The following is a 57,020-nucleotide window of genomic DNA, read 5'->3' as shown; positions in this document are numbered from 1 at the left end:
GGTCTTGGTGAAGGCGTACGGACGGCGCTTGCCGTTTTTACCTGGCTCGCCAAAGAACACTAAATCGCAGTCAATCGGACGTATTGGGTTGTTCAGTGCTGCCTGGAAGGTATCGGTGGCCCATTTGCTGAGTGGTACGGTGCGTGCGCTGTCGTTCTTGGTGTCTGAGAGGCGCACCACACGCTTTTTAAGGTCGACTTGGTGCCTGCGCAGGGATGTGATTTCAGAAGAGCGCATACCCGTCTCAAGGGCGATACGCACGATCCAGCCGAGCATGGGGTTGCTGTGATTGTTAACGGCGGTCAGCAAGCGGCGTTCTTCTTCGGCAGACAAGCGCCGGTCTCGGCCTTCTCCGGGGCTAGGTTTTCGGATGTTCAGCACGGGGTTGAAACTCAGGCCTAGGCCCCATTCCTGAATCGCTACGGTAAACAAGTGGCTGAGCAGTGCCAGTTCCAGGCGTACGGTGTTGTTGCTGGTGGGCTTGCCGCGGTTAGTGATCGAGGCGAGTCGGGTATCGCGGTAAGTGGCGATGATCTCGGCGGAGAGGGCGGCCATGGAGTATTTGCCCAGATGGCTGATCAGCTGCTGGGCTTTGGTGGCTTCGGCGCGCTGGGTCGTCGGCTTCTTGGTTGGGCTGATTTCGCTGAGGTAGCGCTTCAGCGCCATTTCTAATGTCATGCGCTCGGAGCCGCTGCGCTGGATGTAAACGCCCCTGACCATTTCGTCTTCCGTACGACGTGCCCAATCTTCGGCGTCGCGCTTGGTGCGGAAGGTTTTGGTGTTCGTCGGCCAGCCAGTTTTGCGCACCAAAGCCTTCCAGGTGCCGGCAGGGGTTTTGACGATTGTGGCCATATTTAGCGAGCTCCAAGGAGTACAGGCGAACCGGCACTGTACTGAATTTGTACCTTGGGAATATAGGACTAGCTGAACTGCTTTTCCATCTCGCAAGAAAAAGCCGCGCTATGCGCGGCTTTGGAGTTGGTGGGCCCACACGGACTCGAACCGTGGACCAAAGGATTATGAGTCCTCTGCTCTAACCAACTGAGCTATAGGCCCTCAGAGGCGGGGCGGATTATACCGGTGCTGTTGCGTATGCGCCAAGCGAAGCTGTGCGCCCCGGACTGTTTTGACTGGCCTGAATACAAAACCCCCGGCGCGGGCCGGGGGGGGTTGGTTTACTCGTCGAGGAAGGAGCGCAGATGCTCGCTTCTCGTCGGGTGTCGCAGCTTGCGCAGTGCCTTGGCTTCGATCTGCCGGATCCGCTCACGGGTGACATCGAACTGTTTGCCGACTTCCTCAAGGGTGTGGTCGGTGTTCATGTCGATGCCGAAGCGCATGCGCAGTACCTTGGCTTCCCGGGCGGTGAGGCCGGAGAGGACTTCGCGAGTGGCTTCCTTGAGGCTCTCCACGGTCGCCACGTCGATCGGCGATTGCATGGCAGAGTCTTCAATGAAGTCGCCCAGATGCGAGTCTTCGTCGTCACCGATCGGAGTTTCCATGGAGATCGGCTCTTTGGCGATCTTCAGTACCTTGCGAATCTTGTCCTCGGGCATCTCCATGCGCTCGCCAAGCTCCTCAGGTGTGGGTTCGCGACCCATTTCCTGCAGCATCTGACGGGAGATGCGGTTGAGCTTGTTGATCGTCTCGATCATGTGAACCGGGATACGGATGGTCCGCGCCTGGTCCGCGATGGAGCGAGTGATCGCCTGGCGAATCCACCAGGTGGCGTAGGTCGAGAACTTGTAACCGCGACGGTATTCGAACTTGTCCACCGCCTTCATCAGGCCTATGTTGCCTTCCTGAATCAGGTCGAGAAACTGCAGGCCGCGGTTGGTGTACTTCTTGGCGATCGAGATGACCAGACGCAGGTTGGCCTCGACCATCTCTTTCTTCGCCCGGCGAGCTTTGGCTTCACCGATCGACATGCGACGGTTGATGTCCTTGATGTCGGCAATTGCCAATATGCATTCTTCTTCCAGCGCGAGCAGCTTCTGCTGGCAGCGCTGAATATCTTCCTTGCGGGCAGCGATGGCTTCGGCGTATTTGCTCTTGCCACTGGCTAGCTGATCGGCCCAGCCCAGGTCAGTTTCGTTGGTCGGGAACTGACGCAGGAAGTCGGCGCGAGGCATGCGCGCGTCACGCACACAGATCTGCATGATGGCGCGCTCCTGGGCACGAACCTGGCTCAGGGCATCACGCACACGCAGGACCAGCGCATCGTATTGCTTGGGGATGAGCTTGATCGGCATGAACAGCGTGGCCAGTTCCTGCAGGGCGTCGGTGGCCTGCTGGCTACCGCGACCATGCTTCTTCAGAGCCTTTTTTGCGACGTCCAGTTGCTCGGCAACGGCGCCGAAGCGAACGCGAGCGACTTCCGGATCCGGACCGCCATCACCTTCTTCTTCATCACTGTCGGAGTCGTCTTCTTCCTCGTCGTCCTTGTCATCACCGGCTGGCTTTGCTGCTGCCTGTGGCGTGACGGGCTCGACTTCTGCCTGCGGGCCGGCTGCGCCGTCATCGTCAGGGTCGATATAACCGCTAAGGATGTCGGACAGGCGGCCACCTTCGGTGGTGACGCGATCGTAATCGGCGAGGATGCTGTCGACGGTGCCCGGGAAATGGGCGATGGCGCTCATCACCTCGCGAATGCCTTCCTCGATGCGTTTGGCGATTTCAATCTCGCCTTCGCGGGTCAGCAGTTCGACGGTGCCCATTTCGCGCATGTACATGCGCACGGGATCTGTCGTGCGGCCGATGTCGGTTTCGACAGCGGCAAGTGCCGCCGCGGCCTCTTCGGCTGCGGCTTCATCGGTATCGGCTTCGGCCAGCAACAGGGCATCGGCATCCGGGGCAACCTCGAATACATTGATACCCATGTCGTTGATCATGCGAATGATGTCTTCCACCTGTTCCGGATCGGAAATATCCTCCGGTAGGTGGTCATTGACCTCGGCGTAAGTCAGGTAACCCTGCTCACGGCCACGCTGGATCAATTCTTTGAGACGGGACTGCTGTTGCGCTTTTCCGGACATATAACCCTATCCACTGACGGTTCTGGCGGGTTGAAAACAAGCTGACCATTATAGCCGAGCAAGGACCTCACGCGCCAGTTGAGGTCGATATAGCGGGTGTTGAGTTGCGATTTAGCAGGTTGCGCAGCTGTTCTTTCTCCTCTGCGCTGAGTTCACCCTGGCGAGCTTTGCGCAGCAGCGTTTCAAGGCTGCGGTCGCGTTGTCTGGCGGCAAGGCTTGTTATGGTGTCGAAAAACTGTTGTTCAAGGTTATCGGCCGAGATCAGCCATTCTTTCTCGGCTAGTGCGCGTAAAAGGCGCCCTTGGTCGGTTCCATGCCAGCGTGCAATCAATTGCAGGCTGCGCAGCTTGGGATTCTTCTGCAGTGTGCCGAGAAGCGCGACGAGCAGCTGTGCGTAGGTGTCGTCTTCTGCCGCAAAATGGCTGGCGTCTTCCACCTTTTGCGCAAGCTCGGGATGGTGCAGTAGCGTGCGTAATGTGGTGAGTGCCGGTGGTTCTACTGTCGTGGGCGTTCTCGGTGTACGTGACTTGAAGTCTGGACGCTGACCGGTTTTTTTCCAGTCTTTCTTCCATTCTTTCTTGCCGTTGTGCTTTGGCTGTGTCTGTTCTGGCGGTGCGTAATAGTCGCCTTCGTCGTGCGCGGAGCCTGTGTCGTAATAGATGCTGTCATCGTATTCCGGGGCTGCGTTCGGCGACGAGGCGCTCATCTGCTGAACTGCTTCGCTGTGCAGTCCGGTGATCTCACTGAGGCGCTGGCGCATCAGCGCGCGGAGGTTGGCGCCAGGTATCTTTTCGATGAGTGGTGCGGCCAGCGTGGCCAGGTGGGCCTTGCCTTCAAGTGAGCGCGGGTCTGCTTCATCGGTGAGCTGCTGGAAAAAATAGTCGGCCAGTGGCTGAGCGTGTTGTTGTATTCGCGCCATAAAGGCGTCGGTGCCTTCGCTGCGCACCAGGGTGTCCGGATCTTCGCCTTCGGGCAAAAACAGAAAGCGTGCGCGACGGCCATCCTGCAGGTTGGGTAGCGCCGATTCCAGTGCGCGCCACGCTGCCTTGCGGCCGGCAGCGTCGCCGTCGAAGCAGAACAGTACGCTGGGTACGATGCGAAACAGGCGCTTGAGGTGTTCGTCGCTGGTGGCCGTGCCAAGGGTGGCGACGGCGTTGCGCAGGCCCTGTTGAGCCAGTGCGATCACGTCCATGTAGCCTTCGACGACCATGATCTCATCCAGGTCGCGGTTGGCCTTGCGTGCCTCGTATAGGCCGTAGAGCTCCTGGCCCTTGTGAAAGACCGGTGTTTCCGGTGAGTTCAGGTACTTCGGCTTGTCGTCGCCCAGTACGCGGCCGCCAAAAGCAATGACGCGTCCGCGACTGTCGCGGATTGGAAACATCACTCGGTCGCGAAAACGATCATAGCTTCTGCCGGTTTCAGCGTTTTCGATCAGCAAGCCGGCATCGATCATCGCTTTTTGCTGCAGGGCGTCGCTGCCCAGATGCTTCATCAGGTTGTCCCAGCCAGGTGGCGCGAAGCCGAGGCCGAAATCCCGGGCGATGATGCCGGAAAGTCCGCGGCCCTTAAGGTATTCCACGGCGGCCTTACGGGCCGGATGCCCCTTAAGCGCCTGGCGATAATACCCGGCGGCGGACTCAAGCAGCGGGTAGAGCGGCGAATCCACCGGCTGGCGCGGTTTGCGTCCCGGGCCGCTTTCTTCGCGTGGGACTTCCATGCCTGCGCGCTTGGCCAGTTCTTCGACAGCCTGGGGAAACTCCAGGTTATCGTGGTCCATGACGAAGCCGAGCGCGTTGCCGCCAGCGCCGCAGCCGAAGCAGTAATAGAACTGCTTGTCTGGGCTGACGCTGAACGAAGGTGTCTTCTCTTTATGAAACGGACAGCAGGCCGTGTAGTTCTTTCCGGCTTTTTTCAATTGGATGCGCGAACTCACCACCTCGACGATGTCGGAGCGGTTGAGCAGGTCATCAATGAATGATTGCGGGATCAAGCCGGCCATAGGGGTATGAGAATACGCTCGCGGTGTTCAGGCCGGAATGAAAAAAACTCCGACCATTCGCCAACTGGCGAAGCGGAGTCTCTCTCAAATGCAAAGCCCGGCGTTGGCCGGGCTTGATGCAGCTTCAGCTGTACTGAATCAGTACAGGCGAACGCTGCGGCGCTGTTCGCGCTGCACTTTCTTGGCGTGACGCTTGACTGCGGCAGCAGCTTTGCGCTTGCGCTCGGCAGTGGGCTTCTCGTAGAACTCGCGGCTGCGGACTTCAGCCAGAACACCGGCTTTTTCGCAAGAACGCTTGAAGCGACGCAGAGCTACGTCGAATGGTTCGTTCTCTTTAACTTTAACGTTGGGCATCCAGGACGTACCTTCACTTGTTTACCGGTTACAACGCGCTTCGGCAAATATCGCGAGCACGCTGGTTTTAAGGGTTGCGGATGTTAACGCCTTGCCGCGTGGAATGCAAAGCCCCCTGATCGAAAAGCGCTGGTCGGTCGCTGGTCCCGGCGATTAATATGCGCGGCTTCATTCGCTTCTCTGGAAGGTCGTACCCATGCTGGTGCTGGGGCTGGAAACTTCATGCGACGAGACCGGCGTCGCGCTGTACGACAGCGAGCACGGCCTGCTGGCGGATGCTCTGTTCAGTCAGATCGATCTGCATCGCGTGTATGGCGGAGTCGTGCCGGAGCTGGCCTCGCGTGATCACGTCAAACGGATGCTGCCACTGATTCGCCAGGTACTCGCCGAAGCCGGTCGCGAGTCGAGCCAGATCGATGCGGTTGCCTACACGGCCGGTCCCGGTCTGGTGGGGGCGTTGCTGGTCGGTGCTTCGTGCGCGCAGGCGATGGCATTCGCCTGGGGCGTGCCCGCGGTCGGCGTGCATCATATGGAAGGTCATCTGTTGGCACCCATGCTCGAAGAGCAACCGCCGTCGTTCCCCTTCGTGGCATTGCTGGTTTCCGGTGGCCATACGCAGCTTGTACGGGTCGATGGCATCGGTCGTTACGAGCTGCTGGGCGAGTCGGTAGATGATGCTGCCGGCGAGGCTTTCGACAAGACGGCGAAGCTGATGGGGTTGCGTTATCCCGGGGGTCCGGAGATAGCCCAGCTCGCCGAGCATGGCACTTCCGGTCGTTTCCTCTTTCCACGTCCCATGACTGATCGGCCGGGGCTGGATTTCAGCTTCAGCGGCCTCAAGACCTCGACTCTCACGACCTGGCAGCAATGCCGTAACGCTGGCGACGACGGTGAGCAAACCCGTTGCGATATTGCGCTGGCCTTTCAGCAGGCAGTGGTCGACACGCTGACTATCAAGTGTCGGCGCGCGCTGAAGCAGATGGGGTTGAGCAACCTGGTGATCGCCGGTGGCGTGAGCGCCAATCTGGCATTGCGCCAGAGTCTCGAAGCGATGCTCGGAGAGCTTAAAGGGGAGGTGTTTTATGCGCGACCACGTTTCTGCACCGACAACGGTGCGATGATCGCCTATGCCGGTTGCCAGCGATTGCTGGCCGGCCAGCGGGACGGGCCGGAGATTTCGGTTCAGGCGCGTTGGCCGATGGAGACGCTGGCAGCGGTATAAGTCTGCTTGCCAGTTAGAAGTGCCGCTCCGTACCGGCGAACAGGTCGCGTAGATTGTTCCGGTGACGCCAGACGATCAGTCCAGCCAGCAGTGCCATCGGCCAGAGCGCTTCAGGCTGCTGCCAGGCTAGCAAAGGCAGGCACAGCGGCAACGCGGCAAGCGCGGCAAGCGAGCTGGTCCGGGTGATCTTGAATGCCAGCAGCCAGATGGCCAAGGCTAACAACGCCGCCGGTGGATACAGGCCAAGCAGGGCGCCGGCAGCGGTCGCCACGCCCTTGCCGCCACGAAAGCGAAAGTACAACGGATAAAGATGACCGAACACCGCCGCCAGTGCGATCCAGGCTTGTTGCTGAACAGATAAGCCCTGCGTTGCGGCGACCAGGACCGGTAGCAGGCCCTTGAGCAGATCGCCGAATAATGTGCTGATTGCCAGGCGCCTGCCGGCGAGCCGCAGCATGTTGGTCGCGCCGGGATTGCCGGAGCCACCGACCCGCGGATCGGGTGCGCCGGTCAGGCGACTGAGTAGAATGGCGAATGACAGAGAACCGATCAGATAGGCGAGCAGAATCAGTTGCCAAAACATGGCATCCATCCGGGGCAGGGAGACCCTGAGTCTAACGACGTGCGGCACAATTGTCGTGCCGTGGGAGAGAGTTGCGTGGATACAGTTTTTATCGAAGGGCTGGAAGTGGAGACGCTGATTGGCGCCTATGATTGGGAGCGTGGAATTCGGCAGTGCCTGCGTTTGGATCTGACGCTCGGCTGGGACATTCGTCCCGCCGCGGAGAATGACGAATTGGACAAGGCGCTGGATTACGCCGAAGTGACAGCTGCCATCGATCGGTTCGCTCAGGCGTCGCGCTTCGAGCTGGTCGAGACGTTTGCCGAGCGGCTGGCTGCGGGCCTGATGAGTCAGTTCGACATCCGCTGGCTGCGGCTGCGGGTTACCAAGCCAGGCGTGAACGCGCGCGCCTCGGCGCTCGGCGTGGAGATCGAACGCGGATGCCGCTGACTCGCGTACTGCTGGGGCTCGGCAGCAATAGCCGCCGCGAACAGAATCTGGCTGCCGGCCTCGATGCGCTGGAGCGGTTGCTTGGCGATATGCGCTGTTCCCCTGTTTTTGAAAGCCTCGCGGTGGGTTACAAGGGTGAGAATTTCTATAATCTGGTGGTTTCCGGAACCACCGAGCTGCCGTTGATGGAGCTTGACCGCAGGCTCAAGTTCATCGAGGCGGACAACGGCCGCTACGCGCCGGACCGCAAAGGTCTGCCGCTGGATATAGATGTCCTGCTGTATGACGATCTGGTGGGCAATTTCCATGGCTTGGAGCTGCCGCGACCGGAGACGCTGAAGAATGCTTTCGTGCTCTGGCCGCTGTCGCTGCTGGCTCCAGATGTGATGCATCCAGGCACGGGGCGAAGCTTCGCCGAGCTGTGGCGCGAATCGAACATTGACCAACAGCTGTGGCCTGTGTCGTTCTGCTGGAAAGGCTCGGAGTTGACGCCGGCTGCTATGAGGCCTCAATAGCGATATCGTAGGCAGGTGCAACCCCTCGAGCAGAGCGATAGGCGGTTCTGACTTCTACCTTGGCAGATTCTGCGAGTGCGCCGCCCACCGTACGGCGGTTTTGCCGAAGCCCGACGCTGCTCACCCGATCAACTATCAGTCGCTAGTGCCGGGGTTCTGGTTCTGGCGCTGGTATGCCTGAACGGCGTTCAGTCGACCACGCTTTAGTGCTTCGCCCAGCTCGGCTCCCTTGTAGCCTTGTTCGATCAACGGTTTTACCGGCACGGCGCGGGCGGCCTCGGCGGCGCCTCGCAGGTAGTCTGCTTGTGGATAGTCATGTACCTCCATGCCAGGGCCTTTCGCATCCATTTCGCACGCGGCGATGAATTGTTCGAAGCGCTCCGGGCGACGGTAGATATCGAAGTGCTGAAGCAGCTCGAACAGCTGAGGCGCGGGTAGCGTCATGGCGCCATGGGCCTGAGCGTGAAACTCACCGGTCAGCATGGCCAATTCATGACAGTCTCGCGGCACTTTAAATCGAGTATTGACGGTTTTGATCAGCGGCAGTCCCGCTTTGCCCGACTCTGCTCCCTGCATCGGCACCACCGTTCCACCCAGGTGCTGTAACAGGCAGGCCCAGCGCACCGTCAGCGGCTGTCCATGGACAGCGCACTGGCGCATTACCGCGAGTGCATGTTCGCCTGTTGCTGGCTCTGGGGTGCTGGTCTGGGCTTGCCGCCTGTTGAACAGCCGGTCAATTTCGGGGAACAGTTCGCTCAAGGCACCGCATTCGCGAAGTACCTGCACGAACACGTCAGGGCGGGGCTCCATGAGGGCGCGTGAGATCTCCTTCCAGCTGCGTTCCGCTGTCAGCGCCTGAAGTTCTCCCGATTCGGCAAGCTGACGCATTAGCGCCTGTGTTTCAGGCGCGACGTTGAAACCAAGCTCGGCATAACGCGCTGCAAAGCGCGCCACACGCAGCACCCGTAACGGGTCCTCGGCGAAAGCAGGGGATACATGCCTGAGTTGGCGGGCAGCGAGGTCGGCCTGGCCTCCGTAGGGGTCGATCAGATTGCCCTGCTCATCCTCGGCCATGGCATTGATGGTCAGATCGCGGCGGATCAGGTCTTCTTCAAGCGTAACGTCAGGGCTCGCGTAGAAGGTGAAACCGCCATAACCGCGGCCACTCTTGCGCTCAGTGCGGGCCAGCGCGTATTCCTCACCTGAAGCCGGATGCAGAAACACAGGGAAGTCTGCTCCCACCGGGCGATAGCCGTTGGCCTGCATCTCTTCGGCACTGGAGCCGACCACGACCCAATCCACCTCAGTCACCGGCCGCCCCAGCAATCGATCCCGCACCGCTCCGCCGACTTTGTAGATCTGCATGTATTCCTCCGTTCCGGCGGAGGATAAACGAAAGCCCCGCGACAGCAAGATGCGGGTGCATAGGGCGAACCGTCGTTCGAAGGCGTGTATCCAATCAGATCGGCGGCAGCGCCAGGTTCACGCCTGGGAACTTGCTTTCGGTGTCCGGCTCTACCCGCGGCGGCATGTGATGCGTGGTGACCAGCTTGTCGTCCTGCATCGATTGCAGATGTACGTCGAACCCCCAGAGACGGTGCAAGTGCTTGAGCACTTCGTCGGTGGAACCGCCCAGCGGTTTGCGGTCATGCTGCTGATGGCGCAGGGTCAGCGAACGATCGCCGCGGCGGTCGACACTCCAAACCTGCACGTTGGGCTCGCGATTGCCGAGGTTGTACTGCGCCGCGAGCAATTCGCGGATGGTGTGGTAGCCGCTTTCGTCATGGATGGCGGGTACCAGCAGCTCGTCCTTGTGATCGTCGTCGAGAATGCTGAACAGCTTGAGATCGCGGATGACCTTCGGCGACAGGAACTGCAGGATGAAGCTTTCATCCTTGAAGTTATTCATTGCGAATTTCACGGTGGTCAGCCAATCGCTGCCGGCGATGTCCGGAAACCAACGCTTGTCTTCTTCGGTGGGGTGTTCGCATATCCGGCGAATGTCCTGATACATGGCGAACCCCAGCGTGTAAGGGTTGATGCCGCTGTAGTACGGGCTGTCGAAGCCGGGTTGATAGATCACGCTTGTGTGCGACTGAAGAAACTCCATCATGAAGCCATCAGTCACCAGCCCTTCGTCGTACAGGTCGTTGAGCAGCGTGTAATGCCAGAAAGTCGCCCAGCCCTCATTCATGACCTGGGTCTGGCGCTGTGGATAGAAGTACTGCGCGATCTTGCGCACGATACGCACCGCTTCGCGCTGCCAGGGCTCCAGGAGCGGCGCGTGCTTCTCGATGAAGTAGAGGATGTTCTCCTGTGGCTCGGTCGGGAAGCGCTGGTCGCGCTCGCGTTCGTCGGCCTTATCGCCGGACTTCGGAATGGTTCGCCAGAGGTCGTTGATCTGCTTTTGCATGTGCTCTTCGCGATCCTTCTGCCGCCGTCGCTCTTCCTCGGCGGAAATCGGGTAGGGGCGCTTGTAGCGGTCGACGCCGTAGTTCATCAGTGCATGACAGGAGTCGAGCAGGTCTTCCACCGCATCGATGCCGTGGCGTTCCTCGCATTGCATGATGTACTGCTTGGCGAAGACCAGGTAGTCGATGATCGAACTGGCATCGGTCCAGGTGCGGAACAGGTAGTTGCCCTTGAAGAAGCTGTTATGACCGTAGCTGGCATGGGCAATTACCAGCGCCTGCATGGTGATGGTGTTCTCTTCCATCAGGTAGGCGATGCAGGGATCAGAATTGATCACGATCTCGTAGGCCAGGCCCATCTGTCCCCGCGTGTAGGATTTTTCCGTGCTGAGGAAGTGCTTGCCGTAAGACCAATGGTGATAGCCCAGCGGCATGCCCACCGAGGCATAGGCGTCCATCATCTGTTCGGCGGTGATGACTTCGATCTGGTTCGGGTAGGTATCCAGCGCGTAACGCTCGGCGATACGACCAATCTCGCGGTCGTAGGCGCGGATCAGCTCGAAGGTCCATTCCGAGCCGGTGGAAATGGGCTGTCGTTTCATACTGCGTACCTCAGCTAGCCATGCGCCGCTGGAATAGTTCGCGGAACACCGGGTAGATGTCTCCTGCCGTTACCAGTTGCTGCTGGGCGAACGAGTCACCGAAGGCTTCGGCCACCTGGTTGTATTCGTACCACAGCGCCTGATGTTCGCGCGGGGTGATTTCGACGTAGGTGAAATACTGGACGAAGGGCATGATCTGGTTGATCAGGATGTCCCGGCAGATGGGCGAATCGTCATTCCAGTTGTCGCCATCCGAAGCCTGCGCCGCATAGATGTTCCACTCGTTGGCCGGGTAACGCTCGGCCATGATCTCCTGCATCATTTTCAGCGCACTGGACACAATGGTGCCGCCGGTTTCCCGCGAGTAGAAAAATTCTTCTTCATCGACCTCCTTGGCACTGGTGTGGTGGCGAATGAACACCACGTCGATCTTGTCGTAGTTCCGCTTGAGGAACAGATACAGGAGAATGAAGAAGCGTTTGGCGATGTCCTTGGTCGATTGGGTCATGGAGCCCGACACGTCCATCAGGCAGAACATCACGGCCTTTGAGCTGGGGTTGGGATGTTTGACCAGCAGGTTGTACTTGAGGTCGAAAGTGTCGAGAAAGGGTACGCGGTGAATGCGTGCGCTGAGGCGTTCGATCTCCTCTTCGGCTGCCTGGATGTCGGTGAAGTTGGCGGGCTCCTCGAGCTTCAGGCGCGCCAGCTCGGCTTTGATCTCACGCAGCTTGGCGCGGCTGCTGCCCGACAAGGCGATGCGCCGCGCGTGGGCCGAGCGCAGGGTGCGAATAATGTTGATGCGTGACGGGTTGCCTTCGTTGCTGATGCCGGCGCGGACCGTCTTGAAGGTGTCGGTGCCGGCCAGATGCCGCTTCACCAGATTGGGCAGTTCCAGGTCCTCGAACATGAAGTCGAGAAACTCCTCCTGGGTGATTTGAAAGACGAAATCATCCATGCCTTCGCCGCTGTTGCTGGCTTGACCCGCGCCCTGGCCACCGCCACCCCCCTGAGGCCGAGGGATGCGCTCGCCAGCGACGAATTCCTTGTTACCGGGATGGACGATGGTCTGCCGACCGCCACGTCCGTGATGCAGGATCGGCTCGTCTATATCGCGGCCGGGAATGCTGATCTGCTCGCCGTGCTCCATGTCGGTGATGGAACGGCGTCCAACAGCCTCTTCCACAGCCTTCTTGATGTGCCCTCGGTATCGCTGCAGGAATCGCTGGCGATTCACCGTGCTCTTGTTCTTGCCGTTCAGACGGCGGTCGATCACGTAGCTCATACGAGCCCTCCGGGCTGAGCTGGAAATCTTAGGCTCGAAGTCGGAAGCGCGCTGTTTGGACTCCAGCTTCCGACTTCAAGCGCTCAGCTGCTTTACTGCGATTTACGTACCCGCAGATACCATTCGGAAAGCAGGCGTACCTGTTTCTCGGTATAGCCGCGTTCGACCATGCGCACGACGAAGTCGCTGTGCTTTTTCTGATCTTCCTTGCTGGCTTTGGCGTTGAAGCTGATGACCGGCAGCAGGTCCTCGGTGTTGGAGAACATCTTCTTCTCGATCACCACGCGAAGCTTTTCGTAGCTCAGCCAGGACGGGTTTTTGCCGTTGTTGTTGGCTCGGGCACGCAAGACGAAGTTGACGATCTCGTTGCGGAAATCCTTCGGATTGCTGATGCCGGCTGGCTTTTCGATTTTCTCCAGCTCTTCGTTGAGCGCGGCGCGGTTGAGGATCTCGCCGGTTTCCGGATCGCGGTATTCCTGATCCTGAATCCAGAAGTCGGCATAGAGCACGTAGCGGTCGAAGATGTTCTGACCGTACTCGCTGTACGACTCGAGATAGGCGGTCTGAATCTCCTTGCCGATGAAGTCGACGTAGCGCGGCGCCAGGTATTCCTTGATGAATCGCAGGTAGCGCTCACGCACCTCGGCAGGGAACTGCTCTTGCTCGATCTGCTGCTCCAGTACATAAAGCAGGTGCACCGGGTTGGCCGCGATCTCGTGTGGGTCGAAGTTGAACACCTTCGACAGGATCTTGAAGGCGAAGCGAGTCGAGAGACCGTTCATGCCCTCGTCGACGCCGGCGGTGTCGCGATATTCCTGGATCGACTTGGCCTTAGGGTCGGTGTCCTTGAGGTTCTCACCGTCATAAACCCGCATCTTCGAATAGATGTTGGAGTTTTCCGGCTCTTTCAGACGGCTCAGCACCGAGAACTGCGCCAGCATCTTCAGCGTATCGGGGGCGCAGTGGGCCTTCGATAGCGAGCTGTTGAACAGCAGTTTGTCGTAGATCTTGATCTCGTCAGTGACCCGCAGGCAGTACGGCACCTTGACGATGTAGATACGGTCAATGAACGCTTCGTTGTTTTTGTTGTTGCGGAAAGTGTGCCATTCCGACTCGTTGGAGTGGGCCAGTAGGATCCCGTTATAGGGGATCGCGCCAAGGCCTTCGGTGCTGTTGTAGTTGCCTTCCTGGGTAGCGGTCAGCAGCGGGTGCAGCACCTTGATTGGCGCCTTGAACATTTCGACGAATTCCATCATGCCCTGGTTGGCGCGGCACAGCGCACCTGAGTAGCTGTAGGCGTCGGCGTCGTTTTGGGGGTATTCCTCAAGCTTGCGAATATCGACCTTGCCCACCAGCGCCGAAATGTCCTGGTTGTTCTCATCGCCCGGCTCCGTTTTGGCGATTGCGATCTGATTGAGGATCGATGGGTACAGCTTGACCACACGGAACTGGCTGATGTCGCCACCGAATTCCTGCAGGCGCTTGGTAGCCCACGGCGACATGATCGAGCTGAGGTAGCGACGCGGGATGCCATAGTCCTCTTCAAGAATCTGAGCGTCTTCAGCCGGGTTGAACAGCCCCAGGGGCGACTCGAAAACAGGCGAGCCCTTGATGGCATAGAAGGGAACCCGCTCCATCAGTTGCTTGAGCTTTTCGGCGAGGGACGATTTACCGCCGCCCACCGGGCCGAGCAGATAGAGGATCTGTTTCTTCTCTTCCAGGCCCTGGGCGGCGTGCCTGAAATACGAAACGATCTGGTCAATGCAGTCTTCCATACCGTGGAAGTCTTCGAAGGCCGGGTAGCGGCGGATGACCTTGTTGGAAAATATTCGCGAAAGCCTCGAGTCGGTCGAGGTGTCGACCAGCTCGGGCTCACCGATGGCCATCAACAGGCGCTCGGCTGCAGTTGCGTAGGTTCCCCGGTCTTCCTTGCACAGGTCGAGGTATTCCTGAAGCGAATACTCTTCCTGACGGGTTGCTTCGAATCGTTGCTGGAAATGGCTGAAAATGCTCATTGACTTCACCTCGGACGATGCTCGGAGCCGGTGTTGTCATCATGCATTCAGGTACGGCCGGCTGACCGGCCTGTGGAGTTCCCCCGAACACCTGATGGTCGAAACTGAGGCCCGGTAGCCGTTGCACGGCTTCCACCTGTTTGGATGGCCTGAACTGAAGGATAGTTCGGATTCGGCAAGTTCAAGGGAGGAGAGGTGTTTTTGCCGCTGCGTTTCGTCGGAAGAAAGGCTCAAGGCCGCAATATCTGCGGCCTTGAGCGTGTGATCTTTTTAGCTAGGATCGCCCTGTTCGGTCTCCTGCGGAAACGCCTGTTGCCAACGCTCGAAACCGCCGTCGAGGCTGTAGACATCAGAGAAACCCTGGCCTACCAGATAAGCCGCTGCGCTTTGGCTGGAGTTGCCGTGGTAGCAGACGACTATCAGCGGTTGGTCGAGATCAGCGGTTGCGATGAAGTCTGGCAAGGATTGATTGTCGAGATGTGTCGAGCCGGTCACGTGACCATTGGCGAAGCTGTTCGGGTCGCGGATGTCGACGATCACGCCGCCTTCACTGCGCAGCGATTGCGCCTGTTCGGGGGTAATACGTTTGAATTCGGTCATGGCTTGGCCTCGCAGTCGCAGCGGTACAGTTCGTCGCTGTCGACGTTCATCAGTGTCATGGAGTTACCCCATACGCAGCCGGTGTCCAGCGCGTATATGTTCGGCTCGTCGCAGTTGCCTTCCAGCGCGGCCCAGTGGCCGAAAATGATCTTTTCGCCGCGGGTCTTGCGAGTGGGGTGGCTGAACCAGGGCGCAAAGCCCGCGGGTGCTGAGTCGAGGCCTTCCTTGGCTTCGAGGTCGAGGGTTCCATCGGCTGTGCAGAAGCGCATCCGGGTGAAGTAGTTGGTGATCAGCCGCAGCCTTGGGACGCCGTGTAGGTCCTTGCTCCATTTGGCCGGCTGATTCCCGTACATGCCGTCGAGAAAGGGTTGCAACATGGCGTCATCGCGAATTGCCTGTTCGACCTCAGCCGCGCGGCGCAAGGATTTGCTCAATGTCCATTGCGGTGGGATGCCAGCATGGACCATGGTGACCTCGCGCTCGGCATCGTGGTGGACCAGTTTCTGCTGACGCAGCCAGAAAACCAGATCCGCTCGGTCGGGGGCATCGAGGATCGCCTGCAGCGTGTCGGATTTCTTCAGCCGTTCGATCTTGTGGGTTACGGCCAGCAGGTGCAGGTCATGGTTACCGAGAACGGTGACACCCGAGCTGCCCAGGTCGCGCGCAAAACGCAGCGCTTCGAGCGATTGGGGCCCGCGGTTGACCAGATCGCCCGCCAGCCACAGGCAGTCGCGCGAAGGGCTGAAGTCGACTTGCTCGAGCAGGCAGAGGAGGGGTTCGAGGCAACCTTGCAGGTCGCCGACAGCATAGGTAGTCAATGCAGGGCTCCAGGTACGGCCAGCCGAAACGGCGCAATCGTGGCATCGAAGCGATGCCCGTCTTCGGCGAGCATCTGATAACTGCCTTGCATCGTGCCGACGCGTGAGGCCATTAGGGTGCCGCTGGTGTAGACATGGCGATGACCGGGGGCTAGTACCGGCTGCTCACCGACCACGCCTTCGCCACGCACTTCCTGTACCTGACCGTCTCCGTCAGTGATGATCCAGTGGCGTGACAGCAATTGGGCAGTCAGCTGGCCCTTGTTTTCGATGGTTACGGTGTAGGCAAAGGCAAAACGGTTCTGTTCCGGTTGTGACTGGTCTGCCAGGTAGGCAGGGCGGATGTTGACGTCGATCCAGTAGCGGAGGTCTTCAGACATGGCGTGCTCCTTCGCGTGGGTCGCTTTCAGCCGCGGGCAGTTAGTTGATCCGATAGTCTTACGAACGCGGCCAGGTCCAGCTGTTCCGGGCGCAGGCTGCCATCGACGTCGGCGGCGGCGATTGCGTCTGCATCCAGCAACCCTTTAAGCGTGTTGCGCAGCGTCTTGCGGCGCTGGTTAAAGGCCTGGCGAACGACGGTTTCAAGTTGTCGATGATCTTGGGCCGGATGTGGCAGTACTTCGTGCGGTACCAGGCGAACGATGGCTGAGTCGACCTTCGGTGCTGGGTTGAACGCGCCAGGGCCAACATTGAACAGGTGTTCGACGCGGCAGTGATACTGGACCATGATCGACAGCCGGCCCCAGTCACCGCCGCCTGGCACTGCGGCCAGGCGCTCGACGACTTCCTTTTGCAGCATGAAGTGCATGTCGCGAATCAGGCTGGCATGGTCGAGCAGATGAAAGATCAGCGGCGTGGAGATGTTGTAGGGCAGGTTACCGACGATGCGCAGGCTGCCGGGCTCCTGGCTGAGCCGCGAGAAGTCGAACTTCAGCGCGTCGCCCTGGTTGAGCGCGAAATTTTCGCGGCCGGCAAATTTCTGTTGCAGGATCGGGATCAGGTCCAGGTCCAGCTCGACCACGTCCAGGTGTGCGCCGCTGTCGAGCAAGCCTTCGGTCAACGCGCCCTGGCCCGGGCCGATCTCGACGACCCGCTCGCCCGGTTTGGCATGGATAGCGCGCAGGATGCGATGGATCACGCCCGCATCGTGAAGGAAGTTCTGGCCGAAGCGCTTGCGCGCGCGGTGTTGATAGTTCTCGGACATATACAGCAGTCTCAGGAGCAGCTAGAAGCGTGAGGCTTGGAGCTGGGAGCGAAAAGGCCCCCAGTTTAGCAGTTGCGGTAGGCGAGGCGAGTGTCCTGCCGGTAAGTGCTGTACGAGCCGTTGCCGTCTGGAGGCACGCTGGATAACTCGGAGCTAGCCATTGCGACGCCAGGCCGCTGTTGCGGTACGCGCGGTGGGCTGCAACCGTCCGGCGACTTGCCCGGTGCGTTCCTGCGCTGACGCGCGTCTGTACACAGTCCTCTAGCACCTGTTTCCTGCGCTGCTTGCGGGGTCTAGCTGCCGCTCATCTCATACGCCGTTTCCAGCGCCACTCGCAGACTGCCGGTGTCGATCCGGCCTGTGCCTGCAAGGTCCAGGGCGGTACCGTGGTCGACCGAAGTGCGTACGATCGGCAGCCCCAGGGTTACGTTCACGGCTGCACCAAAGCCCTTGTACTTGAGCACCGGCAGGCCCTGATCGTGATACATCGCCAGCACCGCGTCGCAGTGTTCGAGGTATTTGGGGGTGAACAGTGTGTCTGCCGGTAGTGGGCCGATCAGGTCGAGCCCGTCGCGTCGCAGCGCCTCCAGTGTCGGCTCGATGATCTCGATTTCCTCGCGGCCCAGATGTCCGCCCTCGCCAGCATGGGGATTGAGCCCGCAGACCAGGATCCGCGGTCGGGTGATGCCGAACTTTTCCACCAGGTCGGCGTGCAATATGCGCGTCACACGCTGCAGTCGCTCGGTGGTGATGGCGGCAGGCACATCCTTGAGCGGCAGGTGGGTGGTGACCAGTGCAACCCGTAACCCACGGGTGGCCAACATCATGACGACCTGCTCGGTGCCGGTCAGCTCTGCGAGAAACTCGGTGTGCCCCGAAAACGAGATACCTGCCTCGTTGATCACGCCCTTGTGCACCGGCGCAGTGATCATCCCGGCGAAGCTGCCATCGAGGCATCCTTCGCCAGCACGGGTCAGCGTGGCCAGCACGTAGTCGGCGTTGGCTGGGGTGAGCTGGCCGCTTATGGCAGGTGCACCGAGCGGCGTGTTCCAGACGTACAGGCTGTTGGCGGGTGCCGGTTGGTTCGGCCAGTTGCCTGGCGCGACCTCGAGGAGAGTGATGTCCAGTCCAAGTTCTGCTGCACGGCTGCGTAGCAACTCGGCACTGGCGATGGCGATCAGGACGTGTGGATGGCTGTCGCGTGCGAGCAACAGACAGAGGTCGGGACCAATACCGGCGGGTTCGCCGGGCGTCAGGGCGAAACGTTTGGTGGTCATGTCGATGCCTTCATACGGGTGAAAAGAAACGGGCCGGCCGATTGGCCGGCCCGTTGAGGCATTGCAGAGTAGCTACTCGAAGCGAGTCAGATCTTGATCTCGACGTAGGCTTCGTCGCGAATCTGGCGAAGCCAGTTCTGCAGTTCTTCTTCGTACTTGCGGTTGCGCAGCAACGACAGCGCCTGTTGCTCGCGGAACTCTTCGCTGGCATCGGTGGCACGGCGGCCGAGCACTTCCAGAATGTGCCAGCCATACGGCGTTTTGAAGGGTTCGGACAGTTGTCCACTCGCTGTGTTGGCCATGACTTCACGGAACTCTGGAACCAGAGAGTTGGGGTCGATCCAGTTAAGGTCGCCGCCGTTCAGCGCCGAGCCAGGGTCTTCGGAGAAGTTTTCCGCCAGATGGGCAAAGCTCTCACCGGCCTGGATGCGGTCACGCAGTCGCTGAATCAGCCGTCGACTTTCTTCTTCGCTGCGAATCTGGCTTGGCTTGATCAGAATATGGCGAACATGGACCTCGTCACGGACCTGGGTGTCGCCGCCGCGCTTGTCGAGCACTTTTAGCAGGATAAAGCCCGGCGGAGTACGCACCGGCCGGGTGACCTCGCCGACTGACATGGTGCGGACTTCGGTATCGAAGGGGGGCGGCAGCTGAGCCGCCTTGCGCCAGCCCATATCGCCGCCTTCGAGTGCGTTTTCGCTGGCCGAGCGTGAGACAGCCAATTTTGCGAAGTCAGCGCCTTGCTGAAGTTGCTGATAGGTATCCATCGCGGTTTTTTCAGCCGCCTGGATCGTCTCCGAGTCAGCCGACTCCGGCACCGGTATCAGGATATTGGCCAGTCGGTATTCTTCCGACAGCTGCAATTTGCCGAGATCGGAAGCCAGGAAGTTTTCCACTTCCTGATTCGATACCTGGACGCGTTCGGCGATCCTGCGCTGGCGCACTCGGCTGATGACCATTTCGCGGCGAATCTGCTCACGAGCGGTATCGAGGCTGAGGCCGTCGCGCTCCAGAGCTGCGCGGAACTGGTCCAGGGTCATGTTGTTACGCTGGGCGATGGTGCCCATTGCCTGGTTGAGCTCTTCATCGGAGATACGGATGCCCGAACGTTCACCGATCTGCAGCTGCAGATTTTCGGTGATCAGCCGCTCCAGCACCTGCTGCTGCATGACGTCCGCGGGCGGCATTTCCGCGCCGCGCTTCTCGATGGTCTGCTGGACCTCGCGGGTCCGCTGGTCCAGCTGGCTCTGCATAATCACGTCGTTGTCGACAATCGCGACGATGCGGTCGAGCTGTCGGACTTCAGCCGAAGCGGTCACGGCAGCAGTCGCGCTGCCCAGCAGAAGGGCGCCCGCCAGCAGGGGGCGCAGGTAATCAGAAAGCTTGATCTTCACGTTCACGGTAACCTTGTATGCCTTCGTCGAGGAATGTCTCGGTCGAGCTGCCAAACACGCCGCCGAGTCCCTTGAGGACGATTTGCAGGAAGATGCCGTTGTCCGGCTCATCGTTCTGCGATGGATTGAGACTGGTTTCGTCGTAATCGATCCAGTAGCGGTTGATCAGACGCAGCTTCCAGCAGCAGCTGTCGTACTCGAAGCCCCCGAAGGCCTCCAGTGTACGGTTGCGGCTGTAGTCATGCTGCCAGCGAGCGATCACGCTCCACTGCGGCACGATTGGCCAGATAGTGGAGATGTCGTGCTGGTTGATCTTGTAGTAATCCTTGATGTATTCAGGTGTGCCCGGTGTGCCGTAGTCGCCACCATAAGTCCACAGGCCGGTGGCCTGGTCGAAACGGATGGTGTCGTTGCGGTAGCGATAGCCGATATTGACAATCTTGTTCGGATTGTCAGCTGGCTGGTAATGCCACATGGCGCTACCTGAGCGGGTGCTATGAGTGTCCGGGTCCCAGTTGAAGGTGGACGTAAAGCGCCAGTCCCGGTTGTAGCGGTACATATATTCCAACGCATAGGGTGATACCGACGAGGTTGCGTTGGAGCGCGTGCGATAGTCGATGCCGCGCAGCTGGACCTTGCGGTCCTCGAAGTAGAACGCCTGGCCGATACTTAACCGTTGACGCTCGAACCCGTTAGGTTCGATCCAGCGATTGGTTACGCCGAGCGATACCTGGTTGGCGTCGCCGATGCGGTCTTTACCGGAGAAACGGTTATCCCGCCATAGGGATGAGTAGCCAAAGGTGCTCTCCCCCGTATCGAAGATCGGAATATCGTCCTGATCCTCTTCCGGTACGTATAGATAGAATAGTCGGGGCTCGAGCGTCTGGCGGTAGTCCTTGCCGAACCATTGGGTATCACGATCGAAATAGAGACCGCTGTCGACGCTGAAGATCGGCACGCTGCGGTTCTGGGTTTTATCAAACGACTCATAGGCTGCCAGCGTCTGTTGGCCTCGGTCATCGAGATCCAGATCGTACTGGGTGTATGCGTATTTCAGCGACGGTTTGAAAAAGCCCCACGTCCAGTCAAGCGGCAGGCTGACGCCCGGTTCAAGATGAAGACGCTCGCCTTCGGCGCGGGTTAAGCCACGCAGGCGATCGTCGTACCAACGATGCTCCGGCAGGCCGGTATTTCCGTCTTCGTCGGTAAAGAATCCCTCACGCAAACTGCGCTGGAAGCTGACGAACTCGGTGTTATAGGCAAACCGCAAACCGCCTGGCTGGAACGGCAGGGCGCCATTGAGCGTCAGCTGCGGCAGGCGCTCATAGGGCGTGATGTCGGCAACCGTGGCGCGCTCGTAGGCATGTACGTTCAGCCGTGCGGTATAGCCGTCGCCGCGATAGCTCAACGTACCCCGCTGGTCCAGATGATCCGGCTGATCGATGCTCAGGTTGGTATCGAGGTCTTGGAAATAGTAGGGATCACTGATATCGGTGTAGTCGGCTTCGGCCAGCCAGCGACTGTCCAGACCGGTGCGATGCTGCCAGCTGTACATCCAGCGTTGGTCTTCATACTCGGACTGCAGCTCGCGATCGTCGTTGCTGTCGTTCAGGTAGGCCGCACCGAACTGGCCTTCGCTTCGGCGGGTCAGGTAGCGGAACTCGCCTTCCATCAGCAGACCGCGGTCGGTCATGTAGTTCGGATAGAGCGTAGCGTCGAAATTCGGCGCCAGGTTGAAATAGTACGGCGTGACCAATGACAGCCCGGTATCGCTGGAGCTGCTGATGCTGGGCGCGAGGAAACCGGATTGGCGGCGGTCATCGATCGGGAAATAGATATAGGGCGTGTAAAACACCGGAACGCCTTTGACCCGAAGCGTCACGTTGGTTGCCGAGCCAAAGCCGGTCGCTGGGTTCAGGGTGACGTTGTTGCCTTGCAGATACCAGTCGTTATCGCCTGGCTCGCAGCGGGTGTAGGTCCCGTCCTTGAGGCGAATGATGGCGTCATCGGTACGCTTGGCATACAGCGCGCTGCCGCGGACCTTGCCTGCGTGAACCACGTATTCGGCGTTCTCGACCTGGGCTTCACCAGTATCGAGGAAGATTTCGGCGCGGTCGCCGACCATCAGCGCGCCGCCATCACGCAGGCGGACATTGCCTTTTAGCTCGCCGCGATTCTCCAGCTGGTACAGGTTTGCCTCATCGGCCTCAGCCTGGATACTGCCCTGGCGGAGTACCACGTCACCCGCCAGCGTAGCGATTTCCGGCTGCTGCTCGTAACGGGTTGCCTTGGCTGATACATAGGTTGGTGACTCGCTCATTGGCGTGTCGTCGAACTGACCGGGGCGGCTCGGTTCAACATAGGTACCGGCGCAATAAGGGCCTGTCTCGGCCAGCTGCGCATTGGTCAGCTGATCACGCGGCACCCAGTCCAAGTGGCTGTAATCGGCGCTGCGTGAGGCTAGCGCGCGGCCTTTACTTTCGGTCACCAGTTTGGTGGTGGCTGCCTGGCGTTCGGCTTTACTGGCGCGCGGCTGTGCCGCGCCGGCGTCACCACTTGCGGCACTGCCGCGGTGTACGGGGCGGGGCGGCAGGTCGGCGTTCGCGGCATCGGATGCGCAGCTCCAGCCGCCACCAGCACCAGGCTCACAGGCGAACTGTTCGGCCGCGATCACAAGAGGAGTCGCTACAGGTTGCAATGCGAGCAAACCGCCAGTAACCAGTAGGGGGAATTTTTTACGAAAAGCGGGATATTTGACTGCCATCTTGTTTTTAGGGTCCGTGCTTGCGGCGAGCCATCGGCCGGGCTGGGCCGCACGCCTCTCGATGGGCTGAAAAAGATGCTGGATAATAAAGCATGACCCGTCTATCGGCTAGCGCCGCGGAGAGCACTGATATGCCGCAACACGATCAACGCCTACAGGACCTGAACGCCTGGTTGAAACCCCAATTGAGCGAGCTTTTCGCACGTCGCGGTTGGGGCAGCGCACCTGAGGCAGCACTGGTCCCGGCCAGCAGCGATGCCAGTTTTCGTCGCTATTTTCGCTGGGAGGGGGAAGGTCGCAGTTTTATCCTGATGGATGCGCCACCGCCTCAGGAGAACTGCCAGCCGTTCGTTGCCGTGGCGGCCTTGCTGGCGAGCGCCGGGCTGAACGTGCCGGAGATCCTTGCCCAGGATATGGATCGCGGTTTTCTGTTGCTTACCGATCTGGGACGCCAGACCTACCTTGATGTCATCGACGAATCCAACGCTGACGAGTTGTTCGCCGACGCCGTCCAGGCGTTGCTCGCCTTCCAGGCCAAACCGCTGGAGCAGTCACTGCCGAGCTATGACGAAGCACTCCTGCGCCGTGAGCTGCAGCTGTTTCCCGAATGGTACGTGCAGCGCCATCTGGGTTATCAGCTCAGCGCGGCCGAACTGGACATCTGGGAACGGGCCTGCAGGCTGCTGATTGACTCGGCTCTGGGGCAACCCCAGGTGCTGGTGCACCGCGACTACATGCCACGCAACCTGATGATCAGCGAGCCGAACCCCGGTGTGCTGGATTTCCAGGATGCGGTTGTCGGCCCGGTGACCTACGACATCACCTCGTTGTTCAAGGACGCCTTCCTCAGTTGGCCTGAGGAGCGAGTGCATGGCTGGTTGCAGCGCTATTGGGAAGCCGCGCGCGCTGCGGGTATTCCGGTCCAGCCCAGCTTCGAGGAGTTCCAACGCGCCAGTGACCTGATGGGCCTGCAACGGCACCTGAAGGTCATCGGCATCTTCGCGCGGATCTGTCATCGCGATGGAAAACCGCGCTATCTGGCGGACGTGCCGCGCTTCTTCGCCTACATCGAGACGGTCACGGCTCGCCATCCCGAACTGGCCGAGTTGAGCGCACTGCTGCAAGGTCTGCCACCCGCACAGGTTCAATCATGAAAGCGATGATCCTCGCGGCAGGCAAGGGCGAACGTCTGCGCCCGCTGACCTTGCATACGCCGAAACCACTGGTGCGGGCGGGCGGCGTACCACTGATTGAATATCACGTTCGCGCGCTGGCCAGTGCGGGTTTCACCGAATTGGTCGTCAACCATGCCTGGCTGGGTGAGCAGATCGAGACGTATCTGGGGACGGGTGATCGGTTCGGCGTGCGCATCGATTACTCGGCTGAGGGCGAGCCGCTCGAGACCGGCGGTGGTATTCATCGCGCATTGCCGCAGTTAGGCAATCAGCCCTTTGCGGTGGTCAATGGCGACATCTGGACGGACTACGACTTCGCTGCGTTGGTGCAGCCGCCGGCCGGGCTTGCGCATCTGGTACTGGTGGACAACCCGGCCCATCACCCGGCCGGTGACTTCTCGCTGGTGGAGGGGCAGGTCATCGACGGCGGCGCGTCGGCAAGTGCGTTCACCTATAGCGGCGTAGCAGTGCTGCATCCCCGACTGTTCGAAGGCTGCGCTGCCGGCGCGTTCAAGCTCGCGCCGCTGCTGCGTCAGGCGATCGCGGCGGGCCAGGTGAGCGGGGAGCACTACAGGGGGCGCTGGGTCGATGTCGGTACCCATGAGCGCCTGGCCGAAGTCGAGCGAATCCTAGAGGCGCGGCGCTGAATGTTCTGGCCCATTACGCTGTTGGGGGCGCTGATCGGCTGGCTGATCGCGAGTATTCCTGGGGCGCTGCTTGGCGCATTGCTTGGGCAAGTGCTCGATCGTCGCTTCGGCCTCAACTCCTGGGCCAGACTGCGCGAACGCATGGGCGCCGGGAAGGCTCTGACGCAGGGCGACGAGCTGCTGTTTTTTCTCCTTGGGCGTCTTGCCAAGAGCAGCGGACGAATCAGCGAAGCGCACATCCAGGCCGCGCGCAGGGAAATGCAGCGGCTGCAACTGGATCCGACGGCGCAGCGCGCCGCCATCGACGCCTTCTACAGGGGGAAATCCAGCGGCGATGGCCTTCGCGGCCCGTTACAGCGCCTGCAAGGGCGCCCTGGCGAGGCCAAAACAGTACTTCAGGCGTGTTGGCGGATGGCCCGGGCGCAGGGGCAGATCGACGCGCGCGAACATGAGCTGGTGATGCTCTGGGGCAGGTGGATGGGTTGGGATTCGACTGCTATCGCGGCGCTGGACTCGGGCGGCGGGCGCCGCCAAGGCGCACCGAGCAATCTCGGTGGCGCCTACGAGCAAGCCTTGCGGCTGCTCGGCGTGCGCGCCGACAGCGAGCCTCAGGCAATCAAACGTGCCTACCGGAGGCTGCTCAGCAAGCACCATCCGGACAAACAGGCCGGTGCAGGCGCAACGGCGCTACAGGTTCGCGAAGCGACAGAACGAACCCGTGAGCTGCACAATGCTTATACCTTGATCCGCGAGCGCCGGGGCTTCCGCTAACAGCCGCTGGTGTTGCCCAAGGCTCCCATTCCGCTACGTTTGCTTGTCCAGCCAGCCACGAATTCGACGCACGAGTTGTTCCTGATCGACGTGACGGTCGCCGGTCGGTGGTGGCAATTCTACTTGCCGATAGGCCGGGTGCTGGATTCTGCGACTTGCATTGAGTCGCTCGTGGGCCGCCGACAGATCGGCGCGTCCTCCCTTGTAGAAGAAGTCGCCAGTGGCGAGCTTGAGTGCCGGGACCAGCTGTTCCAGCCGCTCGTCCTGTCCTTCCGGCTGGCGCGGCTGGATCATGGCCAAGTGCCTGACATCACTCGGTGCCACTTGTTGAAGGTAACGCGCTGCCCAGTAGCCACCCGTGCCCTGGCCGACGAGGACGATGGTCGATGGTTGCTTGCTCCGGGCAAACGCCAGGGCCGCCTCGATACGCTCGGCGATCTGCTCGGCTTGATCGGCCTTCGCTGCTGCTGGTTCGTCGGGTTTTTCCGTTTCGGTACCGTCGATAGCGGGTTCGCTCGGTACCGCTGCGGTTTCTTCGGGCAGATAGCCGGCCTCGCTTGGCGCCGAATCGTCAGCGAGCTGTTCGGCCCCGGTTTCGGCTTCTTCGGCGAGCGGCTCGGCTGCGTCTTCAGCGACGTTCGCGACCGCTGGATACACCCGGCCGGACGAATCCGGCAGGCTCATGCTCAGCGTGTGCCAGCCGTGGTCGGGCAGGCCGCGGCGCAGCGGGCCGATGCCGCGCGGCCAATCGGCGCTTTCTCCCTCGCCGGGTAGCAGGATGATCACGCCTCTGGGTTCGCCGACATTGGCGGGACGCCAGAGCGCAGCGAAATCGTCGGCGCCGGTTTTGAGGCCGACGAACTCCTTAGCGGGAAGTTGGCGCAGGAGATCGGCGCTCATGGCGTCGCTGCGCGAAGGTAATGGCGGGCGCTCGGCCGGTGTGGGCGTGGGCGGAGCTGACGTCTCCGGCGTCGCTGGTTCATCTGCGGCGCTCGCGGGTATGGCGATCAGAGCGGTCGCCACGGTGGCCGCTAACAGGCCGTTGAGAAACCTGGATGAGGCAGGCAAGGCAAGGCGAAAAAGGCCGAGGAAGCGGAGCTTACTGTTGTAAATGAACATTTCGAGGACCTTTTAACGCGGGATTACCAACGCAGGTAGTTTTTCCAACAGTCTGCTCATCGACCTGGAGAATCCGAGACATCGGGGCTCCAGAGTCTCCAGCTACCTGGCCGTAGCGGCACTGGCGTAGGTGTTGCGGATGCACTACAAGAGTGTTTTCGGCCTATCCGCCGATCGTGTGAGGTCTATGGTGCCATCTCTGCTGCGTTGTTGCTGTCTCTTGCTGACGCTGTTCAATCTGCCCGCGCAAGCCTCTAGCGTGCCGCTGAGCGACGCGCAGCTGGCGTGGCTGGATGAGCACCGCCAGTGGCGCGTCGGGGTGGTGATGATATCGCCCTATGCTGAATACGATCAGCGCCAGCGCCGGCTGTCCGGCTTCAACGTTCAGTTCATGGAACGGCTCGCCGCCAGTCTAGGCGTCGAGCTGCAGTGGCACCGTTTCGTTGATGAGGCGTCGCTGGAGAACGCCATGCGCGCCGACGAGATCGACCTCGCTCCGGGGCTACGCCAGACCCGGGAGGGCTTGCGCATATGGCGCTACAGCGATCCCTTTCTGCGGGTGCCGCGGCTGATCATCGGCGACGTCAATGGCCCTCGCGCCATCGACCTTGAGCGGCTGGACAACAACGATGTGATTGCCCTCGAAGGCCCCGGGCAGGTGGCAAACTACATGCGCAGCAACTATCCGAGCCAACCGGTGCTGGAAGTGCCCAACCAGTTCGAGGCGCTGCGTCAGCTGCTCGAGGCCCGTGTGCGCTTTGCCGTGGTCGACGAGCCGCTCTATGGACGTCTGTCCCAGCGGGCTGAATATGCCTCGCTGGACGTGGTCGGCGATCTCGGTAATCCGCAACTGCTGCGGATCGGTTCGCGTCGCGACAGTCCGGTAATGAGCGCGGTCATCGACCAGGCACTGCGCAGTTTCCCCGCGCACGAACTCGGTCGACTTCAGGAACAGTGGCTCAAATCACGCAGCATCGATCAGTCACGGCGCATCAGTTACTGGCGCAGCCTCAGCCTGTTGTTGGCGCTGTTGCTGATTGCAGCCGTGGCCATCTTGGTCTGGCAACGAGGCCAGCAAGGGCTGCTCGAGGCACGCTTGAAATCGGCGCGGCGAGACATCGAGCTGCGCGAGGCTGCCGAAGAGGCGCAGCGCCTCACGCAATTCTGCCTTGACCACAGCACGGTCGGCATTCTCTGGCTGAACTGGGACAGCCATGTGCGCTATGCCAACCAGGCAGCCGAAGAGCTGCTGGGATACGCCGCGCACGCGCTACTCGAGCAACCCCTGCAGGCGCTGGACCCGGCGCTGGGCATGGATGGCTGGCTGCAGCTCTGGCGCGATGCGCGCAACGGTATCGATGACCATCAGGTACACGAACGCGACTGGCAGCGAGCCGACGGCAGTCGCTTCCCGGCGGCGGTTACCCTGAGCTTCCTGCGCTTCGGCAGCAAGGAGTACCTGGTGGTGTTTCTCGCCGACATTACGGAGCGCCGCCGTGCCAGTGCCGCGTTGCAGGAAAGCGAGGTGCGGCTGAAGGCCATGGCCGGCAACGTGCCGGGGCTGGTGTTCCGTCTGGAGCGGCAGGACGCCGGCGCGCCGGTCAGCATCGCCTACATCAGCGAGGCCAGCCAGCGCCTGGTCGGCTATTCCGCGGAGCTGTTGCTGCAGCCGGGCCGTGGTATCCGCAGCCTGGTTCATCCCGAAGACGAACCGGGTTATTGGAGCAGCCAGCAGCAGGCGCTGGACAGCATGAGTGACTGGTACTGGCAGGGGCGGATCCTGACCCGTTCCGGCGAGATTCGGTGGGCCGACATCCGCGCCTCGGTACGCGGCCAGCTGGCGGGGCGGCAGGTCTGGGACGGGATTGTCTGGGACATCACCGACAACAAGCGGATCGAGCTTGAGCTGGACGCCTCACGCGCGCAGCTGCGCAAGCTGGCGGCTCACGTCGAAACCGTGCGCGAAGAAGAAAAGGCGCACATTGCCCGTGAGGTCCACGATGAACTGGGCCAGATGCTGACGGTGCTCAAGCTGGAGATCTCCATGTGCGAGATCAGCTTCGCAGCTCTCGATCCTGCTCTCGCTGCGCGCTTGCAAGGCATGAAACGGCTGATCGCGCAGCTGTTCCAGCAGGTGCGCGACGTCGCGACCGCCTTGCGCCCGCCGATTCTGGACGCCGGTATCGCATCGGCTATCGACTGGCAGGCGCGGCGCTTCGAGGAGCGCACGGGCATCGCCTGTCTGGTGCAAGTCCCAGAATGCCCGCCACAGCTGAGCAGTGCTAAAGCCGTTGGGTTGTTTCGCATCCTTCAGGAAGCACTGACCAACGTGATGCGCCATGCCAATGCGCAGACCGTTAGCCTCTGTCTGGAGCAGCGGGGGGATGTGCTGTGCCTGAGCATCAGCGATGATGGTCAGGGCTTCGTGGTGCTACCGGGGCGTCAGGGCGTGTCGTTCGGTCTGGTCGGCATGCAGGAACGGGTGCAGATGCTGGGCGGTACGCTGCTGCTGGAAAGCCAGCCGGGCGAGGGCACTTCGATTCATATATCGGTGCCTTTGGATGAACAGGCCGAACCCGCGATGCTTATCAGCACACTGGAGAGCTAACGCCATGATTCGGATAATCGTTGCCGAAGACCACACCATTGTTCGCGAAGGCATCAAGCAACTGATCGGACTCGCAAAGGACATGCTGGTAGTCGGTGAGGCCGGCAATGGTCAGCAATTGCTCGACCAGTTGCGGCAGACGCCCTGCGATGTCGTGCTGTTGGATATCTCAATGCCAGGCGTCAACGGCCTGGAAGCCATTCCGCGGATTCGCGCGTTGAGCGAGCCGCCAGCGATCCTGGTGCTGTCGATGCATGACGAGGCGCAGATGGCGGCCCGGGCGCTCAAGGTCGGCGCGGCCGGTTATGCCACCAAGGACAGTGACCCAGCGCTGCTGTTGATCGCGCTGCGTAAGGTCGCCTCCGGTGGGCGCTACATCGATCCGGAACTGGCCGATCGGATGGTCTTCGAGGTTGGCCTGACCGACTCCCGCCCACCCCATGCGCTGTTGTCCGAGCGTGAGTATTCGGTGTTCGAGCGCCTGGTGCACGGCGATTCGGTTAACGATATCGCGGCCAAACTGGCCCTTAGCAGCAAGACCATCAGCACACACAAGGCGCGCTTGATGCAGAAGCTGGTCGCCCATTCAGTGGCCGACCTGGTGCGTTATGCCATGGAGCACAAGCTGGTCTGAGGCGACGTGATTGCAGCCATTGATCGTGTCTGCACTGCGGTCCACGCGTGGTTTGCTTGTCGCAGGTGCGGCTGGGCCGGTGTTGGTTGTAGGGCGTTCCCTACACGCGCCTCTCCGTTTTGCTGATTCGAAACACTCCGCTGTGCTGATATCGGCGAGCGCGTGAGGCTCTTAACCTGTGGTCACGGAACAACGGATCACAGGTGCGGCATGCTCGATTCTCAAGCGAACGATGTACTGGTCAGCTTTCGTGGCATCCAGAAGAGCTATGACGGCGAAGCGCTGATCGTCAAAGACCTCAATCTGGATATCCGTAAGGGCGAATTCCTCACGCTGCTTGGCCCGTCTGGTTCCGGCAAGACCACCAGTTTGATGATGCTGGCCGGCTTCGAGACGCCCACCGCTGGTGAGATCCTGCTCGGTGGCCGCTCGATCAACAAGCTGCCGCCGCATAAGCGTGACATGGGCATGGTGTTCCAGAACTACGCGCTGTTCCCGCACATGACCGTCTCCGAAAATCTCGCCTTCCCGCTGAGCGTGCGTGGCATGCCCAAGCTCGACGTCAAGGAGCGGGTCAAACGTGCCCTGTCGATGGTCCAGCTCGAAGGCTTCCGTAACCGTTACCCGGCGCAGCTCTCCGGTGGCCAGCAGCAGCGTGTGGCGTTGGCGCGAGCCCTGGTGTTCGAGCCGCAGCTAGTACTGATGGACGAGCCGCTGGGTGCGCTGGACAAGCAATTGCGCGAGCAGATGCAGATGGAGATCAAACACTTGCACCAACGCCTCGGCGTCACCGTGGTGTATGTCACCCACGATCAGGGCGAGGCGCTGACCATGTCCGATCGGGTCGCGGTGTTCCATCAGGGCGAAATCCAGCAGATCGACGAGCCGCGGGTGCTCTATGAGCGGCCGGCGAATACCTTCGTCGCCAACTTCCTCGGCGAGAACAACCGGCTGCCGGCGCGGCTGGTGAGCCGCGACGGGGACCACTGCACCGTCGAGCTGGGCCGCGGCGAAAAGGTCGAGGCGCTGGCCGTCAAGGTTGGTGCGCCTGGTGCACCGGTCAATCTGTCGATCCGGCCCGAGCGGGTTCGCCTCAATGGCGCCAGTGCCAGTTGCCCGAATCGCTTTACCGGGCGGGTGGCTGAGTTCGTCTATTTGGGTGATCACATCCGCATTCGGCTCGAGGTTTGCGGTATCACCGACTTCTTCGTCAAACAGCCGATCGCCGAACTCGATCCCGCCTTGTCTGTTGGCGATGTCGTACCAATCGGCTGGCAGGTGGAACACGTCCGTGCGCTGGATCCGTTGCAGGCGGCATAAGCAGGGGCGAGCAAGCAAGAACGGTATTTTCAACCGCATCATGGAGCGAATAACAATGCTGAACTCTCTGAAACTGACCGCCCTTGGCATCGGACTGGTGTGCGCTGCGCAGGCCACGGCGGAAAATCTTACGGCCGTCACCTTCGGTGGGGCCAACAAACAAGCGCAGATCAAGGCCTTCAACGAACCCTTCGAAGCCAAGACCGACCACAAAATCATCGCGGGCGAGTACAACGGTGAGATGGCCAAGGTAAAGGCCATGGTCGATACCAACAGCGTGTCCTGGCATCTCGTGGAAGTTGAATCGCCCGAGCTGTCACGCGGCTGTGATGAAGGGCTGTTCGAGGAAATCGATCCAGCGGTAGCGGGTAACCCGGACGACTTCATCGAAGGTGCCATACAGCCTTGCGGTGTGGGTTTCTTCGTCTGGTCCACGGTGCTGGCTTATAACGCCGACAAGCTCGATAGCGCACCGAGTGGTTGGGCGGATTTCTGGGACACTGAGAAATTCCCCGGCAAACGTGGCCTGCGCAAGGGTGCCAAGTACACCCTCGAGTTCGCCCTGATGGCCGATGGCGTGGCACCGAAAGACGTCTACCAGGTGCTGGCAACGAAAGAGGGGCAGGACCGCGCCTTCAAGAAGCTTGACCAGATCAAACCCAGCATTCAGTGGTGGGAAGCGGGCGCCCAGCCGCCGCAGTTTCTGGTATCCGGTGATGTGGTCATGAGCAGCGCCTATAACGGTCGCATTGCCGCGGTGCAGGATGAGAGCAATCTGCAAGTGGTCTGGGACGGCGGCATCTATGACTTCGATTCCTGGGCCATCCCCAAAGGTGCGAAGGACCAGAAGGCAGCGCTCGATTTCGTCAGCTTTACCTTGCAACCGCAGCAGCAGAAAGCCTTCTCTGAAAACATCGCCTACGGTCCCGCCAACAAGAAAGCGGTCGAACTGCTAGATCAGAAACTGCTGAAAAACATGCCCACGACGCCAGAAAACATCGCCAACCAAGTGGCCATGGACGTGACCTTCTGGGCCGACTACGGCGAGCAGCTGGAACAGCGTTTCAATGCCTGGGCTGCGCGCTAAACAAGCCTGGCCCCCTTGCATGGCCTGCCCTGAGGCGGGCCGTGCGCCGCTGGAATCTGACACTTTGCGGAGTTCGTCATGGCGACTGCCATCTCTTTGCCCGTTCCCGAGTTCGCCGAGCCCAGCCTGAAGCGGCGGCTGGCGCGTGCCGAGCGCATGAACAGGCTGAAATCCAAGGCGCTGATCCTGCCGTTGCTGATCTTTCTCCTGCTCACTTTCGTGGTGCCGATCGCCTCGCTGCTCTGGCGCAGCGTCGATAATCCGGAGGTGGTGGGCAGCCTGCCGCGCACGGTCGAGGCCATTACGGCTTGGGATGGCCGCGGACTGCCGGAAGAGTCGGTGTACCGGGCCCTCAGCGAAGACCTGATGGAGGCGCGGAACAATCAGTCCCTGGGTGATCTGTCCAAGCGTCTGAACATGGAGCAGGCCGGTTTCCGCAGTCTGATAACCAAGACGGCTCGCGCGCTCCCATTCAAGGATGTGCCGACGTCCTACAAGGAAGCGTTGGAAGCTTTCGATGAGCGCTGGGGCGACCCCGCCTATTGGCAGGTCATTCGCCGCAACGACAGCGCAATCACCCCCTATTATTTGTTGGCCGCTCTCGATCACCGCATCGACGACATGGGCGAGCTGGCGTCGGTTTCGCCTGACCAGGCGGTCTATCTGGACATCTTTGCCCGCACCTTCTGGATGGGTCTGGTGATCACGGCGATCTGCCTGATGCTGGCCTATCCCCTGGCGTATCTGCTGGCCAATCTGCCGGCGCGCAAAAGCAACCTGTTGATGATCATGGTGCTGCTGCCGTTCTGGACTTCGATCCTGGTGCGCGTCGCTGCCTGGATCGTGCTGCTGCAATCAAGCGGTCTGATCAACGGTGCGCTGTTGAAAATGGGCCTGATCGACGAGCCCTTGCAGTTGGTGTTCAACCGAGCTGGCGTCTACATCGCCATGGTCCACATTCTGCTGCCGTTCATGATTCTGCCGATCTACAGCGTGATGAAGAATATTTCGCCGAGTTACATGCGGGCGGCGATCTCGCTGGGCTGCCATCCCTTCGCCAGCTTCTGGCGGGTGTATTTCCCACAAACCCTGGCGGGCGTAGGCGCCGGCTGCCTGTTGGTGTTCATCATTTCCATCGGCTACTACATCACCCCGGCGCTGCTCGGCAGCCCGAACGACCAGATGGTCAGCTACTTCGTCGCCTTCTACACCAACACCACCATCAACTGGGGCATGGCCACGGCGCTGGGCGGCCTGCTGCTGCTGGCGACCATGCTGCTCTACATCGTCTACAGCTGGCTGGTCGGCGCTAGCCGCCTGAGGCTGGGCTGAGCATGACCGCAATGACCAGGCAATCACCGCAAGTCATTCGCCAATCCGGGCAGGAGAACTTTCCATGCTGAGCCCCTATATGTCGCCCATCGAACGCGTCTGGTTTTACACCCTGCGCATTCTCTGCGCGCTGGTGCTGCTGTTTCTGATCGTGCCGGTGCTGGTGATCGTGCCGCTGTCGTTCAACTCCGGCTCGTTTCTGGTCTATCCGCTGCAAGGCTTCTCCATGCGCTGGTACGAAACCTTGTTCAGCTCGGCCGACTGGATGCGCTCACTGAAGAATTCGATGCTCATCGCTCCGGCCGCCACTGCACTGGCGATGGTCTTCGGCACCCTGGCGGCGATCGGTCTGACCCGCGGCGAATTTCGTGGCAAGGCCCTGGTGATGACCTTGCTGATTTCGCCGATGGTGGTGCCGGTGGTGATCGTCGGTGTGGCCAGTTACCTGTTCTTTGCTCCGTTGGGCATGGGCAACAGCTACCTGTCGTTGATCCTGGTTCACGCGGTGCTGGGCGTGCCGTTCGTGATCATCACCGTCTCCGCCACGCTCCAAGGATTCAATCAGAACCTGGTGCGCGCCGCCGCAAGCCTGGGTGCTTCCCCCGTGACTACATTTTTCCGCATCACCCTGCCGCTGATCGCGCCGGGGGTGATTTCCGGGGCGCTGTTCGCCTTCGCCACGTCCTTCGACGAAGTGGTGGTGACGCTGTTCCTTGCCGGCCCCGAGCAGATCACCTTGCCGCGACAGATGTTCAGCGGTATCCGCGAGAACCTGAGTCCGACCATCGCTGCTGCTGCAACCTTGCTGATCGGTTTCTCCATCGCCCTGTTGTTGACCCTTGAATGGCTGCGCGGTCGCGCCGAGAAGATGCGCACCCAACAACCCGCCTGACGGATTTCCACAATGCGCTGATGCAGACGGCTGGGCTGAGATTGGGCGTGCAAAATAATGAACGGCGTTCTACTGTAATCCCCAGCGCCTGGATGGCCCGGCAGTCGATCATCGTATGCTGCCTCGCTCGTTCCCTGGCGCTTATTTCGACCCGTGCCGACGATGAACGGCTACCGAGGAGCTTATGAGCAAGACCAATGAATCCCTGATGAAACGCCGTGTCGCCGCTGTTCCCCGCGGCGTCGGCCAGATCCATCCGATTTTTGCAGACCATGCGAAGAACAGCAGCGTGGTCGACGTCGAAGGCCGCGAGTTCATCGATTTCGCCGGTGGGATCGCTGTGCTGAATACTGGCCACCTGCACCCGAAGATCATCAAAGCGGTGGAAGATCAGTTGCACAAGCTGACCCACACCTGCTTCCAGGTGCTGGCCTACGAGCCGTACGTCGAGCTGTGCGAGAAGATCAATGCGCGGGTTCCGGGTGATTTCGCCAAGAAGACCCTGCTGGTCACCACCGGCTCCGAGGCGGTGGAGAACGCGGTTAAGATCGCGCGTGCCGCCACCGGGCGCGCCGGCGTGATCGCCTTCACTGGCGCCTATCATGGCCGCACCATGATGACGCTTGGTCTGACCGGCAAGGTCGCGCCTTATTCGGCCGGGATGGGCCTGATGCCGGGCGGCATCTTTCGCGCGCAGTATCCCTGCGCGATTCACGGTGTCAGCGTCGATGACTCGATCGCCAGCATCGAGCGCATCTTCAAGAATGACGCCGAACCGCGCGACATCGCCGCGATCATCATCGAGCCGGTGCAGGGCGAGGGCGGCTTCAACGTCGCACCGAGGGAGTTCATGGTCCGCCTGCGTGCGCTTTGCGACCAGCACGGCATTCTGCTGATCGCTGATGAAGTGCAGACCGGTGCCGGGCGCACCGGCACTTTCTTCGCCATGGAACAGATGGGCGCGGTCGCCGACCTGACCACCTTTGCCAAATCGGTGGGTGGCGGCTTCCCGATTGCCGGTGTCTGCGGTAAGGCCGAGCTGATGGATGCCATCGCCCCCGGTGGGCTGGGCGGTACCTATGCCGGCAACCCGCTGTCCTGTGCGGCGGCGCTGGCTGTCATGGAGATTTTCGAGGAGGAGAAGCTGCTCGACCGCTGCAAGGCGGTGGCGGAGAAACTCACCACGGGTCTCAAGGCGATCCAGGTCAAGCACAAGGAGATCGGCGAGGTGCGCGGCCTCGGCGCGATGATCGCCATCGAGCTCTTCGAGGACGGCGATCATGCGCGACCGGCCGCAGCGCTGACTTCGCAGATCGTTGCCAAGGCGCGGGACAAGGGCTTGATCCTGCTGTCCTGCGGCACTTACTACAACGTGCTGCGGGTGCTGGTGCCACTGACTGCCGAAGACGAATTGCTTGATCGTGGTCTGGCGATCATTGGTGAATGCTTCGACGAACTGACCTGATTCACCTGTGGCGCGCCGGCATTCGTGGCGGATGTCAGGCGCGCCGCAACCCTGACCCCTCGGGTACAATGCGCGGCATCTTGCCGTGCTATCCGAGGTCGTCATGCAGCCGTTCGCCATCGCCCCTTCGATTCTCTCCGCCAATTTCGCCCGCCTGGGCGAGGAAGTGGACAATGTGCTCGCCGCGGGCGCGGACATCGTTCACTTCGATGTAATGGACAACCACTACGTGCCCAATCTGACCATCGGCCCGATGGTCTGCTCCGCACTGCGCAAGCATGGCGTTACCGCCCCCATCGACGTGCACCTGATGGTCCGCCCGGTAGACCGCATGATCGGCGACTTCCTCGAGGCCGGCGCCAGCTACATCACCTTTCACCCCGAAGCCTCGGATCACGTTGACCGGTCGTTGCAGCTGATCAAAGACGGCGGCGCCAAGGCCGGCCTGGTGTTTAACCCGGCCACGCCGCTGGACGTGCTCAAGTACGTGATGGACAAGGTCGATATGGTTCTGCTAATGAGCGTCAACCCTGGATTTGGCGGGCAGAAGTTCATCCCCAACACCCTGGACAAGCTGCGCGACGCGCGCGCGTTGATCGATGCCAGCGGGCGTGAAATTCGCCTGGAGATCGACGGCGGGGTGAATCCCAAGAACATCCGCGAGATCGCCGCAGCGGGCGCCGATACCTTCGTGGCCGGCTCGGCGATTTTCAACCAGCCAGACTACAAAACAGTGATCGATCAGATGCGCGCCGAGCTGGCGCTGGCTCGTCCATGACTCGTCTTGAACAGCTGTTCGACGGGAAACTCCCACGTCTGGCGATGTTCGACCTGGACGGCACGCTGATGGACTCGGTACCGGACCTGGCTGCCGCGGTGGATAAGATGCTGATGCTACTGGGGCGCGAACCTGCTGGCATTGCGCGAGTACGCGACTGGGTCGGCAACGGCTCAACGGTGCTGGTACGCCGCGCTCTGGCCGGGCAGCTGCAGCACGAGGGCGTAGCCGACGAGCTGGCGGACGAGGCGCTGGCGCTGTTCATGCAGGCCTATTCCGGCGGCCACGAACTGACCACGGTCTACCCGGGCGTTCGAGAGTGCCTGGACTGGCTGCGCGAGCGCGACGTGAAGCTGGCGATCATCACCAACAAACCGGCGCAATTCATCGAACCGCTCCTGGAAGAGAAGGGCCTTACCGGGTATTTCCAGTGGCTGGTCGGCGGCGATACCTTGCCGCAGCAGAAGCCTGACCCGGCGGCACTGTTCTATGTAATGGACAAGGCGGACGTTGTGCCAGAAGAGTCGCTGTTCGTGGGTGACTCGCGCAATGACGTGCGGGCTGCGAAGGCGGCGGCAGTGCCTTGCGTTGCCCTGACCTATGGCTATAACCACGGCGAGTCCATCGCGGATGAGCAGCCGGCGCTGGTCCTCGATGACCTGCGCGAGCTAGTTGCTTCGGTTTCGGGGCTGCGCTAGTGTGGCCTCTGTTCTGGATATCCCGCAGACGAGATCAGATCGTGGTGGTCACCCGCAAACAATGGATGAATGTCATCAAGGCCCTGGCCCGTTGGCGCTGGCGCGCCTGACATTTCCTGCCGGCTCTGCCCGGTACGTTTGCACAGCTCGACCTTATGTAGTTCCCCTCCGACCACGAGGCTGACATGACCCGCGAAGAATTCCTGCGTTTGGCCGCCGAAGGCCACAACCGCATCCCTCTGTCGTTCGAAACCCTTGCCGACTTCGACACGCCGCTTACGCTTTATCTCAAACTCGCCGATGCGCCTAATTCCTACCTGCTCGAATCCGTGCAGGGCGGCGAGAAATGGGGGCGCTATTCAATCATCGGCTTGCCCTGCCGCACCGTATTGCGCGTGCAGGATCATCGCATCAGCGTAACCAGCGACGGCGTCGAGACTGAGGCCTGTGAGGTTGATGATCCGCTGGCATTCGTCGAGGCGTTCCAGCAGCGCTACCGCGTGGCGCCGGTGGATGGATTGCCGCGCTTCAATGGCGGTCTCGTGGGTTATTTCGGCTACGACAGCGTGCGCTATGTCGAACGCAAGCTGGCGAGCTGTCCCAACCCTGATCCGCTGGGCACGCCGGATATCCTGCTGATGGTTTCCGACGCCGTGGTGGTGTTCGACAACCTCGCCGGCAAACTCCACTGCATCGTGCTGGTCGACCCGGCGCAGCCAGACGCCTACGAGGCTGGGCAGGCGAAGCTGCAAGCGCTTCGCGAACGGCTACGTCAGCCGATCACCCCACGCCTCGGGCTGGATTTCGAGAAGGGCGGCGGTACCGAGCCGACGTTCCGCTCCAGCTTCAGCCGCGAGGACTACGAGGAGGCGGTCAACCGCATCAAGGACTACATCCTCGCCGGCGACTGCATGCAGGTGGTGATTTCCCAGCGCATGTCGATTTCCTTCAAGGCCGCGCCGATCGATTTGTACCGCGCGCTGCGTTGTTTCAATCCGACGCCCTACATGTACTTCTTCAATTTCGGCGACTTCCATGTGGTGGGCTCGTCGCCGGAAGTGCTGGTGCGGGTCGAGGAAGGCCTGGTCACTGTTCGACCGATTGCCGGGACCCGTCCACGCGGGGCCAACGAGGAGGCCGATCTGGCGTTGGAGCAGGACCTGCTAAGCGACGCCAAGGAGCTGGCCGAACATCTGATGTTGATCGACCTGGGTCGCAATGATGTGGGCCGTGTCGCCGAAAACGGCTCGGTACGGCTGACGGAAAAGATGGTCATCGAGCGTTACTCCAACGTCATGCATATCGTCTCCAACGTCACCGGCCAGCTCAAGGCGCCGCTGACGGCGATGGATGCGCTGCGCGCGATCCTTCCGGCGGGCACGCTGTCCGGCGCGCCGAAGATTCGCGCCATGGAAATCATCGACGAGTTGGAGCCGGTGAAACGCGGCGTCTATGGCGGCGCAGTTGGCTATCTGGCCTGGAACGGCAACATGGACACGGCTATCGCGATCCGCACCGCGGTGATCAAGGACGGCGAACTGCACGTGCAGGCGGGCGCCGGCATCGTCGCCGATTCGCAGCCGGCGCTGGAATGGGAAGAAACGCTGAACAAACGCCGCGCCATGTTCCGTGCGGTGGCACTGGCGGAGCACAGCAGCGACTAGCTTCGGCGCGGCTCATGGCGCTGTTGGGCATCTGCGACTAAAGTCCTTGTTGGTCGTATGGTAATGGCTATTGGCTAGCCATATAGTCGTGGAAGCCGAGCAGGAGCGCTCGGCGATCCAACCCCAGCCCATATGAGCCAGCCATGCCGCTACTGCCGAGCCCCCACCCATCGTCCGTTCGCCAGTCCTGGGCGTCGGCCTCGTCGTTGGTGATTGCTCTCGCGGCGCTGCTGGTGCTGGTCTGGTTGTTGTCGAGCCTGGCGGATCTCAAGGGAAGCCCGGTGTGGTTCCCGTTACCGCTGCATATCACTGTCGAAACCTTCTCGATTGTCGTGGCGGGATTGGTGTTCGCGGTGGCTTGGCACAGCCAGCAGTCAGTGCCCCTTTCGAACCCGCTGCTCGCCTGTGCGTTTTTGGCCATCGCGCTGCTGGACCTGGCGCATATGCTGTCCTACCGGGGAATGCCCGTCTGGGTGACGCCTGCCTCGGCGGAAAAAGCGATCGCCTTCTGGCTGGTTTCCCGCGTCCTGCTAGCTTTCACCCTGCTCGCGGTGGCGTGCCGTCTGTGCCACCGAAGCATCGCACTGCCGCGCGTCCCGCTGCTTTTATCATCCCTCGGACTGGTTGTTCTGGTGGTTTATCTGCAGCTGTTTCAGCCGCAGCTGTGGCCGCGGACCTTTATCGACGAGGAGGGGCTGACCCGCTTCAAAGTGCAGATGGAGTGGCTGATTATAAGCCTCTTCGCACTGGCGGCATGGGTGTTCTGGCGGGCTCGAGAGTTTGCAGACCGTGATTATTTCGAGGGCATGCTGGCTGCGACACTGGTCTCGATTCTCGCCGAGCTGTGCTTTACCGCCTACTCCAGCGTGAACAGTTTCCACAGCTTGCTGGGGCATCTGTACAAGATCGTCTCCTACGGCTTCATCTATCAGGTGGTGTTCGTGTCGAGTGTACGTGCGCCGTACGCGCGGTTGGCGATTGAAATGAGCGAGCGGATTGCTGCACAAAAGCGCGCCGACTACCTGACCCACTTCGACAGCCTGACGGGGCTGCCCAATCTGACCCAGTTGGAAGAGCGGACACGTCAGGCAATTGCCAGCGCTTTAAAGCTCAAGGGTGCAGTTGCGGTGCTATACGTCGATCTCGATCATTTCAAGATGGTCAATGATTCGTTCGGGCGCACTTTCGGTGACCAGCTGATCTGCACAACCTCGGTAAGACTGCAGCAGGTATTGCCCGATAGCGCCATGCTGGCACGTGCCGGCGGTGATGAGTTCGTTGTGTTGTTGGCAGATATGGAGAATGCCGAGGGTGCGTCGGCTGTGATCCAGCGTGTACTCGATGAGTTGGCCTACCCCTTCATGATCGAGCGTCAGCAAATAGTGGTGTCGATTTCCATCGGCGTCGCGGTTGGCCCGAACGATGGCATGGACTTTCCCTGCCTCCTGCGCAACGCTGAAATGGCTATGTACAAAGCCAAGGAAGCCGGACGCCGGACCTGGTGCTATTACAACGCTGCGCTGGACGCCGAGATGCGGGGGCGGTTGTACCTCATCAACGGCTTGCGTCTTGCTCTCGAGCGAGAGGAGTTTTTTCTGGAGTATCAGTTGCAGCTGGACCTCGCCAACGGCCGGGTAGTGGGCGCGGAAGCCTTGTTGCGCTGGCAGCATCCTCAGTGGGGGTTGGTCGCGCCCGGGCAGTTCATCCCTGCAGCCGAACAGAGCGGTCTGATCGTGGGGATTGGCGAATGGATAATCCTCGAGGCGTGCCGACAGGCCACACGCTGGCAGGCTGAGGGGCTGGACATCCCGCGTGTCGCGGTGAACGTCGCTGCGATACAGCTGCACCAGGGGTCGCTGGAACAGACTGTCGCTACCGCCTTGTCGAAGACAGGGCTGCCGGCTTCGGCGCTGGAGCTTGAGCTGACCGAGTCCAGCCTCGTCGACAATAGCGAGCAGGTGATGATTGCGCTGGCCGGTCTGAAAGCCCTGGGCGTCACGCTGTCCATCGATGATTTCGGCACCGGATACTCCTGTCTGGCGTACCTCCGGCGATTGTCGGTGGACACGTTAAAGATCGATCGCTCCTTTGTAAGCGATCTGCCTAATGAAGACGGCCATGCCATTGTCGCCGCGATCATCCATATGGCCGAGTCGCTCGGGCTGAGCACGCTGGCAGAGGGGGTCGAAGACGAAGCCACTGCTGCGGAGCTGCGTCGACTCGGGTGTAGCCAGGCGCAGGGTTTTTTCTACGCTCGGCCGGTTCCAGCTTCCGCACTACCCGCCGCTATCGCGTCGCTGCCGGTCTAGCCCTCCGGGCTTGGCTGTGGCGGGCGAGCGATGCTCTGGTATAGTCCGGTTGAAATCGTGCCCTGGCATGGGCTACTTTGCGCTGTCAGCTCTGCGAGACCTTTTCCGTGAAATTCAGCAGCACCCTCCTGATGCGTCTGTTCAAGGCTCATGCCCGCTGGCGTTGGCGCGCCTGATCCTCGTTGCTGGCTCCGTGCCGGAATACCCCGTTCACACCTGTACTACCGATCGTTCTGCCGAGGCGCCTTTGCGCCGGCTCGGGCCGTCATGGCAGGTGGTGGATCAGCCTCAAGCCCTAGGGTGACGCAAATGCTGCTAATGCTGGATAACTACGATTCCTTTACCTACAACGTCGTGCAATACCTCGGCGAACTCGGCGCGGACGTCAAAGTGGTGCGCAACGATGAGCTGAGCATCGCCGAAATCGAAGCCCTGAACCCGGAGCGGATTGTCGTATCACCCGGCCCTTGTACGCCGAACGAGGCGGGCGTCTCGCTGGAACTGATTCGTCATTTCGCCGGCAAACTGCCGATCCTCGGCGTCTGTCTCGGCCATCAGAGCATCGGGCAGGCATTTGGAGGTGAGGTCGTGCGTGCACGTCAGGTCATGCACGGCAAGACCAGCCCGGTTATGCACGAGAACACCGGAGTGTTTGCCGGCCTGAACAACCCGCTCACGGTGACACGCTATCACTCGCTGGTGGTCAAGCGTGCAACGCTGCCTGACTGTCTGGAGATCACTGCCTGGACGCAACTGGAAGACGGCAGTGTCGACGAGATCATGGGCTTGCGGCACAAGACACTGAACGTCGAAGGCGTACAGTTTCACCCGGAGTCAATCCTCACCGAGCAGGGGCACGAACTGTTCGCCAATTTTCTGAAACAGACCGGAGGCGTGCGCTGATGGATATCAAGGAAGCCCTCAACCGCATCGTCGGCCAGCTGGACTTGAGCACCGATGAGATGAAGGCGGTGATGCGCCAGATCATGACTGGCCAGTGCACCGATGCGCAGATTGGCGCGTTCCTCATGGGTATGCGCATGAAGAGCGAAACGATTGATGAGATCGTCGGTGCCGTACAGGTGATGCGTGAGCTGGCCGAGCCGGTGCACTTCGATACCCATCGATTGGTGGACACCTGCGGTACCGGTGGCGATGGGATGAACATTTTCAATGTTTCAACTGCCGCAGCCTTCGTGGTAGCGGCCGCCGGCGGCAAGGTCGCCAAGCACGGCAACCGTGCAGTGTCGGGCAAAAGTGGTAGCGCCGACCTGCTCGAAGCGGCCGGAGTTTACCTGGATCTCACGCCCGAGCAGGTTTCGCGCAGTGTCGATGCGGTGGGCGTCGGCTTCATGTTTGCACCAGCGCATCACGGCGCGATGAAGTTTGCTGCCGGCCCGCGCCGTGAACTGGGTCTGCGCACGTTGTTCAACATCCTCGGCCCGATGTCCAATCCCGCTGGCGTCAAGCATCAGGTGCTTGGGGTGTTCAGCAAGGAACTCTGCCGGCCCATGGCCGAGGTGCTGGCGCGCCTGGGAAGCAAGCATGTGCTGGTGGTGCATGCACAGGACGGGCTCGACGAGATCAGTCTGGCGGCCCCGACCTATGTCGCCGAATTGAACAAGGGTGAAATCAGTGAGTACCGTATCCAGCCTGAGGATTTTGGGATCAAGAGCCAGAGCCTGATAGGTCTCAATGTCGAGGATGCACAGGGTTCGCTGGCGCTGATTCGCGACGCATTGGGACGGCGCAAAACGGACAACGGGCAAAAGGCTGCCGACATGATCGTCCTCAATGCCGGTGCTGCGCTTTACGCGGCCGATATCGCCAGCAGCCTGAAGCAGGGCGTGGAGATCGCCCATGATGCGTTGCATACCGGCTTGGCGCGGGACAAGTTCGAGGAGCTGGTGTCTTTCACCGTGGTGTTCAAGCAGGAGAGTTCGCAATGAGCAGTGTGCCGACGGTTCTGGAAAAGATCATCAGGCGCAAGCGCGAGGAAGTGAGCGAGCGCCGCGGCCGGGTCGGACTAGCCGAACTTGAACGAATGGCGGCGGCAGCCGATCCGGTCCGTGGCTTTGCCCGACGTCTGCAGGAGCAGGCGCGTAACAAGCAACCGGCTGTGATTGCAGAAATCAAAAAAGCCTCACCAAGCAAAGGGGTGCTGCGCGAGGATTTTGTCCCGGCGGACATCGCCCGAAGCTACGAGGCGGGTGGTGCCACCTGCCTTTCGGTGCTGACTGATATCGATTTTTTTCAGGGCGCCGACGACTACCTGAAGCAAGCGCGCACGGCATGCAAACTGCCTGTCATCCGCAAGGACTTCATGGTCGATCCGTATCAGGTCATCGAATCGAGAGCCTTGGGCGCTGACTGCATTCTGCTGATTGTCGCCGCGCTGGAAGACGATCAGATGGCCGAACTGGCTGATGTGGCAAAGGCTCAGAACCTCGACGTATTGGTGGAGGTCCATGATGGAGAAGAGCTGGAGCGCGCGCTGCGCCTCGATACGCCTCTGCTCGGTATCAACAACCGCAACCTTCACACGTTCGAGCTTAGCCTGGAAACAACCCTCGAATTGCTACCACGCATCCCGAAGGATCGTCTGGCGGTTACCGAGAGCGGCATACTTCATCGTGCCGACGTGGAACTGATGGAAATCAACCAGGTTTATGCATTTCTGGTGGGCGAGGCGTTCATGCGAGCCGAGCAGCCTGGGATTGAACTGCAGCGTTTGTTCTTTCCAGGGCGTAACCGTCCGCGATCGGCGGCTGATCCGGACTGATTCGCTGCGATTGAAAAAGCCGGCAAGTTTGCCGGCTTTTTCAATCGTGGTGATGCGATCTTCAGCGCGTACCGAACACCACCATGGTCTTTCCCTTCACGTGCACCAGCCCCTGTGACTCGAGGCTCTTGAGTACGCGACCGACCATTTCCCGCGAGCAGCCGACGATGCGGCCGATTTCCTGGCGTGTAATCTTGATCTGCATACCGTCCGGGTGCGTCATCGCATCGGGCTGCTTGCACAGGTCAAGCAGAGTGCGGGCAACGCGGCCGGTTACGTCGAGGAACGCCAGATCACCCACCTTGCGCGTCGTGTTGCGCAAGCGTTCAGCCATCTGGCTACCGAGTGCATAAAGAATATCGGGGTCTTGCTGCGTCAGTTCACGAAACTTGGCGTAGCTCAGTTCTGCTACTTCGCATTCGGTCTTGGCGCGAACCCATGCGCTACGTTCCTTTTCTGAACCTTCTTTTTCGAACAGTCCCATCTCCCCGAAAAAATCACCGGAGTTGAGATAGGCAATGATCATCTCGCGGCCATCGTCATCTTCGATCAGGATGGTGACCGAACCTTTAACGATGAAGAAAAGCGTTTCGCTACGGTCACCGGCATAGATGATAGTGCTCTTGGCGGTGTAGCGCCGACGATGGCAATGCGCGAGGAGTTTGTCGATGTTCTTGATCTTGGGCGTAAGTGTAATAGCAACCATGCTGTAGTCCCGGAAGATGTGTCCAATTAGAAGGCAGTTCTTATTATGTATGACTGAGTTCTGTTATCAGGCTTGGCGAGCTTAGCAGACCGGTCCGGGTCGACAACAAAACTGGGACACGAATATCAACTTTTGGTCACTCATTTCGTCGGATTGCCATCTCCAGCGCCCACTAATGGTCATGCTAAGCTTCGCTCCTTTTCAAGCGAGGTCTATCGATGAAAGCGCGCATCCAGTGGGCTGGCGAGGCAATGTTTCTTGGCGAGTCCGGCAGCGGCCATGTCGTGGTGATGGATGGCCCGCCCGAAAATGGCGGACGCAATCTGGGCGTTCGACCGATGGAAATGCTGTTGCTGGGCCTCGGTGGCTGCAGCAACTTCGACGTAGTGAGCATCCTGAAGAAGTCGCGTCAGGCTGTGGAAAGCTGCGAAGCATTCCTGAAGGCAGAGCGCGCCGATGAGGATCCGAAGGTGTTCACCAAGATTCATCTGCACTTTGTCGTCAAGGGGCGTGGGCTGAAGGAGGCTCAAGTTAAACGTGCCGTCGAACTGTCTGCTGAGAAATACTGTTCTGCCTCGATCATGCTTGGTCGCGCGGGTGTCGAGATTACCCACGAGTATGAAATCGTAGAGTTGGGTTGACCGCCGATAACTCTGGGAGAGTGCCTTGATCACGGCTTCCCGTGCTGGACCTGGCGGTCCGATCAGCATAATGCGCGCCCCGTTTAATGGGGCGTTTCGCTAGAACATCTTGGCCATGGTCGCAACTACAACTCCGTGAGTGCAGCAAGCTGAAGAAGTTCTTGAATTGAATATCTACGACATTTGCTTTGCCGAAACGCCAAGCTTAGCAGGCGTATGTTGAGTGCATCGGCGAAACTTATCGCGCGGTGCGGCTGGCGCCGATTCCGACAAATGGCGTGGATAACATCGGTGCAAATATCCCTGATACTACGCGGTAGCATATTACGAACCGTAGGCTGCGATCGAAGACAGTATTCTTGAAGCGGCCGGTCACGCCCACCGAGCCAGATCAAGGACATACGGTCCGTTACCGGATTCATCCGATAGAAGGAATTGCGACCTTTCGCGTGGGCCGCTGCCTTCGCTTGCAGCGTTATCTCACCGCTAAAAGGCCTCAACTATCCGACCCACCGATCCGCTTCTAGCTGCGACACTGTCAACTATCAAATTCGTGACTTTAGCCGTGATGTCGCGCGTAGAAGCGTTTCATCGACACGAAATAAACCTGACTTAGAGCTTACTTCCTGGCGCCGAGTCAAGGTAACGACTGCAGACACCAGAAGGGCGCCTGTCAGGCGCCCTTCTTCGTTATGTCGGGTCAGATCCGGTAGGTGGCTTTGGTCATCACCTTGGCCATCAGACTCATGCCGAACTTCACCGGCGCCGGAAAGCGCAAGCCGCCGGCATCGAGGGCAGCAGTCGAATGCTGCGCTTCATCCGTGCGCATCTGTTCGAGGATTGCCCGGGACTTCTCGTCGCCCTGTGGAATCTGCTCGAGATGCTCATCTAGATGTTTGCAGACTTGATCTTCCGTGGCTGCGACGAAACCCAGGCTGATCCGGTCGCTGATCAGACCGGCCGACGCACCGATGCCGAACGACAATCCGTAAAAAAGCGGATTGAGAACGCTAGTGTGGCTGCCTAACTGATGAATGCGCTGTTCGCACCAGGCCAGATGATCGATTTCCTCATCTGCTGCGCGTTCCATCGCCTCGCGTACCCTCGGCAGTCGAGCTGTCAGTGCCTGACCCTGGTAAAGCGCCTGTGCGCAAACCTCACCGGTGTGATTGATGCGCATCAGGCCGGCCACGTGACGCGCTTCGCTGTCGCTCAGCTCAGCCTCGTTCTTCAAAACAGCCGGCGTTGGTCGGTGGGGTTGGCCGCTGAACGGTAGCAGCGTCCGTAATGCAGCGTCGGCCTGCAGCAGCAGGCGGTCAGCAGGAGAGTATTGGCGTTGGTTCGGCATGTCGCCTCCAGATGATTCGGAGCAGGCGTGGGCGGTTGGTGCTGCTGGTTGGGGGCGAGTGTTCAGCCGGGAGGCCAATGCATCTGACGCTGACCGAGCACATGCATATGGATGTGATAGACCGTCTGGCCACCCAGGTCGTTGCAGTTCATGACAACTCGAAAGCCTTCCTGACAGCCCTGCTCTTCGGCGAGACGTTGTGCGCTAAACAAGATATGGCCAGCGAGAACTTTGTCATCATCCTCGCTTAGGTCATGCAGGGTTGCGATGTGTTTCTTCGGGATCACCAAGAAATGCACGGGCGCCTGAGGCGCGATGTCGTTGAAGGCGATAACCTGTTCGTCTTCATAGATCTTTTGTGCAGGGATGGCCCCGGCGACGATTTTGCAAAATAGACAATCCATGGCGTCTCTCCAAAACTGCAACCAAAGCAGTGTAACAGGCGATTTTCGGACTGGTTAGCTGGCACGGAGCATGCTGAATGAAGAATGATATCCACGACTTGGCTCTGGTGCTCGAGTCAAGGCTGCGATTGGTGCTGATTGAATCCTGGGATGAGCGTCGAGTGCTCGAGACGCTGAGCGGGTTGGCTGTCGACCGGGGGATGACGCTTCATGTCTGGTCCGTGACGGAAGGGCTCCGGCATCTCGCATTCGGCGGCGAGGCGCTGGACGCAGGCGAAAGCTGCTCAGCTGAAGTCGCATTGAGGCGGGTCAAGCACGACCCCTTGGGCAGTCTGTATGTGTTCTGCGATTTGCATCCTTTTCTTGATGAGCCGCGTTTGGTGCGCTTGTTGAAAGAAATCGCAATGACTCAGGCCCCCTCTGCACCGACGCTGGTGCTGGTGTCGCATGCGCTCAGGTTGCCGCTGGAGGTCCAGCGCTATGCGGCTCGGCTCAGGCTCACCTTGCCTACCGAAGCAGAGCTGTTGAGCATCGTGCGTGATGAAGCGACCATTTGGAGCGAGCGCAATCGCGGTGCCAGAGTGCGAACCGACAATCGCACTTTGCAGCAGGTCGTGAAGAATCTGCGTGGACTCAGTCATGCCGAAGCGCGCAGCCTGGCGCACAGCCTGATCTGCGATGACGGCGCGATCACACAGGAAGATCTGCCAGAGCTCAATCGCAAAAAGTTCGAACTGCTGGATATGGATGGTGTGCTTGGCTTCGAGTACGAGACCGAGCACTTTGCCGAAGTTGGCGGACTTCAAAATTTGAAGCGCTGGCTGAGGCAGCGTCAAACGGCTTTTCTCACCGGCAGTCGATCGGACATGCCGCGTGGAGTGCTGCTTGTTGGCGTGCAGGGCGGCGGGAAAAGTATGGCGGCCAAGGCGGTTGCTGGTCTATGGGGTTTGCCGTTGCTGCGCCTGGATTTTGCGTGCCTGTACAACAAGTTCTTCGGTGAAACCGAGCGTAATCTGCGCGAGGCGTTAACACTGGCCGAACAAATGGCGCCTTGCGTGTTATGGATGGACGAGTTGGAAAAAGGTCTCGCCACCGGCGAAATGGATGGTGGCGTCAGCCAGCGTGTCCTGGGCACCTTGCTTACCTGGATGGCTGAGCGTGAAGCGCCGGTGTTCATGGTAGCGACCGCCAACGCAGTGGATCGGCTTCCGCCAGAACTGTTACGTAAAGGGCGCTTTGACGAGTTGTTCTTTGTCGACTTGCCCGATGCGGCAACACGGGCAGAAATATTCGGGATTCATCTAGCACGGCGAGAACTGACAGCCGATCAGTTCGATCTGGCAGCACTTGCGGCTGCTTGTGATGGATTCTCCGGAGCTGAGATCGAGCAGGTGGTGGTGTCAGCCGTCTATGCTGGGCAGGCGCAGTCCAGCGAACCCGATCAGGACATGCTTCTCGGTTGCATCAGGGCTACCGCGCCGCTTTCGGTAGTGATGGCCGAAAAGCTGGATGAGCTTCGTGGTTGGGCTTCGGGGCGAACCGTGCTGGCCTAGCTGGCTTGCTGCCTTACCAAGGGCACTACAGCTTACTGATGAGTCGGCAGGACGATAGCGGTCAGGATGGCGACGACAGGAACGAGCAGCCAGAGCGCCGCGAGGATCTTTACGGCCCTGCTGTTCGGCGGCTGCGGAGGTCCGAAGCGATTCGGTCCGGCGTTGCCTGGCATCAGCAGTACCACCAATGGAAAGACAGTGCCGATGATCGGGACCAGATAGAGCAGCATGAACCAGCCGGACCAACCGACGTCATGCAAACGCTGCACACCGATCTGGATACTGACGAGCAGAAAGCCGATGCCGAACACGCCGGTGAGAATCACACCGAGCACAGTCGAGGCAGCGAACGTCATGCCGGAAGCTAACAATAGGCCGAGCGCCGCAGCCATCAACGCCATGGACCAGGCTAGATAACGCAGCCGACCGATCCGGCCGTGTATCGTGAAGACCTTTAGTTCGCTGTATTCCGCAGGTGGCTCGCCGACCTCAGCGCGTGGTGGTGCGTAGGGGTGCGCAGTGCTGTGGCTCTGGGCCGACGTTTCGCCCTGCAGAGCCTGGCGTGCCAGATACTTCTGGATCACGATTCCACAGCTGCAGCACTCGATAGCGGCTGGCTGTGTGTGGCCGCATTTGGGGCACGCCATCTGTTCGGTAATGACTGGTGCATCGCTTGGCTGTGCTGGCGCGTATTCAGCGATAGCCAGCGTAAAACCTTTCGCTGACTCCGGCTCCTTACGTGCCTGTACGCCGGCACGATGCAGTGCTTGCAGGTATCGGTCGGCCTCCCGAGCGCTCAGGTCACGCTTGATCTGGACCGAGCCATGACCGAACAGACGCTCGATTTTGCCCGCGTCGCATTTGAACAGCCGGATCAGGTTGCTCTTGGCCGTGTCGGGCGAGACGCCCGCTACGAGTTCACCGTCAAAGACGATTCGGTACTGATCAGCGCTCATCCAACGTCCCTGTTGCTGGTTTTTGGGGAAGCCTAAGTCGCGGCTGAACGGCCAACAAGTATCTTGAACCAGAGTGGCCTGGGGCTTGCAGCAACTGCGAGCTGCGTCACGGTTGACGCAGCCAGCGATGCGACAGCTGCACCGCGTGATTGTGGGCAGCACGGTATTCCCGATCCAGTCGGGCGATCAGTTCTTCGCTGCTCGGCAAATCTCGTATTTCCCCTACGCCCTGACCCGCCGACCATACGGTTTTCCAGGCCTTTGCTTCATCGCTGACGGGTTTTAGCTTTTCGCTGTAGTTCATTTCGCCTTTGTTCTTCAGACGCTCCTCATCGTAGCCGGCCTGCTGCAGGCTTTGGCGCAGAAAGCTAGCGGGCACGCCTGATACTGCGGCCGTGTGAATGATGTCTGCAGCATGCGCCTGCAGCAGCATTTGCTTGTATTCATCCGAAGCCTGGCTTTCACGCGTGGCAATGAAGCGCGTCCCCATGTAGGCCAAGTCCGCACCGAGGATCTGCGCGGCGAGTATCTCGTGACCATGATTGAGGCAGCCGGAGAGCAAAAGTGTTTTGTCGAAGAATTGGCGAATCTCGGCCACCAAGGCAAAAGGACTCCAGGTGCCGGCGTGGCCACCAGCGCCAGCGGCCACCGCGATCAGACCGTCAACCCCAGCTTCAGCAGCTTTTTCCGCATGCCGTCGTGTGGTGACATCGTGAAACACAAGCCCGCCATAGCTGTGCACCGCGTCCACCACCTCCCTTACGGCGCCGAGGCTGGTGATCACGATCGGCACCCGCTGTTCCACGCATATCGATAGATCCGCCTGAAGCCGAGGGTTACTGTGGTGCACGATCAGATTGACAGCATAAGGGGCGGGTTTGTGTGCACCTGACAAGTGCTGGTCTATCTCCTGTAACCAATCTCGGAATCCACTACTCTCTCGCTGGTTCAGTGCGGGAAAGCTACCGACCACGCCGCTTTTGCAACATGCGGCTACCAGCGCGGGGTTCGATACCAGGAACATGGGAGCGGCGACCAAAGGTAGACGAAGGCGCTCTTCGAGGATGGCTGGCAATGACATGGCAGATTCCTTGTCGGTTTTCAGAATGGTTTGATGACGACGAGAATGACGATAGCCAGTAGCAGCAATACCGGAAACTCGTTGAACCAGCGGTAGAACACATGACTGCGGGTGTTCTCATCGCGTGCGAATCGCTTCAGCTGGGCGCCACACATATGGTGATAGCCAATCAGCAGGGCTACCAGTGCAAGCTTGGCGTGCAGCCAGCCGCCGCTGGAGAACAGTGCAGGGTTCAGTACGATCATGCCTATGCCGAAAGCCAGTGCGGCGACCATCGAGGGAGTCATGATGCCGCGATAGAGCTTGCGCTCCATGATCTGAAACCGCTCCCGGCTGATCGCGTCCTCGCTCATGGCGTGATAAACGAACAATCTCGGCAGATAGAACAGCCCCGCGAACCAGCAGACGATTGCAACGATGTGCAAGGCTTTGAGCCAGAGATAGAGCATTAGCAAATTCCTTCGGTTCAGAGTCGGTCCGATAGTAGTGGCTTAAGGGCCCGCGCGTCATCTCGGTGGTTGGCCCTGAGCGCAGGCCCCTTTATCATCGACGTTCATTATCGTTCCACTGCGAGAGGCAGCTCATGATCAAGGTCGGAATCGTTGGCGGCACAGGCTACACCGGGGTCGAGTTGCTGCGTCTGTTGGCCCAGCACCCTCAGGCGGAAGTGGCTGTGATCACCTCGCGCTCCGAGAACGGGGTCAAGGTGACGGATATGTATCCGAACCTTCGGGGTCATTATGACCAGCTGGCCTTCACTAACCCGGACACCGCAACGCTTGGTGCCTGCGATGTGGTCTTCTTTGCGACCCCGCATGGCGTTGCTCACGCGCTGGCGGCAGAGCTACTCGATGCCGGTACTCGCGTCATCGACTTATCCGCGGACTTTCGCCTGCAGGATGCGGATGAATGGGCAAAGTGGTATGGCCAGCCACATGGAGCCCCGGGGCTGCTGCCCGAAGCGGTTTACGGTTTGCCCGAGGTGAATCGTGAGCAGATCAAGGGAGCCCGATTGATTGCTGTTCCTGGTTGTTATCCAACAGCAGCCCAGCTTGGTTATCTGCCTTTGCTGGAGCGGGGGCTGGCCGATACATCCCGGTTGATTGCTGACTGCAAGTCGGGTGTGAGCGGCGCCGGGCGCGCAGCGAAGGTCGGATCGCTGTTCACCGAGGCGGGCGAAAGCATGATGGCCTACGCGGTCAAGGGCCACCGTCATCTGCCAGAGATTAGCCAGGGCCTCCGGCGTGCAGCCGGTGGTAATGTCGGCTTGACCTTCGTGCCTCATCTGACCCCCATGATTCGCGGCATCCATGCCACTCTGTATGCGACGGTTCTAGACACCTCGGTGGATCTGCAGGCGCTTTACGAGCAACGTTACGCTAGCGAACCATTTGTCGATGTGATGCCGGCAGGAAGCCATCCGGAGACCCGCAGTGTGCGCGGTGCAAACGTATGCCGCATCGCAATCCACCGTCCGCAGGGTGGAGATCTAGTGGTTGTGTTGTCAGTCATCGATAACCTTGTCAAAGGCGCCTCCGGTCAGGCGCTACAGAACATGAACATCGTCTTTGGTCTGGATGAACGGCTCGGCCTAGGCAATGCTGCCTTGCTACCTTGACCCGGCGGCCACGAAAATTGCTTGAGAGAAGCTATCTATTAGCCCGCTCCCCGTCGTCGACGAATAGTTGACCGATTTCGTAGGATAAGCCGATAATGCGGCGTCAAAGCAGTAATGTGCGTTCACTCGCCAGGAGAACCAAATGAGTGTCGAATCCTTCACACCTACCGCGATCCAGTTCAGTCAGGGTGCCGCGAGCAAGGTGAAGAGTCTGGTCGATGAGGAGGGCAACCCGCGGCTGAAGCTGCGCGTCTTCGTCACCGGCGGCGGCTGCTCTGGTTTCCAGTATGGTTTTACCTTCGACGAGGAGCTGGCTGAGGATGACACCATCATCGAGCGCGAGGGTGTGAGCTTGGTGGTGGACCCGATGAGCTACCAATACCTTGCCGGTGCTGAAGTTGATTATCAGGAAGGCTTGGAAGGTTCACGCTTCATCATCACGAATCCGAACGCTACGACAACGTGCGGTTGCGGTCAGTCATTCTCGATCTAGATCTCCCTGTAACAAAGAAACACCGTGCCTTGGCACGGTGTTTCTGTTTATGGGCCAGAATGATAACGCGGCATTAGAACAGGAGATGCGAACGGCTCAGGCAGGGTAGAAAGCGCCAAGGATTCGCAGCCCACGAGCTCCTGTGACGCTCGGTCGGTTGGCGGCGATGCCTTCGATGCAGCAGTGCGCTAACCACGCGAACGCCATGGCTTCTAACCAGTCCGGCTCTATGCCGTAGCTCGCGGTGGTCTTCAGCTCGCATGCTGGCAGCAATACTTGCAGTCTTTGCATCAGAGCAGTGTTGTGCGCACCGCCGCCGCAAACCAGTACGTCCTCTGTGTCAGGTTGGGACAGCATGAGCGACTCACCGATGCTACGCGCAGTCAGTTCGAGTAGGGTCGCCTGGACATCTGCAGGAGCGAGTTCGGGAAAACACGCGAGTTGTGTGTCCAGCCAGGCCAGGTTGAACAGTTCCCGTCCGGTGCTCTTTGGGCCACGGGTAGAGAAGAATGGGTCGCTCAATAGCTGTGTAAGCAATCGTTGATTGACCTGACCACTGAATGCCCAGTTGCCGCTGCGGTCGTAGGGTTGTTCCTGGTGGCGCTGTATCCAAGCATCGAGCAGCACGTTGCCAGGGCCGCAATCGAAGCCGCGTGTCGCCATAGCTGGACGTAGCAGGCTAACGTTGCTGAACCCGCCGATGTTGAGGACCGCTCTGATTCGTTTTGCATCGCTGAACAAGCTTTCATGGAAGGCAGGTACCAGCGGTGCGCCTTGGCCGCCAGCAGCAATATCACGCCGACGAAAATCGGTCACTACGCTGATGTTGGTTAGTTCTGCGAGTAGGGATGGGTGCCCGATCTGGATCGAGAAGCCGCGTTGCGGCTCGTGGCGCACGGTCTGCCCGTGGCTGCCTATCGCACGGATGGTAGATGGAGCAAGCTGCGCCTTGAGGAGCAGTTCGTGTACCCCTGCACTCGCGAGTTCGGCCCAAGCCTGTTCGGCAAGGGCTGCGCGGGCGATTTCGTCAGGACCTGATGTGCATAGGTCGAGCAGATCCTTTCTGAGCCGCGCCGGCATAGGCTCGTAGTGTGTCTCCAGCAATGTTGTCCGTTGACTCTGTTCAATCAGAGCGAAATCCAGACCATCCAGGCTGGTGCCTGACATCACGCCGATGTAGAGCGGCATCTACTCGTTCTTCATCGCCAGCATGGTTGTACGCTCTTCGTCCATCCGCGCCATCAGAGGCGTGCTGAGCTGAATAAAGCGCTGCTTCTCGTTCTTCGCGATGGGATCTGCCATTGGCAGTTTCAGGCCCAGCGGATCGACATGTACACCGTCAACCTGGAATTCATAATGCAGGTGCGGGCCGGTCGACAGCCCGGTCGTGCCGATATAGCCAATGATCTGTCCCTGTTTGACGGAGGATCCGTTGCGTACGCCTTTGGCGAATCCCTGCATATGAGCATAAAGAGTGCGATAGCGATTGCCGTGTTGAATGACTACGGTGTTGCCGTAACCGCCTTTACGGCCCGCGAGTAGGACTTTGCCGTCTCCCGCACTCTTGATGGGCGTGCCGCGGGCTGCGGCGTAGTCCACACCTTTGTGCGCGCGGATCTTGTTCAGGATGGGATGCTTACGCCCGTTGGAGAAGCGTGAGCTGATGCGCGCGAAGTCTACCGGCGTTCGAATGAACGCTTTGCGCATGCTTTGGCCGTCGGCCGTGTAATAGCTGCTATTGCCCTGCTTGTTGGTATAGCGAACAGCTGTATAACTCTTGCCACGATTGGTGAATCGAGCCGCAAGAATGTTGCCTGTTCCAACCCTGTCGCCGGCAATAGTTTTTTCCTCGTATATCACCTCGAATGAATCGCCTTTACGTATGTCCATGGCGAAATCGATGTCGTAGCCGAACACGTTGGCCAGATCCATTGTCAGGTTATGAGTGAGGCCCGCTTTCTTCGCAGCAAGAAACAAGCTGCTCTCTATGCGGCCGTATGCGTAAGCAGTACTCACGTCCGGCTTGAGTTGTTCCTTTTTGAATACGTAGCTGGTGCCTGATCGCTCCAGTTGCACGCTTTCCAGCTTGTTCAGCTGGCTTCGTAACTGGGCAAGGTTGCCCTGCTCATCCAATTCGAATTCGAGGCGCTGACCAACCTTCAGGCGAGCAAGCTGCTTTGCCTCTTTGCTGCTGGCCAAGACGTCGTGAACGGCTGCTTGCGGAAGGCCAACCTTTGCGAATACCGTCGATAGTGTATCCCCGTTCGCCACTACAACTTCTTTCGACAGAGGCTTCGCTTCGGCCGCTTCGGCCGCTTCGGGGCTTTCCAGTAGCAATGATTGAAGTTCGGGTTCGCTGGTGGTTTCGGTTGGAGTGAAGGGCGGTTCAACCAAAAGGCCAACAAGCGGTTCTTCGCGTACGGTTGCAAGTTCTGCAGCCGTATCGAGGCGCAGATCGAGAAACGTCTTCTTGGCTTCGACTTCGCGCGATGGGAATACAAGGAGTGCCAGGCTCAGAAGCGCAGCTACACCGCTTGCAGCCAGGAGATGGCTCTTCGGGTAGAGAGGTGCTTTCGATTTTGAATAGGTCATTAGAAAGTCTGGAATGTCTGGCGATATTTTGTACAGAGAAAATATCTGCCTAAAATATAAGCAAAGTGATGTCGAGGCAACCCTCGATACCCTGCCGCAGCCCGATTCACGTTTGCCGACGTTGAATTTTCCCGGCGTTCTTGTAAGGTTTATCGCCTTTATCTCCTGGGGTGGGGCCTCCAATGAAGTCAGTTCAAGAGCAGTTGTCGGTGATCAAGCGGGGCGCTGACGAAGTGCTCGTCGAGGTAGAGCTGGTCAAAAAGCTGGAGCGCGGCCTTCCGCTTCGAATCAAGGCCGGTTTCGATCCAACTGCGCCGGATCTCCATCTCGGTCACACCGTGCTTATAAATAAGCTGCGCCAGTTTCAAGATCTCGGACATCAGGTTGTCTTCCTTATCGGGGATTTCACCGGGATGATCGGCGATCCAAGTGGCAAGAGCGCAACGCGCCCGCCTCTGACGCGCGATCAGGTCTTGGAGAACGCAGAAACCTACAAGAGTCAAGTGTTCAAGATTCTTGATCCGGCCAAGACGGAGGTGGCATTCAATTCTTCCTGGATGGATCAGCTGACGCCGTCGGACTTTATCCGTTTGGCATCTCAGTACACCGTGGCTCGTATGCTGGAGCGTGATGATTTTAGCAAGCGCTACTCTACTAACCAGCCTATTGCCATCCATGAATTCTTGTACCCGCTGGTGCAGGGCTACGATTCCGTTGCGCTGCGTGCGGATGTTGAGTTGGGTGGTACTGATCAGAAATTCAATCTGTTGATGGGGCGTGAGCTTCAGCGCTCGTACGGGCAGGAGTCACAATGCATCGTGACGATGCCGCTCCTTGAGGGATTGGATGGCGTGAAGAAAATGTCCAAGTCGCTCGGTAACTACGTAGGCATCCAGGAAGTGCCAGGGGTTATGTACAGCAAGCTCGTGTCGATTCCGGATGCACTCATGTGGCGATACTTCGAGTTGCTTAGCTTTCGCGCTATGGAAGAAATCGAAGAGTTTCGAGCGGATGTTCAGCGTGGCACGAATCCTCGCGACATCAAGATCAAGCTTGCCGAGGAGATCGTGGCTCGTTTCCATGGTGAGGAGGCCGCCGCGACAGCTCACCGATCGGCGGGTAATAGAATGAAGGAGGGCGAGCTTCCTGAAGATATTCCCAATATCGAACTGCAATCTACCGAGGATATGCCCATCTCTGCGGTGTTGAATCGAGCGGGCCTTGTAAAGAACGCGGCAGTGGCTCGTGATCTGCTGGCGTCGGGCGGGGTTCGGGTGGATGGCGAAGTCGTTGATCGAACGTTTATCGTCAGGCTTGGTAGTACGCACGTGTGCCAGGCGGGCAAGAAGTCCTTTGGGCGGGTTTCGCTCAAAGCTGAACAAAGCTAAGAAAACCGTTGACGTGAGATTTCAGCTGCCTATAATGCGCACCTTCTCCGGTGCAGGCCTTTAGCGAAACCTCTTGTAAATCAAGAAGTTAGCGAAAATAAAAGCTTGCACGGATGGCGAATTCGAGTAGAATGCGCCGGGCTGACAGGGTGGCGGTTTCGCGCTGTTGGCAGCTTCGGTCAGGTTGATCGGAGGCGGTTGAAAGAGGTGGTTGACAGCGGTTTTAGACGCTGTATGATTCGCCTCCCGCTGACGAGAGACGCTAGGTTGATCGGAAGCGCAAGCGGTTGAGAAGAAAGAAAAACTTCTTCAAAAACAGCTTGACGAGACACAAGGCTGCTGTAGAATGCGCGGCCTCGGTTAAGACGAAAGACTTGATCGAAACGCTCTTTAACAACTGAATCAAGCAATTCGTGTGGGTGCTTGTGAGGTAAGACTGGTAGTCAGCAAGATTATCA

Annotated in this window: 50 protein-coding genes, 1 tRNA gene and 1 pseudogene (1 of these 52 running past the window's edge); 25 read left to right on the top strand and 27 right to left on the bottom strand. The window is 59.8% G+C overall.

Going from position 1 to position 57,020, the window contains the following annotated elements; all coding sequences use genetic code 11:
* From BUE09_RS19180 to rpsU, 5 genes are all read right to left on the bottom strand, one after another.
* A protein-coding gene (locus BUE09_RS19180; RefSeq protein ID WP_073303595.1) for a tyrosine-type recombinase/integrase crosses the window boundary here: on the bottom strand, window positions 1-852 show its 5' portion. It extends 216 nt beyond the left edge of the window; 852 of the gene's 1,068 nt are visible here — the first part of the coding sequence; its start codon is at window positions 850-852; its stop codon lies off the left edge, out of view.
* 127 nt (window positions 853-979) lie between these two features.
* Window positions 980-1,056: transfer RNA gene (locus BUE09_RS19175), tRNA-Ile, on the bottom strand.
* 119 nt (window positions 1,057-1,175) lie between these two features.
* On the bottom strand, window positions 1,176-3,032 hold the full coding sequence (rpoD, locus tag BUE09_RS19170; protein ID WP_073303593.1) for an RNA polymerase sigma factor RpoD: 1,857 nt from the start codon (window positions 3,030-3,032) through the stop codon (window positions 1,176-1,178).
* A gap of 67 nt (window positions 3,033-3,099) precedes the next feature.
* On the bottom strand, window positions 3,100-5,031 hold the full coding sequence (gene dnaG, locus BUE09_RS19165; protein WP_073303591.1) for a DNA primase: 1,932 nt from the start codon (window positions 5,029-5,031) through the stop codon (window positions 3,100-3,102).
* Window positions 5,032-5,169: 138 nt separating this feature from the next.
* Entirely contained in the window at window positions 5,170-5,385 is a 216-nt protein-coding gene (gene rpsU, locus BUE09_RS19160) for a 30S ribosomal protein S21 (protein ID WP_003283508.1), read from the bottom strand.
* A gap of 196 nt (window positions 5,386-5,581) precedes the next feature.
* Here rpsU and tsaD point away from each other — a divergent pair, with 196 nt between their 5' ends.
* The gene (gene tsaD, locus BUE09_RS19155; protein ID WP_073303589.1) at window positions 5,582-6,607 is read left to right on the top strand and encodes a tRNA (adenosine(37)-N6)-threonylcarbamoyltransferase complex transferase subunit TsaD; all 1,026 of its coding nucleotides are present in this window, start codon (window positions 5,582-5,584) and stop codon (window positions 6,605-6,607) included.
* A gap of 13 nt (window positions 6,608-6,620) precedes the next feature.
* Here tsaD and plsY read toward each other — a convergent pair whose 3' ends face one another.
* The gene (plsY, locus tag BUE09_RS19150) at window positions 6,621-7,190 is read right to left on the bottom strand and encodes a glycerol-3-phosphate 1-O-acyltransferase PlsY (protein WP_073303587.1); all 570 of its coding nucleotides are present in this window, start codon (window positions 7,188-7,190) and stop codon (window positions 6,621-6,623) included.
* Between the two features lie 75 nt (window positions 7,191-7,265).
* On the opposite strand from plsY, the gene folB reads away from it, so the two are divergent.
* Both folB and folK read left to right on the top strand, forming a co-directional pair.
* The gene (folB, locus tag BUE09_RS19145; protein ID WP_073303585.1) at window positions 7,266-7,619 is read left to right on the top strand and encodes a dihydroneopterin aldolase; all 354 of its coding nucleotides are present in this window, start codon (window positions 7,266-7,268) and stop codon (window positions 7,617-7,619) included.
* Window positions 7,610-8,134, top strand: a complete 525-nt coding sequence (gene folK / locus BUE09_RS19140; protein WP_073303583.1) for a 2-amino-4-hydroxy-6-hydroxymethyldihydropteridine diphosphokinase — start codon at window positions 7,610-7,612, stop codon at window positions 8,132-8,134. Before folB ends, folK begins: the two co-directional genes overlap by 10 nt.
* Window positions 8,135-8,269: 135 nt before the next feature.
* Here the strand turns inward: folK and BUE09_RS19135 are convergent, their stop codons facing one another.
* From BUE09_RS19135 to BUE09_RS19085, 11 genes are all read right to left on the bottom strand, one after another.
* Window positions 8,270-9,499, bottom strand: a complete 1,230-nt coding sequence (locus BUE09_RS19135; RefSeq protein WP_073303580.1) for a multifunctional CCA addition/repair protein — start codon at window positions 9,497-9,499, stop codon at window positions 8,270-8,272.
* 94 nt (window positions 9,500-9,593) lie between these two features.
* On the bottom strand, window positions 9,594-11,147 hold the full coding sequence (locus BUE09_RS19130) for a SpoVR family protein (protein WP_073303578.1): 1,554 nt from the start codon (window positions 11,145-11,147) through the stop codon (window positions 9,594-9,596).
* 10 nt (window positions 11,148-11,157) lie between these two features.
* Window positions 11,158-12,429 carry a YeaH/YhbH family protein gene (locus BUE09_RS19125; RefSeq protein ID WP_019341987.1) on the bottom strand — a complete coding sequence of 424 codons (1,272 nt, stop codon included), beginning with the start codon at window positions 12,427-12,429 and terminating at the stop codon, window positions 11,158-11,160.
* A gap of 92 nt (window positions 12,430-12,521) precedes the next feature.
* On the bottom strand, window positions 12,522-14,444 hold the full coding sequence (locus BUE09_RS19120; RefSeq protein WP_073303576.1) for a PrkA family serine protein kinase: 1,923 nt from the start codon (window positions 14,442-14,444) through the stop codon (window positions 12,522-12,524).
* A gap of 270 nt (window positions 14,445-14,714) precedes the next feature.
* Window positions 14,715-15,044 carry a thiosulfate sulfurtransferase GlpE gene (gene glpE / locus BUE09_RS19115; RefSeq protein ID WP_073303574.1) on the bottom strand — a complete coding sequence of 110 codons (330 nt, stop codon included), beginning with the start codon at window positions 15,042-15,044 and terminating at the stop codon, window positions 14,715-14,717.
* A complete protein-coding gene (locus BUE09_RS19110; RefSeq protein WP_073303571.1) occupies window positions 15,041-15,862 on the bottom strand; it encodes a symmetrical bis(5'-nucleosyl)-tetraphosphatase in 822 nt (273 codons plus the stop codon). The genes glpE and BUE09_RS19110 overlap by 4 nt, the downstream gene beginning before the upstream one ends.
* Window positions 15,859-16,242, bottom strand: coding sequence for a Co2+/Mg2+ efflux protein ApaG (gene apaG, locus BUE09_RS19105; protein WP_073303568.1), 384 nt, complete (start codon window positions 16,240-16,242; stop codon window positions 15,859-15,861). Before apaG ends, BUE09_RS19110 begins: the two co-directional genes overlap by 4 nt.
* A gap of 26 nt (window positions 16,243-16,268) precedes the next feature.
* Window positions 16,269-17,066, bottom strand: a complete 798-nt coding sequence (gene rsmA / locus BUE09_RS19100) for a 16S rRNA (adenine(1518)-N(6)/adenine(1519)-N(6))-dimethyltransferase RsmA (RefSeq protein WP_073303566.1) — start codon at window positions 17,064-17,066, stop codon at window positions 16,269-16,271.
* A 293-nt stretch (window positions 17,067-17,359) separates the two neighbouring features.
* Window positions 17,360-18,343 (bottom strand): 4-hydroxythreonine-4-phosphate dehydrogenase PdxA, encoded by a 984-nt coding sequence (pdxA, locus tag BUE09_RS19095; RefSeq protein ID WP_073303563.1) that lies wholly within the window; start codon window positions 18,341-18,343, stop codon window positions 17,360-17,362.
* An 86-nt stretch (window positions 18,344-18,429) separates the two neighbouring features.
* Window positions 18,430-19,737, bottom strand: coding sequence for a peptidylprolyl isomerase (locus BUE09_RS19090; protein ID WP_073303607.1), 1,308 nt, complete (start codon window positions 19,735-19,737; stop codon window positions 18,430-18,432).
* Entirely contained in the window at window positions 19,718-22,501 is a 2,784-nt protein-coding gene (locus tag BUE09_RS19085) for an LPS-assembly protein LptD (RefSeq protein ID WP_073303561.1), read from the bottom strand. Before BUE09_RS19085 ends, BUE09_RS19090 begins: the two co-directional genes overlap by 20 nt.
* A 131-nt stretch (window positions 22,502-22,632) precedes the next feature.
* On the opposite strand from BUE09_RS19085, the gene BUE09_RS19080 reads away from it, so the two are divergent.
* The 3 genes from BUE09_RS19080 to BUE09_RS19070 are packed head-to-tail and all read left to right on the top strand — an operon-like array spanning window position 22,633 to window position 25,094.
* Complete coding sequence (locus BUE09_RS19080) at window positions 22,633-23,655, top strand: aminoglycoside phosphotransferase family protein (RefSeq protein WP_073303559.1); 1,023 nt, start codon at window positions 22,633-22,635, stop codon at window positions 23,653-23,655.
* Complete coding sequence (murU, locus tag BUE09_RS19075; RefSeq protein ID WP_073303557.1) at window positions 23,652-24,323, top strand: N-acetylmuramate alpha-1-phosphate uridylyltransferase MurU; 672 nt, start codon at window positions 23,652-23,654, stop codon at window positions 24,321-24,323. Before BUE09_RS19080 ends, murU begins: the two co-directional genes overlap by 4 nt.
* Complete coding sequence (locus BUE09_RS19070; RefSeq protein WP_073303555.1) at window positions 24,324-25,094, top strand: DnaJ domain-containing protein; 771 nt, start codon at window positions 24,324-24,326, stop codon at window positions 25,092-25,094.
* Window positions 25,095-25,127: 33 nt separating this feature from the next.
* Here BUE09_RS19070 and BUE09_RS19065 read toward each other — a convergent pair whose 3' ends face one another.
* A complete protein-coding gene (locus BUE09_RS19065) occupies window positions 25,128-26,213 on the bottom strand; it encodes an alpha/beta hydrolase family protein (protein ID WP_083380634.1) in 1,086 nt (361 codons plus the stop codon).
* Window positions 26,214-26,400: 187 nt separating this feature from the next.
* On the opposite strand from BUE09_RS19065, the gene BUE09_RS19060 reads away from it, so the two are divergent.
* The 14 genes from BUE09_RS19060 (at window position 26,401) to trpC (ending at window position 43,782) form a co-directional block, all read left to right on the top strand.
* Window positions 26,401-28,821 carry a sensor histidine kinase gene (locus tag BUE09_RS19060; protein WP_073303552.1) on the top strand — a complete coding sequence of 807 codons (2,421 nt, stop codon included), beginning with the start codon at window positions 26,401-26,403 and terminating at the stop codon, window positions 28,819-28,821.
* A gap of 4 nt (window positions 28,822-28,825) precedes the next feature.
* On the top strand, window positions 28,826-29,455 hold the full coding sequence (locus tag BUE09_RS19055) for a response regulator (protein WP_073303550.1): 630 nt from the start codon (window positions 28,826-28,828) through the stop codon (window positions 29,453-29,455).
* A gap of 210 nt (window positions 29,456-29,665) precedes the next feature.
* Entirely contained in the window at window positions 29,666-30,775 is a 1,110-nt protein-coding gene (locus BUE09_RS19050; protein WP_073303548.1) for an ABC transporter ATP-binding protein, read from the top strand.
* 55 nt (window positions 30,776-30,830) lie between these two features.
* Window positions 30,831-31,862 (top strand): polyamine ABC transporter substrate-binding protein, encoded by a 1,032-nt coding sequence (locus BUE09_RS19045; RefSeq protein ID WP_073303546.1) that lies wholly within the window; start codon window positions 30,831-30,833, stop codon window positions 31,860-31,862.
* Between the two features lie 78 nt (window positions 31,863-31,940).
* Window positions 31,941-33,194, top strand: a complete 1,254-nt coding sequence (locus tag BUE09_RS19040) for an ABC transporter permease (protein ID WP_073303543.1) — start codon at window positions 31,941-31,943, stop codon at window positions 33,192-33,194.
* 64 nt (window positions 33,195-33,258) lie between these two features.
* Entirely contained in the window at window positions 33,259-34,086 is an 828-nt protein-coding gene (locus BUE09_RS19035; protein ID WP_073303540.1) for an ABC transporter permease, read from the top strand.
* Window positions 34,087-34,270: 184 nt separating this feature from the next.
* Window positions 34,271-35,551 (top strand): 4-aminobutyrate--2-oxoglutarate transaminase, encoded by a 1,281-nt coding sequence (gene gabT, locus BUE09_RS19030; protein ID WP_073303538.1) that lies wholly within the window; start codon window positions 34,271-34,273, stop codon window positions 35,549-35,551.
* A gap of 103 nt (window positions 35,552-35,654) precedes the next feature.
* The gene (gene rpe, locus BUE09_RS19025; protein ID WP_073303536.1) at window positions 35,655-36,329 is read left to right on the top strand and encodes a ribulose-phosphate 3-epimerase; all 675 of its coding nucleotides are present in this window, start codon (window positions 35,655-35,657) and stop codon (window positions 36,327-36,329) included.
* On the top strand, window positions 36,326-37,027 hold the full coding sequence (locus tag BUE09_RS19020; protein ID WP_083380639.1) for a phosphoglycolate phosphatase: 702 nt from the start codon (window positions 36,326-36,328) through the stop codon (window positions 37,025-37,027). Before rpe ends, BUE09_RS19020 begins: the two co-directional genes overlap by 4 nt.
* Before the next feature lie 185 nt (window positions 37,028-37,212).
* The gene (gene trpE, locus BUE09_RS19015; protein WP_073303533.1) at window positions 37,213-38,691 is read left to right on the top strand and encodes an anthranilate synthase component I; all 1,479 of its coding nucleotides are present in this window, start codon (window positions 37,213-37,215) and stop codon (window positions 38,689-38,691) included.
* Window positions 38,692-38,834: 143 nt separating this feature from the next.
* Window positions 38,835-41,000, top strand: coding sequence for a putative bifunctional diguanylate cyclase/phosphodiesterase (locus BUE09_RS19010; protein ID WP_083380641.1), 2,166 nt, complete (start codon window positions 38,835-38,837; stop codon window positions 40,998-41,000).
* A gap of 309 nt (window positions 41,001-41,309) precedes the next feature.
* Window positions 41,310-41,903 (top strand): aminodeoxychorismate/anthranilate synthase component II, encoded by a 594-nt coding sequence (locus BUE09_RS19005; RefSeq protein WP_073303531.1) that lies wholly within the window; start codon window positions 41,310-41,312, stop codon window positions 41,901-41,903.
* Entirely contained in the window at window positions 41,903-42,949 is a 1,047-nt protein-coding gene (gene trpD / locus BUE09_RS19000; RefSeq protein WP_073303528.1) for an anthranilate phosphoribosyltransferase, read from the top strand. Before BUE09_RS19005 ends, trpD begins: the two co-directional genes overlap by 1 nt.
* Complete coding sequence (gene trpC / locus BUE09_RS18995; RefSeq protein WP_073303526.1) at window positions 42,946-43,782, top strand: indole-3-glycerol phosphate synthase TrpC; 837 nt, start codon at window positions 42,946-42,948, stop codon at window positions 43,780-43,782. Before trpD ends, trpC begins: the two co-directional genes overlap by 4 nt.
* 61 nt (window positions 43,783-43,843) lie before the next feature.
* Here trpC and crp read toward each other — a convergent pair whose 3' ends face one another.
* Window positions 43,844-44,488: a cAMP-activated global transcriptional regulator CRP gene (gene crp, locus BUE09_RS18990; protein ID WP_045430655.1), complete on the bottom strand. Its 645-nt coding sequence runs from the start codon at window positions 44,486-44,488 to the stop codon at window positions 43,844-43,846.
* Window positions 44,489-44,706: 218 nt separating this feature from the next.
* On the opposite strand from crp, the gene BUE09_RS18985 reads away from it, so the two are divergent.
* Window positions 44,707-45,129 (top strand): OsmC family protein, encoded by a 423-nt coding sequence (locus tag BUE09_RS18985; protein WP_073303524.1) that lies wholly within the window; start codon window positions 44,707-44,709, stop codon window positions 45,127-45,129.
* Between the two features lie 700 nt (window positions 45,130-45,829).
* Here BUE09_RS18985 and coq7 read toward each other — a convergent pair.
* Together coq7 and BUE09_RS18975 are read right to left on the bottom strand one after the other, a co-directional pair.
* The gene (coq7, locus tag BUE09_RS18980) at window positions 45,830-46,477 is read right to left on the bottom strand and encodes a 2-polyprenyl-3-methyl-6-methoxy-1,4-benzoquinone monooxygenase (protein WP_073303522.1); all 648 of its coding nucleotides are present in this window, start codon (window positions 46,475-46,477) and stop codon (window positions 45,830-45,832) included.
* A 62-nt stretch (window positions 46,478-46,539) separates the two neighbouring features.
* Window positions 46,540-46,881, bottom strand: a complete 342-nt coding sequence (locus BUE09_RS18975; RefSeq protein ID WP_073303520.1) for a histidine triad nucleotide-binding protein — start codon at window positions 46,879-46,881, stop codon at window positions 46,540-46,542.
* Window positions 46,882-46,958: 77 nt separating this feature from the next.
* Between BUE09_RS18975 and BUE09_RS18970 the strand changes: the two genes are divergently transcribed.
* Window positions 46,959-48,434 carry an AAA family ATPase gene (locus tag BUE09_RS18970; RefSeq protein ID WP_073303518.1) on the top strand — a complete coding sequence of 492 codons (1,476 nt, stop codon included), beginning with the start codon at window positions 46,959-46,961 and terminating at the stop codon, window positions 48,432-48,434.
* A 32-nt stretch (window positions 48,435-48,466) separates the two neighbouring features.
* Here the strand turns inward: BUE09_RS18970 and BUE09_RS18965 are convergent, their stop codons facing one another.
* From BUE09_RS18965 to hemJ, 3 genes are all read right to left on the bottom strand, one after another.
* Window positions 48,467-49,390, bottom strand: a complete 924-nt coding sequence (locus tag BUE09_RS18965; protein WP_073303516.1) for a DUF805 domain-containing protein — start codon at window positions 49,388-49,390, stop codon at window positions 48,467-48,469.
* A gap of 106 nt (window positions 49,391-49,496) precedes the next feature.
* Entirely contained in the window at window positions 49,497-50,471 is a 975-nt protein-coding gene (locus BUE09_RS18960; RefSeq protein WP_073303514.1) for an NAD(P)H-dependent flavin oxidoreductase, read from the bottom strand.
* Between the two features lie 20 nt (window positions 50,472-50,491).
* Entirely contained in the window at window positions 50,492-50,920 is a 429-nt protein-coding gene (gene hemJ, locus BUE09_RS18955; RefSeq protein ID WP_073303512.1) for a protoporphyrinogen oxidase HemJ, read from the bottom strand.
* 134 nt (window positions 50,921-51,054) lie between these two features.
* Here hemJ and argC point away from each other — a divergent pair, with 134 nt between their 5' ends.
* Together argC and erpA are read left to right on the top strand one after the other, a co-directional pair.
* Complete coding sequence (gene argC / locus BUE09_RS18950) at window positions 51,055-52,089, top strand: N-acetyl-gamma-glutamyl-phosphate reductase (protein WP_073303510.1); 1,035 nt, start codon at window positions 51,055-51,057, stop codon at window positions 52,087-52,089.
* Between the two features lie 142 nt (window positions 52,090-52,231).
* Window positions 52,232-52,582 (top strand): iron-sulfur cluster insertion protein ErpA, encoded by a 351-nt coding sequence (gene erpA, locus BUE09_RS18945; protein ID WP_019341357.1) that lies wholly within the window; start codon window positions 52,232-52,234, stop codon window positions 52,580-52,582.
* Between the two features lie 96 nt (window positions 52,583-52,678).
* On the opposite strand, the gene BUE09_RS18940 is transcribed toward erpA, so the two are convergent.
* Window positions 52,679-53,770: an anhydro-N-acetylmuramic acid kinase gene (locus tag BUE09_RS18940; protein ID WP_073303508.1), complete on the bottom strand. Its 1,092-nt coding sequence runs from the start codon at window positions 53,768-53,770 to the stop codon at window positions 52,679-52,681.
* On the bottom strand, window positions 53,771-55,174 hold the full coding sequence (locus BUE09_RS18935; RefSeq protein ID WP_083380644.1) for a peptidoglycan DD-metalloendopeptidase family protein: 1,404 nt from the start codon (window positions 55,172-55,174) through the stop codon (window positions 53,771-53,773). It abuts the gene before it with no gap.
* A gap of 182 nt (window positions 55,175-55,356) precedes the next feature.
* Between BUE09_RS18935 and tyrS the strand changes: the two genes are divergently transcribed.
* Window positions 55,357-56,562, top strand: a complete 1,206-nt coding sequence (tyrS, locus tag BUE09_RS18930) for a tyrosine--tRNA ligase (protein WP_073303507.1) — start codon at window positions 55,357-55,359, stop codon at window positions 56,560-56,562.
* Between the two features lie 262 nt (window positions 56,563-56,824).
* On the opposite strand, the pseudogene BUE09_RS20710 reads toward tyrS, so the two are convergent.
* A pseudogene (locus BUE09_RS20710) lies at window positions 56,825-57,020 on the bottom strand (hypothetical protein); the annotation flags it as partial.

The organism is Stutzerimonas xanthomarina DSM 18231 (genome assembly GCF_900129835.1).
GTDB classification, from domain to species: domain Bacteria; phylum Pseudomonadota; class Gammaproteobacteria; order Pseudomonadales; family Pseudomonadaceae; genus Stutzerimonas; species Stutzerimonas xanthomarina.
This window is presented reverse-complemented; position numbering and strand designations above follow the sequence as displayed.

Bases quoted from the DNA above. Each gene is read 5' to 3' on its own strand.
- dnaG (WP_073303591.1), bottom strand. From the start codon at position 5,031: ATGGCCGGCTTGATCCCGCAATCATTCATTGATGACCTGCTCAACCGC.
- BUE09_RS19055 (WP_073303550.1), top strand. From the start codon at position 28,826: ATGATTCGGATAATCGTTGCCGAAGACCACACCATTGTTCGCGAAGGC.
- BUE09_RS19135 (WP_073303580.1), bottom strand. From the start codon at position 9,499: ATGCAGATCTACAAAGTCGGCGGAGCGGTGCGGGATCGATTGCTGGGG.
- trpD (WP_073303528.1), top strand. From the start codon at position 41,903: ATGGATATCAAGGAAGCCCTCAACCGCATCGTCGGCCAGCTGGACTTG.
- BUE09_RS19125 (WP_019341987.1), bottom strand. From the start codon at position 12,429: ATGAGCTACGTGATCGACCGCCGTCTGAACGGCAAGAACAAGAGCACG.
- tyrS (WP_073303507.1), top strand. From the start codon at position 55,357: ATGAAGTCAGTTCAAGAGCAGTTGTCGGTGATCAAGCGGGGCGCTGAC.
- rsmA (WP_073303566.1), bottom strand. From the start codon at position 17,066: ATGTCCGAGAACTATCAACACCGCGCGCGCAAGCGCTTCGGCCAGAAC.
- BUE09_RS19130 (WP_073303578.1), bottom strand. From the start codon at position 11,147: ATGAAACGACAGCCCATTTCCACCGGCTCGGAATGGACCTTCGAGCTG.
- BUE09_RS18985 (WP_073303524.1), top strand. From the start codon at position 44,707: ATGAAAGCGCGCATCCAGTGGGCTGGCGAGGCAATGTTTCTTGGCGAG.
- tsaD (WP_073303589.1), top strand. From the start codon at position 5,582: ATGCTGGTGCTGGGGCTGGAAACTTCATGCGACGAGACCGGCGTCGCG.
- plsY (WP_073303587.1), bottom strand. From the start codon at position 7,190: ATGTTTTGGCAACTGATTCTGCTCGCCTATCTGATCGGTTCTCTGTCA.
- BUE09_RS19045 (WP_073303546.1), top strand. From the start codon at position 30,831: ATGCTGAACTCTCTGAAACTGACCGCCCTTGGCATCGGACTGGTGTGC.
- murU (WP_073303557.1), top strand. From the start codon at position 23,652: ATGAAAGCGATGATCCTCGCGGCAGGCAAGGGCGAACGTCTGCGCCCG.
- BUE09_RS18960 (WP_073303514.1), bottom strand. From the start codon at position 50,471: ATGTCATTGCCAGCCATCCTCGAAGAGCGCCTTCGTCTACCTTTGGTC.
- BUE09_RS19070 (WP_073303555.1), top strand. From the start codon at position 24,324: ATGTTCTGGCCCATTACGCTGTTGGGGGCGCTGATCGGCTGGCTGATC.
- gabT (WP_073303538.1), top strand. From the start codon at position 34,271: ATGAGCAAGACCAATGAATCCCTGATGAAACGCCGTGTCGCCGCTGTT.
- coq7 (WP_073303522.1), bottom strand. From the start codon at position 46,477: ATGCCGAACCAACGCCAATACTCTCCTGCTGACCGCCTGCTGCTGCAG.
- crp (WP_045430655.1), bottom strand. From the start codon at position 44,488: ATGGTTGCTATTACACTTACGCCCAAGATCAAGAACATCGACAAACTC.
- BUE09_RS18935 (WP_083380644.1), bottom strand. From the start codon at position 55,174: ATGACCTATTCAAAATCGAAAGCACCTCTCTACCCGAAGAGCCATCTC.
- BUE09_RS18970 (WP_073303518.1), top strand. From the start codon at position 46,959: ATGAAGAATGATATCCACGACTTGGCTCTGGTGCTCGAGTCAAGGCTG.
- BUE09_RS19050 (WP_073303548.1), top strand. From the start codon at position 29,666: ATGCTCGATTCTCAAGCGAACGATGTACTGGTCAGCTTTCGTGGCATC.
- BUE09_RS18940 (WP_073303508.1), bottom strand. From the start codon at position 53,770: ATGCCGCTCTACATCGGCGTGATGTCAGGCACCAGCCTGGATGGTCTG.
- argC (WP_073303510.1), top strand. From the start codon at position 51,055: ATGATCAAGGTCGGAATCGTTGGCGGCACAGGCTACACCGGGGTCGAG.
- BUE09_RS18965 (WP_073303516.1), bottom strand. From the start codon at position 49,390: ATGAGCGCTGATCAGTACCGAATCGTCTTTGACGGTGAACTCGTAGCG.
- BUE09_RS19020 (WP_083380639.1), top strand. From the start codon at position 36,326: ATGACTCGTCTTGAACAGCTGTTCGACGGGAAACTCCCACGTCTGGCG.
- rpoD (WP_073303593.1), bottom strand. From the start codon at position 3,032: ATGTCCGGAAAAGCGCAACAGCAGTCCCGTCTCAAAGAATTGATCCAG.
- trpC (WP_073303526.1), top strand. From the start codon at position 42,946: ATGAGCAGTGTGCCGACGGTTCTGGAAAAGATCATCAGGCGCAAGCGC.
- rpe (WP_073303536.1), top strand. From the start codon at position 35,655: ATGCAGCCGTTCGCCATCGCCCCTTCGATTCTCTCCGCCAATTTCGCC.
- BUE09_RS19035 (WP_073303540.1), top strand. From the start codon at position 33,259: ATGCTGAGCCCCTATATGTCGCCCATCGAACGCGTCTGGTTTTACACC.
- erpA (WP_019341357.1), top strand. From the start codon at position 52,232: ATGAGTGTCGAATCCTTCACACCTACCGCGATCCAGTTCAGTCAGGGT.
- BUE09_RS18975 (WP_073303520.1), bottom strand. From the start codon at position 46,881: ATGGATTGTCTATTTTGCAAAATCGTCGCCGGGGCCATCCCTGCACAA.
- BUE09_RS19060 (WP_073303552.1), top strand. From the start codon at position 26,401: ATGGTGCCATCTCTGCTGCGTTGTTGCTGTCTCTTGCTGACGCTGTTC.
- glpE (WP_073303574.1), bottom strand. From the start codon at position 15,044: ATGACCGAATTCAAACGTATTACCCCCGAACAGGCGCAATCGCTGCGC.
- BUE09_RS19085 (WP_073303561.1), bottom strand. From the start codon at position 22,501: ATGGCAGTCAAATATCCCGCTTTTCGTAAAAAATTCCCCCTACTGGTT.
- BUE09_RS19120 (WP_073303576.1), bottom strand. From the start codon at position 14,444: ATGAGCATTTTCAGCCATTTCCAGCAACGATTCGAAGCAACCCGTCAG.
- BUE09_RS19005 (WP_073303531.1), top strand. From the start codon at position 41,310: ATGCTGCTAATGCTGGATAACTACGATTCCTTTACCTACAACGTCGTG.
- BUE09_RS19010 (WP_083380641.1), top strand. From the start codon at position 38,835: ATGCCGCTACTGCCGAGCCCCCACCCATCGTCCGTTCGCCAGTCCTGG.
- hemJ (WP_073303512.1), bottom strand. From the start codon at position 50,920: ATGCTCTATCTCTGGCTCAAAGCCTTGCACATCGTTGCAATCGTCTGC.
- rpsU (WP_003283508.1), bottom strand. From the start codon at position 5,385: ATGCCCAACGTTAAAGTTAAAGAGAACGAACCATTCGACGTAGCTCTG.
- pdxA (WP_073303563.1), bottom strand. From the start codon at position 18,343: ATGACCACCAAACGTTTCGCCCTGACGCCCGGCGAACCCGCCGGTATT.
- trpE (WP_073303533.1), top strand. From the start codon at position 37,213: ATGACCCGCGAAGAATTCCTGCGTTTGGCCGCCGAAGGCCACAACCGC.
- apaG (WP_073303568.1), bottom strand. From the start codon at position 16,242: ATGTCTGAAGACCTCCGCTACTGGATCGACGTCAACATCCGCCCTGCC.
- folK (WP_073303583.1), top strand. From the start codon at position 7,610: ATGCCGCTGACTCGCGTACTGCTGGGGCTCGGCAGCAATAGCCGCCGC.
- BUE09_RS19040 (WP_073303543.1), top strand. From the start codon at position 31,941: ATGGCGACTGCCATCTCTTTGCCCGTTCCCGAGTTCGCCGAGCCCAGC.
- BUE09_RS19080 (WP_073303559.1), top strand. From the start codon at position 22,633: ATGCCGCAACACGATCAACGCCTACAGGACCTGAACGCCTGGTTGAAA.
- BUE09_RS19065 (WP_083380634.1), bottom strand. From the start codon at position 26,213: ATGTTCATTTACAACAGTAAGCTCCGCTTCCTCGGCCTTTTTCGCCTT.